Annotated in this window: 58 protein-coding genes (1 of these 58 running past the window's edge); 34 read left to right on the top strand and 24 right to left on the bottom strand. The window is 64.9% G+C overall.

Annotated elements, in window-relative coordinates:
- On the top strand, nt 1-280 hold the final stretch of the coding sequence (locus tag VB672_RS16880; protein WP_329785364.1) for a cation:proton antiporter. Its footprint begins 974 nt before the window's first position; 280 of the gene's 1,254 nt are visible here — the last part of the coding sequence; the start codon falls outside the window, past its left edge; its stop codon occupies nt 278-280.
- A 56-nt stretch (nt 281-336) separates the two neighbouring features.
- Here the strand turns inward: VB672_RS16880 and VB672_RS16875 are convergent, their stop codons facing one another.
- From VB672_RS16875 to VB672_RS16860, 4 genes are all read right to left on the bottom strand, one after another.
- Complete coding sequence (locus VB672_RS16875; protein WP_329785363.1) at nt 337-609, bottom strand: DUF4242 domain-containing protein; 273 nt, start codon at nt 607-609, stop codon at nt 337-339.
- Nucleotides 610-755: 146 nt separating this feature from the next.
- A complete protein-coding gene (locus tag VB672_RS16870) occupies nt 756-2,198 on the bottom strand; it encodes a UdgX family uracil-DNA binding protein (RefSeq protein WP_329785362.1) in 1,443 nt (480 codons plus the stop codon).
- The gene (locus VB672_RS16865) at nt 2,195-3,409 is read right to left on the bottom strand and encodes a putative DNA modification/repair radical SAM protein (RefSeq protein ID WP_329785361.1); all 1,215 of its coding nucleotides are present in this window, start codon (nt 3,407-3,409) and stop codon (nt 2,195-2,197) included. The genes VB672_RS16870 and VB672_RS16865 overlap by 4 nt, the downstream gene beginning before the upstream one ends.
- Before the next feature lie 202 nt (nt 3,410-3,611).
- Entirely contained in the window at nt 3,612-4,238 is a 627-nt protein-coding gene (locus VB672_RS16860; protein ID WP_329785360.1) for a PRC-barrel domain-containing protein, read from the bottom strand.
- A gap of 202 nt (nt 4,239-4,440) precedes the next feature.
- On the opposite strand from VB672_RS16860, the gene VB672_RS16855 reads away from it, so the two are divergent.
- The 3 genes from VB672_RS16855 to VB672_RS16845 are packed head-to-tail and all read left to right on the top strand — an operon-like array spanning nt 4,441 to nt 7,317.
- On the top strand, nt 4,441-4,986 hold the full coding sequence (locus tag VB672_RS16855; protein WP_329785359.1) for a TRAP transporter small permease: 546 nt from the start codon (nt 4,441-4,443) through the stop codon (nt 4,984-4,986).
- A gap of 6 nt (nt 4,987-4,992) precedes the next feature.
- Nucleotides 4,993-6,300, top strand: coding sequence for a TRAP transporter large permease (locus VB672_RS16850; protein ID WP_329785358.1), 1,308 nt, complete (start codon nt 4,993-4,995; stop codon nt 6,298-6,300).
- A 33-nt stretch (nt 6,301-6,333) separates the two neighbouring features.
- A complete protein-coding gene (locus VB672_RS16845; RefSeq protein WP_329785357.1) occupies nt 6,334-7,317 on the top strand; it encodes a TRAP transporter substrate-binding protein in 984 nt (327 codons plus the stop codon).
- A gap of 118 nt (nt 7,318-7,435) precedes the next feature.
- Here the strand turns inward: VB672_RS16845 and VB672_RS16840 are convergent, their stop codons facing one another.
- The gene (locus tag VB672_RS16840; protein ID WP_329785356.1) at nt 7,436-7,858 is read right to left on the bottom strand and encodes an OsmC family protein; all 423 of its coding nucleotides are present in this window, start codon (nt 7,856-7,858) and stop codon (nt 7,436-7,438) included.
- Nucleotides 7,859-7,947: 89 nt separating this feature from the next.
- Here VB672_RS16840 and VB672_RS16835 point away from each other — a divergent pair, with 89 nt between their 5' ends.
- The 5 genes from VB672_RS16835 (at nt 7,948) to VB672_RS16820 (ending at nt 11,953) form a co-directional block, all read left to right on the top strand.
- A complete protein-coding gene (locus tag VB672_RS16835) occupies nt 7,948-8,592 on the top strand; it encodes a DUF1345 domain-containing protein (protein ID WP_329785355.1) in 645 nt (214 codons plus the stop codon).
- Nucleotides 8,593-8,801: 209 nt separating this feature from the next.
- Nucleotides 8,802-10,043 (top strand): glycosyltransferase family 2 protein, encoded by a 1,242-nt coding sequence (locus tag VB672_RS16830; RefSeq protein ID WP_329785523.1) that lies wholly within the window; start codon nt 8,802-8,804, stop codon nt 10,041-10,043.
- A gap of 11 nt (nt 10,044-10,054) precedes the next feature.
- Nucleotides 10,055-11,125, top strand: a complete 1,071-nt coding sequence (locus VB672_RS16825; protein ID WP_329785354.1) for an HlyD family secretion protein — start codon at nt 10,055-10,057, stop codon at nt 11,123-11,125.
- Complete coding sequence (locus VB672_RS22645) at nt 11,122-11,400, top strand: hypothetical protein (protein WP_442932087.1); 279 nt, start codon at nt 11,122-11,124, stop codon at nt 11,398-11,400. Before VB672_RS16825 ends, VB672_RS22645 begins: the two co-directional genes overlap by 4 nt.
- Entirely contained in the window at nt 11,282-11,953 is a 672-nt protein-coding gene (locus VB672_RS16820; RefSeq protein ID WP_329785353.1) for a GNAT family N-acetyltransferase, read from the top strand. Before VB672_RS22645 ends, VB672_RS16820 begins: the two co-directional genes overlap by 119 nt.
- On the opposite strand, the gene VB672_RS16815 is transcribed toward VB672_RS16820, so the two are convergent.
- The 3 genes from VB672_RS16815 to VB672_RS16805 all read right to left on the bottom strand — a co-directional run bounded on the left by VB672_RS16815 (nt 11,950) and on the right by VB672_RS16805 (nt 14,525).
- Nucleotides 11,950-12,495 (bottom strand): regulatory protein RecX, encoded by a 546-nt coding sequence (locus tag VB672_RS16815; RefSeq protein ID WP_329785352.1) that lies wholly within the window; start codon nt 12,493-12,495, stop codon nt 11,950-11,952. The genes VB672_RS16820 and VB672_RS16815 overlap by 4 nt on opposite strands.
- The gene (locus VB672_RS16810; RefSeq protein ID WP_329785351.1) at nt 12,492-13,244 is read right to left on the bottom strand and encodes a phosphatase PAP2 family protein; all 753 of its coding nucleotides are present in this window, start codon (nt 13,242-13,244) and stop codon (nt 12,492-12,494) included. Before VB672_RS16810 ends, VB672_RS16815 begins: the two co-directional genes overlap by 4 nt.
- Before the next feature lie 87 nt (nt 13,245-13,331).
- Entirely contained in the window at nt 13,332-14,525 is a 1,194-nt protein-coding gene (locus VB672_RS16805) for a winged helix-turn-helix domain-containing protein (RefSeq protein WP_329785350.1), read from the bottom strand.
- Nucleotides 14,526-14,722: 197 nt separating this feature from the next.
- Between VB672_RS16805 and VB672_RS16800 the strand changes: the two genes are divergently transcribed.
- Nucleotides 14,723-16,225 (top strand): MDR family MFS transporter, encoded by a 1,503-nt coding sequence (locus VB672_RS16800; RefSeq protein WP_329785349.1) that lies wholly within the window; start codon nt 14,723-14,725, stop codon nt 16,223-16,225.
- Nucleotides 16,226-16,228: 3 nt separating this feature from the next.
- On the opposite strand, the gene VB672_RS16795 is transcribed toward VB672_RS16800, so the two are convergent.
- The 5 genes from VB672_RS16795 to VB672_RS16775 all read right to left on the bottom strand — a co-directional run bounded on the left by VB672_RS16795 (nt 16,229) and on the right by VB672_RS16775 (nt 20,412).
- Nucleotides 16,229-17,401: an ABC transporter permease gene (locus tag VB672_RS16795; protein WP_329785348.1), complete on the bottom strand. Its 1,173-nt coding sequence runs from the start codon at nt 17,399-17,401 to the stop codon at nt 16,229-16,231.
- Nucleotides 17,398-18,360, bottom strand: a complete 963-nt coding sequence (locus VB672_RS16790; protein WP_329785347.1) for an ABC transporter ATP-binding protein — start codon at nt 18,358-18,360, stop codon at nt 17,398-17,400. Before VB672_RS16790 ends, VB672_RS16795 begins: the two co-directional genes overlap by 4 nt.
- On the bottom strand, nt 18,357-19,337 hold the full coding sequence (locus tag VB672_RS16785; RefSeq protein ID WP_329785346.1) for an HlyD family secretion protein: 981 nt from the start codon (nt 19,335-19,337) through the stop codon (nt 18,357-18,359). Before VB672_RS16785 ends, VB672_RS16790 begins: the two co-directional genes overlap by 4 nt.
- Nucleotides 19,334-19,981, bottom strand: a complete 648-nt coding sequence (locus VB672_RS16780; RefSeq protein ID WP_329785345.1) for a TetR/AcrR family transcriptional regulator — start codon at nt 19,979-19,981, stop codon at nt 19,334-19,336. Before VB672_RS16780 ends, VB672_RS16785 begins: the two co-directional genes overlap by 4 nt.
- Nucleotides 19,982-20,160: 179 nt before the next feature.
- Complete coding sequence (locus tag VB672_RS16775; protein WP_329785344.1) at nt 20,161-20,412, bottom strand: hypothetical protein; 252 nt, start codon at nt 20,410-20,412, stop codon at nt 20,161-20,163.
- 201 nt (nt 20,413-20,613) lie between these two features.
- On the opposite strand from VB672_RS16775, the gene VB672_RS16770 reads away from it, so the two are divergent.
- From VB672_RS16770 to VB672_RS16740, 7 genes are all read left to right on the top strand, one after another.
- Nucleotides 20,614-22,158: an ATP-binding protein gene (locus VB672_RS16770; RefSeq protein WP_329785343.1), complete on the top strand. Its 1,545-nt coding sequence runs from the start codon at nt 20,614-20,616 to the stop codon at nt 22,156-22,158.
- A 100-nt stretch (nt 22,159-22,258) separates the two neighbouring features.
- Nucleotides 22,259-24,112 (top strand): ABC transporter ATP-binding protein, encoded by a 1,854-nt coding sequence (locus VB672_RS16765; RefSeq protein WP_329785342.1) that lies wholly within the window; start codon nt 22,259-22,261, stop codon nt 24,110-24,112.
- A 152-nt stretch (nt 24,113-24,264) separates the two neighbouring features.
- Nucleotides 24,265-25,701 (top strand): M20 family metallopeptidase, encoded by a 1,437-nt coding sequence (locus VB672_RS16760; protein WP_329785341.1) that lies wholly within the window; start codon nt 24,265-24,267, stop codon nt 25,699-25,701.
- 144 nt (nt 25,702-25,845) lie between these two features.
- Nucleotides 25,846-26,784, top strand: a complete 939-nt coding sequence (locus tag VB672_RS16755; RefSeq protein ID WP_329785340.1) for a ring-cleaving dioxygenase — start codon at nt 25,846-25,848, stop codon at nt 26,782-26,784.
- Between the two features lie 295 nt (nt 26,785-27,079).
- Nucleotides 27,080-27,538: a molybdopterin-dependent oxidoreductase gene (locus tag VB672_RS16750; protein ID WP_329785522.1), complete on the top strand. Its 459-nt coding sequence runs from the start codon at nt 27,080-27,082 to the stop codon at nt 27,536-27,538.
- 32 nt (nt 27,539-27,570) lie between these two features.
- Nucleotides 27,571-29,505: a putative bifunctional diguanylate cyclase/phosphodiesterase gene (locus VB672_RS16745; protein ID WP_329785339.1), complete on the top strand. Its 1,935-nt coding sequence runs from the start codon at nt 27,571-27,573 to the stop codon at nt 29,503-29,505.
- A gap of 193 nt (nt 29,506-29,698) precedes the next feature.
- On the top strand, nt 29,699-30,085 hold the full coding sequence (locus VB672_RS16740) for a 6-carboxytetrahydropterin synthase (protein WP_329785338.1): 387 nt from the start codon (nt 29,699-29,701) through the stop codon (nt 30,083-30,085).
- Between the two features lie 69 nt (nt 30,086-30,154).
- On the opposite strand, the gene VB672_RS16735 is transcribed toward VB672_RS16740, so the two are convergent.
- Nucleotides 30,155-30,973 carry a MipA/OmpV family protein gene (locus VB672_RS16735; protein WP_329785337.1) on the bottom strand — a complete coding sequence of 273 codons (819 nt, stop codon included), beginning with the start codon at nt 30,971-30,973 and terminating at the stop codon, nt 30,155-30,157.
- Nucleotides 30,974-31,158: 185 nt separating this feature from the next.
- On the opposite strand from VB672_RS16735, the gene VB672_RS16730 reads away from it, so the two are divergent.
- On the top strand, nt 31,159-31,362 hold the full coding sequence (locus VB672_RS16730; protein WP_329785336.1) for a hypothetical protein: 204 nt from the start codon (nt 31,159-31,161) through the stop codon (nt 31,360-31,362).
- A gap of 85 nt (nt 31,363-31,447) precedes the next feature.
- On the opposite strand, the gene VB672_RS16725 is transcribed toward VB672_RS16730, so the two are convergent.
- On the bottom strand, nt 31,448-31,996 hold the full coding sequence (locus VB672_RS16725) for a BON domain-containing protein (RefSeq protein ID WP_329785335.1): 549 nt from the start codon (nt 31,994-31,996) through the stop codon (nt 31,448-31,450).
- An 81-nt stretch (nt 31,997-32,077) separates the two neighbouring features.
- Here VB672_RS16725 and VB672_RS16720 point away from each other — a divergent pair, with 81 nt between their 5' ends.
- The gene (locus VB672_RS16720) at nt 32,078-32,359 is read left to right on the top strand and encodes an HNH endonuclease (protein ID WP_329785334.1); all 282 of its coding nucleotides are present in this window, start codon (nt 32,078-32,080) and stop codon (nt 32,357-32,359) included.
- A gap of 76 nt (nt 32,360-32,435) precedes the next feature.
- The gene (locus VB672_RS16715; RefSeq protein ID WP_329785333.1) at nt 32,436-32,615 is read left to right on the top strand and encodes a hypothetical protein; all 180 of its coding nucleotides are present in this window, start codon (nt 32,436-32,438) and stop codon (nt 32,613-32,615) included.
- A gap of 4 nt (nt 32,616-32,619) precedes the next feature.
- On the opposite strand, the gene VB672_RS16710 is transcribed toward VB672_RS16715, so the two are convergent.
- Entirely contained in the window at nt 32,620-33,723 is a 1,104-nt protein-coding gene (locus VB672_RS16710) for a patatin-like phospholipase family protein (protein ID WP_329785332.1), read from the bottom strand.
- 133 nt (nt 33,724-33,856) lie between these two features.
- Here VB672_RS16710 and VB672_RS16705 point away from each other — a divergent pair, with 133 nt between their 5' ends.
- Nucleotides 33,857-34,537: a dienelactone hydrolase family protein gene (locus tag VB672_RS16705; RefSeq protein WP_329785331.1), complete on the top strand. Its 681-nt coding sequence runs from the start codon at nt 33,857-33,859 to the stop codon at nt 34,535-34,537.
- A 6-nt stretch (nt 34,538-34,543) separates the two neighbouring features.
- Here VB672_RS16705 and VB672_RS16700 read toward each other — a convergent pair whose 3' ends face one another.
- Nucleotides 34,544-35,245 (bottom strand): winged helix-turn-helix transcriptional regulator, encoded by a 702-nt coding sequence (locus VB672_RS16700; RefSeq protein ID WP_329785330.1) that lies wholly within the window; start codon nt 35,243-35,245, stop codon nt 34,544-34,546.
- Nucleotides 35,246-35,308: 63 nt separating this feature from the next.
- Here VB672_RS16700 and VB672_RS16695 point away from each other — a divergent pair, with 63 nt between their 5' ends.
- Genes VB672_RS16695 through VB672_RS16685 form a run of 3 tightly spaced genes read left to right on the top strand, consistent with a single transcriptional unit; the run spans nt 35,309 to nt 36,702 of the window.
- A complete protein-coding gene (locus VB672_RS16695; protein WP_329785329.1) occupies nt 35,309-35,740 on the top strand; it encodes a VOC family protein in 432 nt (143 codons plus the stop codon).
- A gap of 28 nt (nt 35,741-35,768) precedes the next feature.
- Nucleotides 35,769-36,251: an SRPBCC family protein gene (locus VB672_RS16690; protein ID WP_329785328.1), complete on the top strand. Its 483-nt coding sequence runs from the start codon at nt 35,769-35,771 to the stop codon at nt 36,249-36,251.
- A 22-nt stretch (nt 36,252-36,273) separates the two neighbouring features.
- Nucleotides 36,274-36,702, top strand: a complete 429-nt coding sequence (locus VB672_RS16685; protein ID WP_329785327.1) for a DoxX family protein — start codon at nt 36,274-36,276, stop codon at nt 36,700-36,702.
- 45 nt (nt 36,703-36,747) lie between these two features.
- Here the strand turns inward: VB672_RS16685 and VB672_RS16680 are convergent, their stop codons facing one another.
- A complete protein-coding gene (locus VB672_RS16680; protein ID WP_329785326.1) occupies nt 36,748-38,442 on the bottom strand; it encodes a sensor domain-containing diguanylate cyclase in 1,695 nt (564 codons plus the stop codon).
- 182 nt (nt 38,443-38,624) lie between these two features.
- On the opposite strand from VB672_RS16680, the gene VB672_RS16675 reads away from it, so the two are divergent.
- The 3 genes from VB672_RS16675 (at nt 38,625) to VB672_RS16665 (ending at nt 40,852) form a co-directional block, all read left to right on the top strand.
- Nucleotides 38,625-39,089, top strand: coding sequence for a DUF4126 family protein (locus VB672_RS16675; protein WP_329785325.1), 465 nt, complete (start codon nt 38,625-38,627; stop codon nt 39,087-39,089).
- A complete protein-coding gene (locus tag VB672_RS16670; protein ID WP_329785324.1) occupies nt 39,086-40,465 on the top strand; it encodes an FAD-containing oxidoreductase in 1,380 nt (459 codons plus the stop codon). Before VB672_RS16675 ends, VB672_RS16670 begins: the two co-directional genes overlap by 4 nt.
- A gap of 177 nt (nt 40,466-40,642) precedes the next feature.
- A complete protein-coding gene (locus VB672_RS16665) occupies nt 40,643-40,852 on the top strand; it encodes a hypothetical protein (protein WP_329785323.1) in 210 nt (69 codons plus the stop codon).
- 39 nt (nt 40,853-40,891) lie between these two features.
- On the opposite strand, the gene VB672_RS16660 is transcribed toward VB672_RS16665, so the two are convergent.
- On the bottom strand, nt 40,892-41,806 hold the full coding sequence (locus VB672_RS16660; RefSeq protein WP_329785521.1) for a LysR family transcriptional regulator: 915 nt from the start codon (nt 41,804-41,806) through the stop codon (nt 40,892-40,894).
- Nucleotides 41,807-41,910: 104 nt separating this feature from the next.
- Here VB672_RS16660 and VB672_RS16655 point away from each other — a divergent pair, with 104 nt between their 5' ends.
- The gene (locus tag VB672_RS16655) at nt 41,911-43,080 is read left to right on the top strand and encodes a mandelate racemase/muconate lactonizing enzyme family protein (protein WP_329785520.1); all 1,170 of its coding nucleotides are present in this window, start codon (nt 41,911-41,913) and stop codon (nt 43,078-43,080) included.
- 15 nt (nt 43,081-43,095) lie between these two features.
- Here the strand turns inward: VB672_RS16655 and VB672_RS16650 are convergent, their stop codons facing one another.
- A complete protein-coding gene (locus VB672_RS16650; RefSeq protein ID WP_329785322.1) occupies nt 43,096-43,800 on the bottom strand; it encodes a GntR family transcriptional regulator in 705 nt (234 codons plus the stop codon).
- Nucleotides 43,801-44,105: 305 nt separating this feature from the next.
- On the opposite strand from VB672_RS16650, the gene VB672_RS16645 reads away from it, so the two are divergent.
- From VB672_RS16645 to VB672_RS16635, 3 genes are all read left to right on the top strand, one after another.
- Nucleotides 44,106-45,083, top strand: a complete 978-nt coding sequence (locus VB672_RS16645) for a tripartite tricarboxylate transporter substrate-binding protein (RefSeq protein WP_329785321.1) — start codon at nt 44,106-44,108, stop codon at nt 45,081-45,083.
- 79 nt (nt 45,084-45,162) lie between these two features.
- Entirely contained in the window at nt 45,163-46,245 is a 1,083-nt protein-coding gene (locus VB672_RS16640; RefSeq protein ID WP_329785320.1) for a tartrate dehydrogenase, read from the top strand.
- Nucleotides 46,246-46,311: 66 nt separating this feature from the next.
- Nucleotides 46,312-47,388, top strand: a complete 1,077-nt coding sequence (locus VB672_RS16635) for a tartrate dehydrogenase (RefSeq protein WP_329785319.1) — start codon at nt 46,312-46,314, stop codon at nt 47,386-47,388.
- A gap of 605 nt (nt 47,389-47,993) precedes the next feature.
- Here the strand turns inward: VB672_RS16635 and VB672_RS16630 are convergent.
- The 4 genes from VB672_RS16630 to VB672_RS16615 all read right to left on the bottom strand — a co-directional run bounded on the left by VB672_RS16630 (nt 47,994) and on the right by VB672_RS16615 (nt 50,201).
- Nucleotides 47,994-48,626, bottom strand: coding sequence for a class I SAM-dependent methyltransferase (locus tag VB672_RS16630; protein ID WP_329785318.1), 633 nt, complete (start codon nt 48,624-48,626; stop codon nt 47,994-47,996).
- 138 nt (nt 48,627-48,764) lie between these two features.
- A complete protein-coding gene (locus VB672_RS16625) occupies nt 48,765-49,136 on the bottom strand; it encodes an EF-hand domain-containing protein (protein ID WP_329785317.1) in 372 nt (123 codons plus the stop codon).
- Between the two features lie 91 nt (nt 49,137-49,227).
- On the bottom strand, nt 49,228-49,506 hold the full coding sequence (locus VB672_RS16620) for a hypothetical protein (RefSeq protein WP_329785316.1): 279 nt from the start codon (nt 49,504-49,506) through the stop codon (nt 49,228-49,230).
- Complete coding sequence (locus tag VB672_RS16615; protein WP_329785315.1) at nt 49,455-50,201, bottom strand: DUF1194 domain-containing protein; 747 nt, start codon at nt 50,199-50,201, stop codon at nt 49,455-49,457. The genes VB672_RS16620 and VB672_RS16615 overlap by 52 nt, the downstream gene beginning before the upstream one ends.
- A 404-nt stretch (nt 50,202-50,605) precedes the next feature.
- Here VB672_RS16615 and VB672_RS16610 point away from each other — a divergent pair, with 404 nt between their 5' ends.
- The 3 genes from VB672_RS16610 to VB672_RS16600 are packed head-to-tail and all read left to right on the top strand — an operon-like array spanning nt 50,606 to nt 54,441.
- Complete coding sequence (locus tag VB672_RS16610; RefSeq protein WP_329785314.1) at nt 50,606-51,469, top strand: peptidylprolyl isomerase; 864 nt, start codon at nt 50,606-50,608, stop codon at nt 51,467-51,469.
- Nucleotides 51,466-52,449, top strand: coding sequence for a HupE/UreJ family protein (locus VB672_RS16605; RefSeq protein WP_329785313.1), 984 nt, complete (start codon nt 51,466-51,468; stop codon nt 52,447-52,449). Before VB672_RS16610 ends, VB672_RS16605 begins: the two co-directional genes overlap by 4 nt.
- A gap of 36 nt (nt 52,450-52,485) precedes the next feature.
- Nucleotides 52,486-54,441: a DUF3604 domain-containing protein gene (locus tag VB672_RS16600; protein WP_329785312.1), complete on the top strand. Its 1,956-nt coding sequence runs from the start codon at nt 52,486-52,488 to the stop codon at nt 54,439-54,441.
- The last annotated feature ends 266 nt before the right edge of the window (nt 54,442-54,707 follow it).

The following is a 54,707-nucleotide window of genomic DNA, read 5'->3' as shown; positions in this document are numbered from 1 at the left end:
GGTGCGGCCGCTCGCGGGCTGGATCGGCCTGATCGGGACCGATCCTCCGCCCGGGGAGCGGGCGGCCATCAGCTTCTTCGGCATCCGCGGCATCGGTTCGATCTATTATCTCGCCTATTCCTTCGGACATGCCACGTTCGACAACGTGCCGATTCTCTGGAGCACGGCGGGATTCATCATCCTGGTTTCCATCGTGCTCCACGGCATCACGGTCACGCCAGCCATGCGGCGGCTCGATCTGCGCCGGAAGCTCTTTGAGCGGAAGGCCGCAAAGGCCTAGCGAGCGCCCGCGCTGAAGGAGGTCGCACGGTGGGCGTCCGTGAAGCCGAGATCGGTCTAATCGGCGGTCGTCGGGTCGATGATCCGTCGGACCTGTGCGATGGAATCCGCCGGAAGCCCCGTCTTTTGCGCGTGCTCGCGGATCAGCTCCTCATCGGGAGCCCGATAGACGCAGTAGATCTTGTCATCCGTGACGTAGCTGTGAACCCACTGGACGTCGGGTCCAAGCTCACGCAGGACATTGCACGATGCTCGCGAAGCCTGCTGCATGTCCGCAGCAGACGACTTGCCCACCCCCGGCATGTTTCGCTCGATGACAAATTGTGGCATGGTCTGTTCGCCGGTCAGCCGGCGCCTCCTATGGCCGGGCCGGGGTTCGGCTCCGACTTCGGATAGGGTCTGCTCATCTGCGCGGACTGGCAACTCCCCTGGACTCTGCCGTGTGACTTTTGGCACCGGCAGCTCTTGATGGGTGCCTATTCCGCGGCCAGCGGCAGCTCGCCAGTCTCCAGGTCGGCCTGCGCAAGATCGTGAATGCGGCGCAGGTCGTTCAGGAACGCCTCGTAGGCCTCCCGCTTCGTCGCCTCGTCGGGCAGGCGCAGCAGGTAGGAGGGATGCACGGTGACGTAGCCCTCATACGGTCCCAATCGTGCCCGGCCGCGGGAGCGCGTGATCGGCGTCGCCTTGCCGGTGAGTGCCAGAAGCGCCGTGGCGCCGAGCGCCACCACGATCTTCGGCTTGACGAGCTCCAGCTCCTTCATCAGCCAGGGCCGGTAATGCTTCACCTCGCCGGCCGTAGGCTTCGAGTGAATGCGGCGATGGCCGCGCTGCTCGAATTTGAAATGCTTCACCGCATTGGTGAGATAGGCCTGCTCGCGATCGATGCCCGCTTCCTTCATGGCCTTGGTCAGAAGCTTGCCGGCAGGGCCGACAAAGGGGCGGCCCTGGAGATCCTCCTGATCGCCCGGCTGCTCGCCGACGAAGACGATCTGCGCATGGGCCGGGCCTTCGCCGAACACGGCCTGGGTGGCGCCGGGCACGAGCGGTCCCGCCTTCGCGATGATGGCGTTGAGTTCCTTGAGGCTCTTCGGCTCCTGATCCCACATGGCCTCAAGAGCGCGCTCTGGGGTGCGTTTGGCGGGCATCGTCGCCTCCTGTTCGATCATTCGTTCAACGCGCTGGGAGGCGGTTTGGATCAGGCCGGGGATCGCGGCGGTCTCGGGCATGTTGCGCCAGTACTTCTTCGGCATTTCGGCCAGCATGGCGGTCGGGTTCACCCGGGCCGGGTTGAACACGCTCTCGTAATAGCCGCGCCAGCCCTCCTCGAAGCTGTCCTCCGCCGGCGCGTCCTCGCGCTGCGCCGGCGGTCCGAAGGTCAGGGTCTCGCGATTCCACGACGCGGAGCCGAGGGGCGTGAGGATCGTCCAATCCATGGAACGGAAGCGGTCGACGAAGAAGGGTGCTGCCGCTTCCAGGATGAAATGCTCGGGCTCGAACCAGGCGGCGAAACGTTCGAGGTCCTCTCCCGGCATGCGCCGGAAGCGCACGAAGGCGTGCATCTTGTGCAGGTCGCGCCGTACGGAGCGCGCCATCAGGTCGATGCGGTGGACCAAGGGGTCGCTCGCGACCTCGAGCAGGTCGCGCTCGCCGTTCAGCACCCGCCAGACGAGCTGGTAGAGCAGTGCGTAGCGTTCCGGGTCGCCGTGGCAGATCACGTGCTCGATGAGCCGCGCCACACCCTTCGGGATCGACACCGCCGGTGCGTCGCCGGCGGCCTCCTGGCCGAACAGGCCAGGCGCTTCGTCGATGGCGAAAACCACATGCTGCGGCGCCAGCTCCTCGGCCATGAGCCAGCGCACCGCGTGGCGAAACCCGTCGAGATCCGTGCCGGCTTTCAAGGTGATGCGGTGAAGGTTCATCCGAACAAGCTCAACTGTTCCGGCTTCTCGATCAGCCGCTCGCGCAGGTTGAGGGTATCGAGCTTCGCCTTCGGATGGTAATCGGCCGTGACGAGGAAGGGTTTGGCGCGTCTCAACCCCGAGGTCAGGCGGGCAACGTCCTCCAGACGCAGGCTGGTGTGCTTGCGCGCCACGACGATCTTGTCGACCGCCCGTGCGCCCAGCCCCGGCACGCGCAGCAGCATCTCGCGCTCCGCCCGGTTCACGTCGACGGGAAATCGGTGGCGATTCTTGAGCGCCCAGGCGAGCTTCGGGTCGACGTCGAGATCGAGCATGCCCTTCTCACCGCCGGACGCGATCTCGTCCACATCGAAGCCGTAATAGCGCAGCAGCCAGTCGGCTTGATACAGCCGGCTTTCGCGCATCAGCGGCGGAGATTTCAACGGCAGGATCGCGCTCGAATCCGGGATCGGGCTGAAGGCGGAATAATAGACGCGCTTCATGTCGTAATGACCGTAGAGCTTGGCCGAGGTCCGCAGCACATCCGCGTCCGTCGTGTCGTCCGCCCCGACGATCATCTGCGTGGTCTGACCGGCCGGCGAGAAGTGGCGGCGCTCCTCGCGCGCCTCCTCGATGCGCTCGAACATCTGCGCCATGGCGTTCTCGATGGAGGCGCCGTCCTTCTCGGGGGCCAGACGCTCCAGGCTCGTTTCCGTAGGCAGCTCGAGATTGATGGACAGGCGGTCGGCCCACAGGCCCGCCTCCTCGATGAGCCAGGGACTCGCCTCGGGGATGGTCTTCAGGTGGATGTAGCCGTGAAAGCCGTGGTCTCGCCGCAGCTTCTTGGCCACCAGCAGCATCTGCTCCATGGTGTAGTCCGGCGAGCGGATGATGCCGGAGGAGAGGAACAAACCCTCGATGTAGTTGCGCTTGTAGAACTCGATCGTGAGCGTCACCACCTCGTCGACGGTGAACTTCGCCCGCTTCACGTTGGATGAGCGCCGGTTCACGCAATAGGCGCAATCGAACAGGCAGTAATTGGTGAGCAGGATCTTCAGGAGCGAGACGCAGCGCCCGTCCGGCGTGTAGGCGTGGCAGATGCCGCTGCCTTCCGTCGAGCCCAGGCCGCCCACGTCCGCCTTGCGCTTGGGCGCCCCGGAGGAGGAGCAGGAGGCATCGTACTTCGCCGCGTCCGCCAGGATGCGCAGCTTCTTGGAAAGCTTCTCGTCCATGCTCTTCCCGCAGGATTGTTCGTGTTTTGTTCTAGCATGAAGATGGTGCCGTGGCGAGGGAGGAGAAGAGGGCGGGAGGTCGCATCCCGCACTCTTGGCCAGGAATCATCCGGCATTGAGCCGGAGCGCACCCGCAGAGGTGATCAGGGGCGGTCACGTCCCGCCCCAACAACCAAGTCCCCTTCTGTTCAGCCGAAACGATCTAGCGCGCGAACTTGAACTCCGGAGCCGCCTTCAGCTGGTCCTTGGTCATGTTCATCGTCAGCACGGCATGATCGGGACCTGAGCGGGCGGCGTCATCCGGTTGCCCTGGAGCAACCGTGCCGGTGGTGGTCGGCGCCGTCGGGCTGCTCCCCGGCGCCGTTGCGCTGGCGGGCCCTCGCGGCGTGGCCGGAGCGTTCGGCGTGGTGGCGGCCGTGCCGTCCGTGGTGGAGTTCGTTGCCACGGCGCGCGGTTCGTTCACGAACCTGATCTGGTCCATGGGAATGGCCACATCACGCTCGCCGAGGCCCAGGAAGCCGCCGATCCCCACGACCACGGCCTGGATCCTGCCGCCGCTGTCCACGAGCAATTCGCTGATGTCGCCGATCTTCTCGTTGTCCTGGTTGTAGACATCCAGGCCTTCGAGCTTGGAGGCCCGCCACTGCCCGGGCTGCTCCTGCGTCAGCCAGCTGCCGGGGCCCATGCGCGCCGGCTCTTTCGCACCGAAGCTGGGGTCTCCTGCCGACGGTCTCGGCATCGGGCCTGCGGGCTGGTTGGTCTGGGCCATGGCCGGCATGGCGATCAAAGCCACGCTGGCCAGAGCTACGAACACGTGCTTGGAGATCATGAGGTCCTCCTGCAATCGCGACGCGCCATCACGTCCGACATCTCAACGGCGACGCCAGGGCGACGGTTCTGTCACGAAGCTGGGCATTGCCATGACGAAATGCCCAAGGGCTGTGCAGCCAGGGTGGAGGAAGCGCTTGCGCCTGTCGTGAATGCCCCTAGACTTGGCCAAGCTCTCTCGCCGAACGCCCGAAACGGACTGTATGATCCGCACCCTTCTCGACGGCCTCTATCGCCTCTCAGGCTATCTCGCAGGCCTGTTCCTCCTCGTGATCTTCCTGCTGATGATGGGCCTGTCCCTCGGGCGCGGCATCGGCGTCAACATTCCGGCCGGCGACGATCTCGCCTCCTGGTCCATGGCCGCGATGGCATTTTTGGGGTTGGCCCATACCTTCCGCTCCGGCGAGATGATCCGGGTCGGGTTGCTGATCGACCGCGTGCAGGGACGCACCCGCTGGTTGCTGGAGATGTTCTCCCTGGTGATCGGCCTCGGCTTCGTGGGCTTCTTCGCCTGGCATGCGGTTCAGCTCACCTATGACAGCTGGCGCTTCAACGACATGGCCCAAGGCGTGCTCGCGATCCCGCTCTGGATCCCACAGATCGGCTATGCCACCGGCCTCGTGATCCTGTTCATCGCCTTCCTGGACGAGTTCGTCCATGTGCTGCGTGGCGGCGATCCGCGCTACGAGAAGCCGCCCGCCACCACGGCCGAAGAGGTGGTGGAGCGTGCGATCCAGAGCGGAGTGTAGGCTACCATGGAGCTCATCGAGATCTCGGGCCTGCTGCTCCTGCTGCTCGCGGTGCTGCTCGCCGGCGGCGTGTGGATCGCCATCGCGCTCATGGCCTGCGGCTGGGTCGGCATGCAGTTCGTGGGTGGGGGCATCCCGGCGGGCTCGGTGCTCGCCACCACGATCTGGGGCAATTCCGCCTCCTGGACGCTGGCGGCGCTGCCGCTCTTCATCTGGATGGGCGAGATCCTGTTCCGCACGCGTCTGTCAGAAGAGATGTTCCGGGGCCTCGCGCCCTGGCTCAATTGGCTGCCCGGCCGGCTCATGCATGTGAACGTGCTCGCCTGCGGCATCTTCGGCTCCGTGTCCGGCTCGTCCGCCGCCACCTGCGCGACGGTGGCCAAGATTGCCCTGCCGGAGCTGAAGAAGCGCGGCTACGACGACATGGTGAGCTTGGGCTCTCTCGCGGGCGCCGGGACGCTGGGCATTCTCATCCCGCCCTCGATCACCATGGTGGTCTATGCGGTGGCCGCCAACGTGTCGATCATCCAGATCTTCCTCGCGGGCTTCCTGCCGGGCCTTCTCGTGATGGCGCTCTATTCCGGCTACATCGCCGTGTGGTCGCTGCTCAATCCCGGCAAGTCGCCGCCGCCCGAGCCGACCATGAGCTTTCGCGAGAAGTTGAGGGAATCCACGAACCTCATCCCCGTGGCGCTTCTGATCACGCTCGTGTTTCTCACCCTGCTGCTCGGCTGGGCGACGGCGACCGAATGCGCCGCCTGGGGCGTGCTCGGCTCGCTCGCCATCGCCTGGTGGTCGGGCTCGCTGTCCTGGGATTCGTTCTGGAAGAGCGTCATGGGCACGACGCGGATCACCTGCATGATCATGCTGATCCTGGCCGGCGCCTCCTTCATGTCGACCTCCATGGCCTATACGGGCATTCCCCAGGCGCTCGCCTCCTGGGTCGACGGCCTGCAGCTGTCACCCTACGCGCTCATCGCGGCGCTCACGGTCATGTACATCCTGCTCGGCACGGCGCTCGACGGCATCTCGATGATCGTGCTCACCACCGCGGTCGTGATCCCCATGGTCAAGACCGCGGGCTTCGACCTGATCTGGTTCGGCATCTTCCTGATCCTGGTGGTCGAGATGGCGGAAGTGTCGCCGCCGGTCGGCTTCAATCTCTTCGTGCTGCAGACCATGTCGGGCAAGGACTCGAACACGGTGGCGCTCGCCTCGCTGCCCTTCTTCTTCCTGCTCGTCGCGGCGGTCGCCATCATTACCGTGTTCCCGCAGATCGTCATGGTGCTGCCGCAGATGGCGTTCTCGGATTAGACTCGTTCACAGAAAACCAGAGGGAGACGAACGATGAAACCCATGACACGCTTCAGCCTGAGCCTCGCCGGCGCGCTGCTGATGGCAGCCCCCGCCATGGCCCAGACCAAGTGGAACCTGCCCGCCGCCTATCCGCCGGACAACTTCCACACCGAGAACCTGAACGCCTTCGCCAAGGATGTGGCGGACGCGACCGGCGGCAAGCTGCAGATCACGGTTCACGGCAACGCCTCGCTCTTCAAGGCGCCGGAGATCAAGCGCGCGGTGCAGACCGGCCAGGCGCAGGCCGGCGAGGTGCTGATGTCGCTGCACGAGAACGAGGATCCGGTCTACGGCCTCGACGTGGTGCCCTTCCTGGCCACCTCCTTCGATCAGGCGAAGAAGCTCTGGGACGTGCAGAAGCCGGCGGTCGAGAAGAAGCTCGCGAGCCAGGGCCTGATGCTGCTCTTTGCGGTGCCGTGGCCGCCTCAAGGGATCTTCGCCAAGAAGGACATCAACACCGTCGAGGATCTCAAAGGGGTGAAGTGGCGCTCCTACAATCCCGGCACCGCCCGCATCGCGGAACTCGTGGGCGCGCAGCCGGTCACCGTCCAGGCGGCGGACCTGCCGCAGGCGCTCGCCACGGGCGTGGTCAACACTTTCATGACCTCCGGCGCCACCGGCTACGACTCGAAGGTCTGGGAATCGCTCACCCACTTCTACGACACGCAGGCCTGGATCCCGAAGAACCTGACCTTCGTCAACAAGGCGGCCTTCGACGCCCTCGACAAGCCGACCCAGGAGGCCATCCTGAAGGCCGCCAGGACGGCCGAGGAGCGCGGCTGGAAGACGGCTCAGGAAAAGACCAAGTGGTATGTCGACCAGATGACCGCGAAGGGCATGAAGATCCAGCCGCCGAGCCCGGAGCTCAAGGCGGGCCTGCAGAAGGTCGGCGAGCAGCTGACGCAGGACTGGCTGAAGAAGGCCGGCGCGGACGGACAGGCCATCATCGACAGCTACAAGAAAGCCGCGATGTAAAGGGCTTCACATCCCTCACGCGTCATGGCCGGGACAAGCCCGGCCATCTCGTTCCTGAGGAACGCTGCGCCTCTCGATCGTCATCACCGGCACGAGGCCGGTGATGACGGCTGAACACTCAAGCCAGCGTGAAATCCATGGTGATTTCGGCGTTCAGCACCTTGGAGACCGGGCAGTTCTTCTCCGCCGCGCGGGCGAGTTCCTCGAATTTCGCGCGGTCGATGCCCGGCACGTTGGCGTTGAGCGTCAGGGCCGACTTCTTGATCGTAAAGCCGCTGCCCTCCTGTTCGAGGGAAACGACCGCCTCGGTGGCAAGCTCGGTCGGGGTGAAGCCGGCGCCCTGGAGCTGGAAGGCGAGCGCCATGGTGAAGCAGCCCGCATGGGCGGCGGCGATCAGCTCCTCCGGATTCGTGCCCTTCTCGTTCTCGAAGCGGGTCTTGAAGGAATAAGGCGTCGAGGACAGCACGCCGGAATCCGACGTGAGATGGCCGCTGCCATCCTTGCCCGTACCCTGCCAAACGGCTCTTGCCTTGCGGTTCATCGTGGTCTCCTTTGCGGCTAGGCTTGGTGATCTAGAACAGGAGGCTCTAGCCTCCAGAGGCACTATCTCTTTCGAATTGCAGGATTGTGATGTCGATTCCCTTGCAGGCCCGCCTGCGTCCGCGGCTTCTCGGCTCCGCCCTTGCCACGCTCCTGGTCTTTGCCGTCCTGCCATCGTCCTGGCCGGTGAATTCCCGGATGCTCGTCGCCTGGGACATCGGCGTGGCCTGCTACCTTCTCCTCGCCTGGACCATGGCCCTGCGCTCCTCCACAGCCCAAATGCAGGAGCGCGCGGCGCAGGAGGATGAGAGTGCGGTGGTCGTGCTCGCGCTGACGCTGGCGGCCTCCGTCGCGAGCCTTGCCGCCATCGCAGTGGAACTGACCAACATCCAGGCCAACCGACCCGATCAGCAAGGTTTCCACCTGACCATCGCCGGCCTCACCATTCTCTGCTCGTGGTTTTTCGTGCACACGATCTACGCCATTCATTACGCTCATGAATATTACGGCGACAAAGGCGAGCGGCAGGGCCTCAGCTTTCCCGGCAAGGGTCAGCCCGACTACTGGGATTTCCTGTATTTCTCGTTCAATCTCGGCGCGGCGGCACAGACCTCCGATGTGGTGATCGTGTCCAAGCGCATGCGCCGCCTGGCGCTTGCCCACACGATCCTGTCCTTCCTCTTCAACACCACGATCCTGGCGCTGGCGGTGAATGTCGGCGCAGGGCTGCTGTAGCAATCTGCGATCTCCTCCCAGGCCACAGGAGCCCATGCGTCACTGTTTCAGGCGCATAAGAAATGTTATTTCGGAACTTTTCCGGCCGGTTCAGGATTGTGCAAGAGCCCGGCTGGAGCCGGAACAGGTGACAACCCTGCACAGGACGTCAATGAAGCACCGCCGGCACGATATCATCCTTCGACAGCGGGGCGTGTCCCTTGCCTGAAATGCTGGCGCTCCTCAGGCATGCGGATTGGGCTCTACTCGCCATTTCGGTGTTCGTTCTCGACATCCCCCGGTACACGATCTCGCTCATGGCGCTCGTGCCGATGCGATGGCCCTCGAAACCGGCGATCGTAGAGGCAACGGGAGGCATTACGATCAGCGTCATCCTCCCGGCCTTCAACGGCGGTCCCGGCCTCCTGCACTCCATCGCCTCGCTCCACCGGCAGACCTTCAGGCCTCTGGAAATCATCGTGGTGGACGACGGATCGACCGACGACACGCTGGCGACGGCCCATGAAGCGCAGGCGGCGGGGCTGATCGACATGGTCATCCATCACGGCACCCGCTGCGGGCGCAGCCCGGCGGTCAATGCGGGCGCACGTTTCGCGCGCGGCGATCTGGTGCTCGCCATGGATCCGGACACCGTCTTCGAACCGACCGCGCTCGCCCGCCTCGCCGCCGCCTTCCGCGATCCGCGCGTTGCGGCCGCCTGCTGCAATCTGGGCGTCAGCAACGAAGGCGCTTCGCTCAGCACGGCCCTTCAGGGGCTCGAATATCTGATGTCGATCAGCGCGGGCAAAACCTTCCTCGACATCATCGGGGCGATCTCCTGCTGCTCGGGGGCATGCTCGGTCTACCGGCGCGACATTTTCCTGGCGCGGGGCGGGCTCGACCCCGGTCCGGGGGAGGATCTCGAGATGACCCTGCGCCTGCGCCGTCTCGGCTATCGGGTGCGCTTCGTGCCCGACGCCTGGGCGAGCACGGTGGTTCCCGACAACGCGGTGAGTCTGATCCGTCAGCGCCAGCGCTGGGACCGCGATGCCCTGCGGATCCGCCTCGTCGAATACCGGGAGGGCGAGATCGTCCGGCCTGAGCGACTGTCCGACACGCTGCAGCGCCTGGACTTCATCGTCTTCGACTTGGTCCCGACCCTGACGTTTCCGTTCTATCTCGTTTATTGCACGCTTATCTTCGGTCCGCAGACGCTGCTGTTCCTGGCCGCACTCTATGTGTTACTGCTCGGACTGGCCCTGTTCAACATCGCGCTGGCGAGCCTCCTGTTCGGACGGTCGCCGGGCTTCTTCAGCCTGGCGGCTGCTCTGGTCTTTCCGCTCTACCAGGGCCTCGCGATGAAGGTCATGCGCTTCATCGCCTATACGTCGGAAATCCTGTTCTGCGCCTCGCGCACCGACGACTACGTTCCGCCACGCATCCGGCGCGCCCTGACCGGTCAGCGGACCTGAAGGGTCGCGCCATGAACATCCAGCTCCGCCGACTCGATCCCCATATGCCCGATCCCGTCGAAAGCCGCCGCTCCGCGTCGGGGCGCATCGTGCGTTTCGTCTATGCGCTCGGCGTCACCGGCGTGGTCGCCTTCTTCGTCTTCCGCTTCAGCACACCCCTCGTCTTCCTGAGCGGCCCAGGAATCGTCTCGGCCCCGCGCGAGATCGTCTCGCTGCCTTACATCGTGCAGGTGCAGCGCATGGACGCGAGGCCCGGTGCGAGGATCGAGGCGGGCATGCCCATCGCCCTCGTCCGCTCGCCGCAGGTCAGCGAAACCCTGTCGAACTTCATGCGTGCGCTCGCCGACCTGACGGGCCGCGAGGCGGAGTTGCGCGTCAAGGCGCGCATGGCCCGCGATTCCGTCGAGGCTGCGCGCTCGCGCCTGCGTGTTGCCGACGAGAATGTGCGCCGCCTCGAAGCGGTGCCGAACAGGGGGAGCGCGAGCCTCGCCTATCGCACGGAGATTTACCGCGAGCGGGCCCTGGCGGTCCAGAACGTCGTGGCCTTGGAGGCGGAATCGGACGAGGCCGCCACGCAGCTTCAGCGCCTTGCCGAAACGCGCCGGCAGATCCAGAGCCAATATGAGCGGACCGAACGGGATTTCGACGGCGGACGGGTGCTCTCGCCGGTGGACGGCATCGTGGCGACGCATCTCGCCCGCACGGGGGAAACCGTGGTGGCCGGCTCGTCCATCGCCGAGATCTTCCAGGCCGGAGACGTCCATATCGACTGGTACATCCCGGATTTCCGGCTCGTCGACCCTCAGCCGGGCTATCGGGTCGTCGTCGGGCTCGGCCGGTCCAGAGTGCTCGGAACCATCGTCGAGATTCTCCCCATCTCCGACACCTTCGAGGGCCGCCGCAGCTCGATCCTGCGCGAGCCGCAAAGAGGCCAGGTGGCGCGTGTCCGCCTCGATCCGGGCGTGCAGCCCCCGGCGCTCAATGCCACGGTCCACGTTTATATGTACTATTCCGATATCGCCGGTCGCGTTGCCGAGGCGTTCGTGCGCATCTTCGATCTCGACGGTGAGGATCGGCGATGAGACCTCGCGCCGTGCGCATCACATGCCCTTCTTGTCAGGCCGGCGATGCTGCGGTCTCCTCGATAGTCCATCACCTGATCTGCGCCTATGTAGGGCCGGATTACGATTTCGAGGCCATCGAAGGGTATCGCTGCCCGAAATGCCTTCGGGCCTTGCATGATCACGACCGGTATGCAGAGATCGTCGGAGAAAGTGCGCGCTGCCGCCGATGCGGAGCAGAGTTCGTCCTGCCCGGCGGGTCGGTCGAGGCGCAAGAAGGGTCTCTACGCGACTGAACCGATGCTCACCGTTCCCTCAGCTTCCCCCTCCGTCCCGATCGTCGAAACCGAGCGCCTCGTCCTGCGCGGCCACCGGGCCGGCGATCTGGCCGATTGTCTCGCCCTCTGGGGCGACCCGGAGGTGACACGGTTCATCGGCGGCAAGCCGTCCACGCAGGAAGAGGTCTGGTCCCGACTGGTGCGCTATGTCGGACATTGGGCGCTGTTGGGCTTCGGCTACTGGGTCGTGGCTGAGAAGGAGAGCGGCCGTTTCCTAGGCGAGGTCGGTTTCGCGGATTTCAGGCGCGTGATCGAACCATCCCTTGACGGCGTTCCGGAGATCGGCTGGGTGATTGCACCCCACGGTCACGGCAGGGGCTATGCAACGGAGGCCGCGCGCGCGGCCATTGCCTGGGGCGAAAAGCATTTCGGCCCTGTCCGCACCGCCTGCATCATCGCACCGGAGAACGAGCCGTCGATTCGCGTGGCGGAGAAGTGCGGCTACCGGGAATTTTCCCGCACCACCTACAAGGACAAGCCGACGATCATGTTCGTGCGGGAACGCGCCTAAACCTCGTCCTCCGTGCTCTCCTGGTCGATGACGTTCCGGGCCACGTCGAAGCGGAAGCCGGCCCGCGCCATGGCGGCGAGATCCTTGTCGCGGTAAGGCGCCCGCTCGCCGGGCCGGAACGGCCCGAGCTTGCGGCGGCGGGCGAAGGCCCGGGCGGCGGCCTGCTCCTCGTCGCCGTCCTCGCCTTCCAGGGCTTCCGCGATGGTGCTGCGGTCCACGCCCTTGGCGGACAATTTCGCCTGGATCGCGCGGGCGGAGCCGCCCCGCCGGCGCAGGGTCGCGACGCGGGCCTGCGCATAGCGGGTGTCGTCGATGAGACCGCTCCTGAGGCTCTTCGCCACCACCTCGTCGATCAACTCGTGAAACTCGGCCGGGTCTTCGCCTCGCAGCCGGCAGCGCTTGTCGACCTTGCGCCGGAGCACGCGGCGCAGGTTCTCGGCCGAGGAGGCATAGCGCTCAAGATAGGCGAGCGCCGCCCGCTGCAGATAGGCGGGCGTCACCTTGCGCGGCGGCTTGCGGATCGGTTTGGTGTCGTCCGTCATTCCGGCTTGGCATCGATTGGGGGCGAGGTCTCGCCCGGCTTCTCCACCTGGCCGCGCCGCTGCAGCTGCAGAGCTACGAACCAGCACAGGGATGCCCAGGCGGCACCGACGGCCCATCCGGCCAGAACGTCGCTCGGCCAGTGCACGCCGAGATAGACGCGGCTCAATCCGACCAGCAGGGTCGTCAGGATGGCGAGCCCCATGATGAAGGCGCTGACGCGCCGGCTCCTCTCCACGCGGGCGAGGAGGGCACCGAGCGTCAAGTAGGTGATGGCCGACATCATGGCATGGCCGCTCGGGAAGCTCGCTGTGTAGACTCTCGTGGCATGGGGCACGAGATCCGGCCGGGGCCGCTCGAACCCGAGCTTGAGCCCCGTGGACAGGAGCGTGCCTCCGACGATGGCGACCAGCACCAGGAGGGCGGCGCCGCGCTTTCCCGCCATGAGCAGATAGGTGATCGTCGCCAGGGTGAGAAGCGTCAGGATCGCGTAGCCGCCGAGGCCGGTGAAGTCCCTGGCCGATTCCTCCAGCCAGGAGGGACCGAGGGGATTGGCCGGGTTCTGCGGATCGCGCAGCGCCAGCAGGAGCCGGCTGTCGAGGGCATGGGTGTCGCCCTCCACCACGTCATCGGCCAGCTCCATGAAAGCCCAGGCGAAAAACCCGCAGGCGGAGACGGACAGAAGCGGGCCGATCTCATTGAGCCGCAGGCGAAACCACAGACGCGTGGCAGGGGTGAGAAGCGTGTTCATGACCTCCTGAGATAGGAAAGTTTGAGCCATATGGCGAGGGGAGGGTCAGTTGTCGCCATCATCACCGGCCTCGTGCCGGTGATCCACTCACACCTCTAGCTTCTTCTGCCACGCCTTCGAGGCGGTGATGCTGCCGAGATTGAGCCACTCGGCCATCAGGCGCAGTTCGTCTCCGAGCGGCGGCGCGATCTCCTCCGGCAGCACCCCGGCCTCCGGGTGGATCGAGTGCACGATGAGATTGCCGGCCGCCCGGTCCGCCTTGAGGTCCACGCGGGCGACGATCCTTTCGCCAAGCACGAAGGGCAGGCAGTAATAGCCGAATTCCCGCTTCTCGGCCGGGGTGTAGATCTCGATCCGGTATCGGAAGTCGAACAGGCGCTCCGTGCGCGTGCGTTCCCAGACGATGGGGTCGAAGGGCGATACCAGAGCCCTCGCCTCAACCCGGCGCGGCAGTTTGGCCTGGGGGTCGAGATAGACCGGCCCGTTCCAGCCCTCGACCGTGACGGGAAGGAGATCGCCGGCCTCGATCAGTTCGGGAATGCGGGCCTTCGCGTCCTGTGGCTCCAGGCGGAAATAATCGCGCAGGCAGCGCTCGGAGGCGATCCCCAGCGACCGGATGGATAGCCTCAGGAGTTCGCGCTGCGCCTCGTCCTCGGACGGGGTCGGCGCGTCGAGGATCTCGGCGGGCAGCACCCGCTCCGGCAGGTCGTAGATGCGCTCGAATCCCCGCCGCGTGGCGGTGGTGACCAGGCCTGCCCAGAACAGCCATTCCAGCGCTCGCTTGCCGTCGCTCCAGCCCCACCAGGAGCCCTGGCCCTTGCCGCCGATCGACAACTCGCCTGCCCCGATCGGGCCGCGGCTTGCGATCTCGCGGCGGACCTCCTCGATGAAACTGCGGTTCTCGGAGCCGAACCGGGCGAGCCCGCCATAGATGCCCTCACCCCGCCTCGCGCGCTCCATGCGCCAGCGGAAGAAGGGCTGCAGGTCGAGCCGGATCAGCGAGGCCTCGTGGCCCCAATATTCGAAGGCCTCGCGCTTTCGGCGACGATAAGCGGTCGTCTCGAGAAGGCCTCGGTCATAGGCGCCGATCCGCGAGAAGAGCGGCATGTAATGGGCACGCACCAGCACGTTGACCGAATCGATCTGGAGCAGGTGCGAACGCTGCAGCACGCGGCTCACATGGCGCTTGGTCGCGGCCGTGGGACGGCCTTCGTGAAACCCTTGAGCGGCGAGCGCGATGCGCCGGGCCTGGGCGCGGGAGAAATGGGTGCGGGGTGCCATGGCGCGAACAATACAGGAACGTCATCGGCCAACGCTAGAGCCGGGCGTGCCGTCAGGGGACGGAAAGGGTCGGAACCTGTGGATGGCTCCTGGGCTTTAGTCTGTCTTCCGCCCGAACGCATATCTGCCCTGCAACCGAAGACCGGCAAAACCTTGCGGTTTCCCCTAGATGGGCTCTCCGGAACGCGATGGACACGATGGATCAGTCACCGAACGACACCCTGCGGGAACACCCGGCACCCGCCCTGAGCCACGCCGAAATCCGCACGATCATTCTGGGCGTCCTGCTGGCCATGTTCCTGGCGGCTCTGGACCAGACCATCATCGCGACAGCGCTCCCGACCATCGGCCACGACCTCGGCGACCTAGAGCACCTGCCCTGGATCGTGACGGTCTATCTCCTGACCTCCACGGCCGTAACCCCGCTCTACGGCAAGTTCAGCGATTCCTATGGCCGGCGCGTCACGATGCTGATCGGCATCGTGATCTTCATCATCGGCTCCATCGCCTGCGCACTCGCGCCCACGATGGTCGTCCTCATCCTCGCCCGCGCCCTGCAGGGCATCGGCGGCGGCGGATTGATCGCGCTGGCGCAGACCATCATCGCCGACATCGTCTCGCCCCGGGAACGCGGCCGCTATCAGGTCTATTTCGCCAGCGTGTTCATGACATCGAGCCTGCTCGGACCGGTGCTGGGCGGCTTCTTCGCCGAGCATCTCCACTGGTCGGTGATCTTCTGGATCAATCTGCCGCTGGGACTGGTCGCTTTCGCCGTCGCCTTCCAGAGCCTGAAGAAGCTCCCCCGGTTCGAGCGGCCGCACAAGCTCGACCTCCTGGGCGCGCTTCTTCTCGTGGCGGCGACCGTCGCGCTTCTGCTGGCCTTGAGCTGGGGTGGTCTGCGCTACCCCTGGGCCTCCCTGCCGATTCTGGGGCTCTTTTCCGCCTCGCTCGTGCTCTGGGGTCTGTTCGCCCTCCGCATGCGCCTTGCGCCCGAGCCGCTGATCCCGCCGGGCGTGCTGCACAATCCGGTGGTGCGCATGGGCGTCCTCGCCGCCTGTTTCGGCATGGGCACCTATATCGGCCTCACCATCTATCTGCCGGTCTATTTCGAGGCCGTGCGCGGCCTCTCGGCGAGCCAGTCGGGCCTCGCCCTGATTCCCCTGATGGCCGGCACGGTCGTGGGCGCGACGCTCTCCGGCCGCACCATGGCGAAGGTGAAGCACTACAAGCGGCTTCCCACCGCGGGCCTTCTCGTCGCCATGGCCACCACAGGAATCCTCGCAGCCTACGGACCTTCGCTGTCGATCGTCACCGTCGAGATCATTCTGGCCATCGTCAGCATCGGGCTCGGCACGGTGCTGCCGGTCACCATGGTGACGACCCAGAACGCGGTGACGCCGCACCAGATGGGAACCGCGACGGGCTCGGCCAATTTCTTCCGCTCGCTGGGCGGCGCCTTCATCGTGGCGATCTTCGGAGCCATCGTGCTCAGCGGGTCGGGCCTGAGCGGGGCCGCAAGCTTCGAATCCTTGAGCGCGGTCGCCGCCCGGAGCGGAGTCGATCTGGCAGATGTGTTCCGCTACGTGTTCATCGCGGCCATCGTCGGGTTCGGACTTTCGCTCGCCTTTCTTCTCGCCCTCGAGGAGCGGCCCTTGCGCGGCAGCGCCGTCAAGGCCGCGGAGGCGGCGGTCGCCGATTGACGCTCAGTCGAGCGTCTGGCGGAAGCGCGCCACCGCGACGCCCATGGCGAACAGGGTGAAGGCGGCGAGCGCCAGCACGTCGGTCTGCAGATCCGTGAAGGTTGCACCCTTGAGCATGATCCCGCGCACGATTCGCAAGTAATGGGTGAGCGGCAGGATCTCGCCGATCGCCTGCGCCCAGCCCGGCATGCCCTTGAACGGAAACATGAAGCCGGACAGGAGGATGTTGGGCAGGAAGAAGAAGAACGACATCTGCATCGCTTGAAGCTGGTTCTGGGCGACGGTCGAGAAGGTGTAGCCGATGGACAGATTGGCCAGGATGAAGAGCAGCGTCAGGCCGATGAGAAGCCAGAGGCTCCCGATCACCGGGATGCCGAACAGGAGGCGTGCCGCGACGAGGATGATGGTCATCTGCACGCCTCCGACCAGCAGATAGGGGGCGATCTTGCCGAGCATGATCTCGACCGGGCGGATCGGCATGGCGAGCAGGCTCTCCATCGTGCCGCGCTCGATCTCCCGGGTCACGGACAGGGCCGTGAAGATCAGCATGGTGAGCGTCAGGATCAGCCCCATGAGGCCCGGCACGATGTTGAGGCGGGTCTCGCCTGCCGGATTGTAGCGCTGATGCACCCGCAGTTCATAGGGAAGCGGCTGCGGCGCGAGGTTGGCGGCCGGGCCTGTGAGCTCGCGGGAAAAGACCTGCATCGAGAGACCCTGCAGGGCCGCGATGGCACTGCCGGTCGCCGTCGGGTCGGCGGCATCGGCCACCACGAGGAGCGCCGGCCGCTCGCCACGCATGAGGTCACGCCCGAAATGCGCCGGGATCTGCACGCCGAACAAGACTTTGCCGGACAGGATCAGGCGGTCGAGATCCTCCTCGCTCGTGGCCGAGATGGATATGTCGAAATAATCGGTGGCGCGCATCGCCGCCATGAAGGACCGGGCGAAGGCGCTGTCGTCCTGCACGAGAACAGCCGTGGGCAGATGCCGCGGGCTGGTGTTGATCGCATAGCCGAACAGGGTGAGCTGCAGGAGCGGGATCAGGATCATCATGGCGAAGGTGATGCGGTCGCGCCGCAGCTGGATCAGTTCCTTGATGAAGGCGGCGCGCAGGCGCATCAGCGAAGCCTTGAAGCCCCGCGTGCGCCGATCGACGTCGCTGATCCCGGCACTCATCCGAAATTGTCCTTCGACCGGCTCATCAGATCGATGAACACGTCCTCGAGGGTGGCTTCGCCTGGCGCCCAATGCTGCGGTCCATGCGCGCGCATGTCCCTCGTCGCGGAATCGAGCCTCGCGCCGTCGCGCCCGCTCACATGCAACGCCATGCCGAAGGGCGCGACCATGTCGACGCCGTCGAGGGACTTGAGACGCTCGGCGAGGTCCGCGAGGTCCGGTCCGGTGACGGTGTAGGTCGCCAGATGGGCGTTGGCGATCACCTCGGCGACGGTGCCTCTCGTGAGCAGCTCGCCGTAGGCGATGTAGGCGATCTCGTGGCAGCGCTCGGCCTCGTCCATGTAATGCGTCGAGACGAGCACGGTCATGCCTTCGTGGGCAAGCGCATGAATCTCGTCCCAGAAATCCCGGCGCGCCTTCGGATCGACGCCGGCCGTCGGTTCGTCGAGGAGGAGGAGCTGCGGCTCGGACAGGATGCAGGCTCCGAGCGCGAGGCGCTGCTTCCAGCCGCCCGACAACTCGCCCGCGAGCTGCTCGGCGCGGTTCTCGAGCCCGAGCCGCCGGATGGCTTCGCGCGCGGCCTTGCGCGGATCGGCGAGGTTGTAGACCCGGGCGACGAATTCGAGGTTCTCGCGGATCGAGAGATCTGCATAGAGCGAGAACTTCTGCGTCATGTAGCCCACATGGCGCTTGATCTCGGCCGATCGGGTCAGGATGTCGTAACCGAGACAGGTGCCGTGCCCGCTGTCCGGCGTCAGGAGCCCGCACAACATGCGAATGGTCGTGGTCTTGCCGCTGCCGTTGGGTCCGAGAAAGCCGTAGATCAGCCCGCGACGGACCTGCATGGAGAGGTTCTTCACGACGGCTCTTCCGCCGAAGGATTTCGTCAGCCCCTCGACGTCGATGACGATCTCGGGCTCCGCCGTAACGGGATGGGAAGGCGCGACATCCAGGGTCATGATCGCGGTTCCGCAGGCGTGACGGTGACCGGCAGGCCGATGGGCAGCTCGGTTCCGTCGAGCGGACGCGCCTCGACACGGAACACGAGCTTCGCGCGTTCCTGCTCGCTGAAGATCACCGGGGGCGTGAACTCGGCCTCGTTGGAAATGAAGCTGATGCGGGCCTGGAGCCCCTCCTTGCAGCTGTCGCAAGAGAGGCCGACATTCTGTCCGAGCGCGATGGTGGCGAGCAGGGGCTCGGGTACATAGAAGCGGATGCGACGGTTGGCGGGCGGCAGGAGCGCCAGCACCGGCTGGCCTGCATTCACCGTCTCTCCCTCACGAAAATAGACATCCTGGACCTGAGCCTCGGACGGCGCCTTCACCTGGCGCTTGGCGAGGCGGGTCTCCGCCTGCATCAGGGCCGCCTCGTTGGCCTGCACGGCGGCTTCCGCCGCGCCGATCTCGCCTGAGCGTCCGGCGATCTGCCCGGCCTGGATCTGCCGCTGCACCTCGGCGAGGGCGGCCTTGTCCCGCTCGAAGGCGGTTCTTGCCTGATCATACTGCGCCTTTGCGGCGATGCCGCGCTCGAACAGGGTTCTCTGCCGGTCGAGTTCGGCCTGGGACAGGCCGAGCTGCGCCTGCGCGCGCTCCTCCTGCGCTTCGAGAACGGCGATCTCCTCGGGCCGCTGAAGGGCGGCCCGAACATTGGCGAGCTGCGCGCGCGCCTGCTGCAGCTTGGCCTCGGCCTCGTTGCGCTGCGCGGATTGCACGGAAGCGTCGAGCCTGAAGAGCGGTTTGCCCTCGCTCACGCGATCGCCGGAATCGACCGTCAATTCCTCGATGCGTCCGCCCTCCTCGGGAGCCATGAAGATGAGATAGCCTTCGACATAGCCCTGGAAGCGCGTGGTGGCATCCGGGCGCGGCCAGAAGAACCAGGCGGCCGTTCCTCCCGCGAGAAGCAACACGGCGAAGACGATGAGCCGCACGGTCTTCATGACGGATGCCCTTTCAGCGCCTTCATCAGAAGCGTCAGATGCGCTTCCAGCATCGCCTCGATGTCGATGGGGTCGAAGCGCTGGAAGAGGCTGGTCCAGAGCAGGGCGACGAGCGCGGGCGCAATCGCCAGCTGCGGAAACCGCGCGATCTCGTCCGAGCGGAACTCGCCGCGGGCGACGCCCCGCTCGGCGATGCTGCGCAGGATCCGCAAGCCTCTGACGATCACCTCGCGGTGATAGACCTCCGCCAGTTCGGGAAAGCGGCTTGCCTCCATCAGAAGGAGGCGGACGATGTCGCGGCGGCGCGTGCCGAGGATCTCCGTCCTCAGGAAGTAGAACAGCGCCCTGAGCTGATCCTCGGCCGAGGCAGAGGGATCCGGAACCTTCTGCTCGATGGCGCCGACCGGGCCGCCGATGCCGGATTGCACCAGCGCCTCGAACAGCGCCTGCTTCGAGGGCACGTAGAGGTAGAGCGTTCCCTTGGCCACGCCTGCTCGGGCTGCCACGTCGTCGAGGCGGGCATCAGCGAACCCCTTCTCCAGGAAGATGTCGAGGGCGGAGTCCAGGATCGTCTGGAGCTTGGCCTGACGCTCGTCCTCGCTCCTGGCCGGGGCTCGCCGTTTTGTCCTCTGTCGTGCCGTCACGACATCCTCATCGTTTAATGACTGACCGGACAGTCATTATAACGAGAATCGATTCTGATGTCGAATCGGATCTCGGTTGAGCCGTTCCATCGGTGAAGCTGCTCTACCGGTGATCTCTCAGCCTTGGACCGTGCCTGGGCCAGTCGCCGAGAGCGCGTTTCAGCCGCCCGTCTGGCTCCTCAGCGGCGGCGCTGGCGAACCAGGGTCCAGACGAATGCGATGGCCAGAATCAGCAGCAGGACGCTGCCGACCGTCGCGAAAACCGTCTCGGCACGGGAGGCTCCGGCCGGAGGAAGCATCAGCCCTTTCGGGTCTTCTTGGATGATGGAACGATCGGCGGCAGCCTCAAAGATCCTCAGGCGGCTTCCCTCTTCTCCGAAGACAGCCGGAACGGCATCAGGGACTCGACTGACGGAAAGCTCGACGGGCACCGATCCTCTCCTGTATCGAGGTCCGCGGACGTCCAGCAAGTCAATCGTCCGGGGGCGGACATGTTTCGCAAAACCTGCGGCGTCGTGGCTGGGGACAGCGCATTTCGCCTGTGGAGGACTGACACCGACCCGGCACTTCCTTAAGCCTTGCCGTGTTAGGACCGAGCCGGAAGTTTTTTGAGGACCGCAAGAGGGAGGCTGATGAAGGTCGGCATCGACATGGGAGTGGCATCCTCCGCCCCAGGAGGACAATCGGCACTGCTCGATCTGGAAGAGCTCCTGGCGACGCGTCTGCTCGTCCAGGGCAATTCCGGCTCCGGCAAGTCGCATCTCCTGCGCCGCCTTCTCGAACAGAGCGCCGCGCTGGTGCAGCAGGCCATCATCGATCCGGAGGGCGATTTCGTCACGCTGGCCGACAAGTTCGGGCATGTGGTCGTGGATGCGTCCCGCAGCGAGGGCGACCTTCAGCGCATTGCCGCCCGCGTTCGCCAGCACCGGGTGTCCGTGGTGCTGAGCCTGGAGGGCCTCGATGCCGAGGCGCAGATGCGCTGCGCGGCGGCCTTCCTCGGCGGCCTCTTCGACGCGGAGCGCGATTACTGGTATCCGATGCTCGTGGTGGTGGACGAGGCGCAGCTCTTCGCGCCTGCCGCCGCCGGCGACGTGTCGGACGAGGCCAGAAAGGTATCGCTGGGGGCCATGACCAACCTCATGTGCCGCGGCCGCAAGCGCGGGCTTGCCGGCATCATCGCCACGCAGCGCCTCGCTAAGCTCGCCAAGAACGTGGCGGCGGAAGCCTCCAACTTCCTCATGGGCCGCACCTTCCTCGACATCGACATGGCCCGCGCGGCCGACCTGCTCGGCATGGAGCGCCGCCAGGCCGAGATGTTCCGCGACTTGGAACGCGGCCATTTCGTGGCCCTCGGTCCCGCCCTGTCGCGGCGGCCGCTGCCGATCCGCATCGGTGCGGTCGAAACCTCGACCCGCAGCGGCACCTTCAAGCTCATGCCGCTCCCCGGGCAGCCGAAGGAAGAAGCCCGCGACCTCATCTTCAAGGCCGGCGAGGATGAGCTGGCCGCTCGTCCGGTTATGCCCCGGCGGGCGCCCCCGCCGCCTCCGGCCCCCTCCACCAACGATCTCCTGGCCCAGCTCGCCCGCACCCGGCCCGCCGCCGCACCGGAGGCGCAGCCGCAGGAGACCGAGCAGTCCAAGGCCGAGCGCGAAGCGGCGCTCGACGCGATCCTGCGCGAAATTCTCGACGATCCCGAAGCGGCCTTTCGCTCGGTCGCCGTCCTGTATCAGGATTTCCTCGTCCGCTGCCGCATCCGCCGCGTCTCCGGCGAGCCGTTGAACCTCAACGCCTTCCGCCGCCGTCTAGCCGTCGCCCGCGCTGGCGTTGATACGGCCACCGCGGACGGCACCGAATGGGACCGCGCGGTCGCCTTCGCGGCGGATCTCGCGGAGGACATCCAGGGCATCTACCTGCTCATCGCCCGCGCGGCCATGGAAGGCTCGCCCTGTCCGCCGGACGGCGAGATCGCCCGCGCCTGCGGCAGCCGCTCGCCGGGCCGCGCCCGACGCCTCATCGCCTATATGGAAAGCCGCAACATCGTCGTGACCCGCAATGACCCGCGGGGACTTCGCATCATCGCGCTGCCCGATCTCGGCTGGGAAACCGGCCCCGGCGACCCGAACGCCTTCGAGGAGCTGCAGGCGCCCGAGACGCGGGATCTGTTTGCGGTGGGATAAGACTTCAACTTCGCGCGATTGCCACCCCAAAGCCAAAGAGTGTTGCATCATTGCGCCCCTTCGTCCGTTTGATTCGGATCGGAGGCGACGAGAGGCGCTGATGTTCCGCTACTTCGAAACCCGCATCGATTTCAGGAAGAAGCCGCCGGAGGCGTCGCCGCCGGACAATCTCTGGGGTTTCTACTGGCACTTCATCGCCCAGGCGAAGGGCCTGTTCATCGCGCTATTTGCGCTCGGATTCGTGCTCGCCGTCGTCGAGGCGCTGATCCCCTGGCTGATCGGCCGTCTCGTCAACGCTCTGTCGCAGACGTCCCCCGAAGGCATCTTCAGCGAAGCTGGTCCGTTGCTGATCGCCATGGGGGCGATCATCCTCCTGGTACGGCCCGTTGGGACGATCCTGTTCCGGCTCCTCGTCAACCATTCCCTGGCGGTGTCCTTCACCACCATGGTGCACTGGCAGAACTACTGGCACGTGGTGCGCCAGCCCTTAGGGTTCTTCCAGGAGGACTTCGCGGGACGCATCGCCAACCGGGTGCTGCAGACCGGCCGCCCCTTGCGCGAGACGGTGCTGTCCGTGGCCCGCGCCGTCTGGCAGATCCTGATCTTCGGGGCCGCCTCCATCGGCCTCCTCGGCACGCAGGACTGGCGCCTCGCGCTGCCGATGACCGGATGGTTCATTCTCTATTCCACCCTGCTTGCCGTGTCCCTGCCGCGCATCCAGAAGCGGTCGCGCGCATCGAGCGAGGCGCGCTCGGCCGTCACCGGCAAGGTGGTGGACAGCTTCACCAACATCATGACGGTGAAATTGTTCGGACGGCGCAAGGACGAGGACGAATACATCAGCGAAGGCTACAGCCGGCTGAACGATTCCTTCATGAGCCAGCAGCGCATCAACACGCTCTACGTGGCCGGCCTCACCTTTCTGAATGCGATCTTCCTGGTATCGACCGGCGCCGTGGCGGTGTGGCTCTTCAGTGCGAACCGGATCGATGCCGGCACCATGACCACCGCCCTGCTGCTCTCCACCCAGATCGTCTCCATGTCCGGCTGGGTGGCCTTCGAGGTCATGGGCATCTTCGAGAACGTGGGCACGGTGCAGGAGGGCATGAAGACGATCTCGCGCCCGCTCACCATGCAGGACAAGCCGACGGCCCGACCCTTGACCGTGACGCGCGGCGAGATCCGTTTCGATCATGTCGGCTTCTCCTACGGCGACGGCGACAAGGTCATCGAGGGCCTGAACCTCACCATCCGCCCCGGCGAGAAGATCGGCCTCGTCGGTCGCTCCGGCGTCGGCAAGACGACTCTCGTCAACCTGCTCCTGCGCTTCTTCGTCCCGCAGGAGGGCCGCATTCTGATCGACGGTCAGGACATCGCCGATGCGCAGGAGGAAAGTCTGCGCGCGCAGATCTCGGTGGTGACGCAGGACACGTCCCTGCTGCATCGTTCGATCCGGGAAAATATCCTCTACGGGCGCCCCGAGGCGAGCGAGGACGCAATGCGCGAGGCCGCCGGTCAGGCCCATGCGGTCGAGTTCATCGAACGTCTCGTCGACGGACGCGGACGGCGCGGCTTCGATGCCCATGTCGGGGAGCGCGGGGTCAAGCTCTCCGGCGGCCAGCGGCAGCGCATCGCCATCGCCCGCGTGATCCTCAAGGACGCGCCGATCCTGATCCTGGACGAGGCGACCTCGGCCCTGGACTCGGAGGTGGAGGCCGCCATCCAGGAATCGCTCGCCACCCTCATGGAAGGCAAGACGGTCATCGCCATCGCGCACCGCCTCTCGACCCTGCAGCTCATGGACCGGCTCATCGTGATGGACGACGCCCGGATCGTCGAGGAGGGCACTCACGCGGAGCTTCTGGAGAACGGCGGCCTTTATGCCGGCCTCTGGTCGCGCCAGTCCGGCGGGTTTCTCGCGCCGCGCCGTGGCGTGCCGGACGAGGCGGTTTGAACGCACGGCCACACGTCTCTCCTATCTCAAAGATACGAGGCCGCGGGACCATGCGATTTTGTCTCGCCTGCAATGCGGCGTTTCGCTCTTTCCCGCAAACCCGATCGCAAATAGGGTTTGCGCACTCCTCCTGATTGAGACATCATAACGTTATGTACAACGACCGCCTGAGCCTTGATGCCGTCGCCCGCTGTGTTGACGCCAAGGCCGAAGAATACTGCGCGCTGAGCGACCGCATCTGGTCTTCTCCCGAACTCGCTTTCGAGGAGCATCGCGCCGTCGCCGAGCAGGTCGCCATGCTGGAGCGCGAGGGTTTCCGCATCACGAAGAATGCAGGCGGTATGGCGACCGCCTTCATCGCGGAGTTCGGACAAGGTGGTCCTGTTGTCGGAATCCTCGGCGAGTTCGATGCCTTGCCCGATCTCGCGCAGGAATCCGGCCGTCTTGAACATGCCCCGACCGTGTCGGGCACGCCCGGCCACGGCTGCGGCCACAACCTGCTCGGGGCAGGATCCGCCCTGGCGGCCGTCGCCCTCAAGGATGCCCTTGAGGCGGAAGGCATCGCCGGCACCGTGCGCTATTACGGCTGCCCGGCGGAGGAGAGTGGCTCGGGCAAGACTTTCATGGCCCGCGCAGGCCTGTTCCACGATCTCGATGCGGCCTTCTGTTGGCATCCGAGCGTCGTGAACGAGGTGCAGACCACGTCGTCGCTGGCCTGCATCCAGGCTTACTTTCGCTTCAAGGGGCGGGCCGCGCACGCGGCGGCAGCACCCCATGTGGGCCGGTCCGCGCTCGATGCGGTGGAGCTGATGAATGTGGGCGTGAACTACATGCGGGAGCACATGCCCTCCGATGCGCGCGTGCATTATGCCACCACCAATACCGGTGGTGACGCGCCGAATGTGGTGCAGGCCTTTGCGGAATCGCTCTATCTGGTGCGCTCGCCGCACCTGCCCGATGCGGAGCGGCTGTTCGAGCGCGTGAAGAGGATCGCGGAGGGTGCGGCCCTGATGACGGAGACCTCCGTATCCGTGCAGATCACGGATGCCACGTCGAACGTGGTGCCCAACAAGGCACTGCAGGAGGCCATGTACGAGAACATGCGCCGTCTCGGGCCGCCGGCCTTCGACGACACCGACTACGCTTTCGCCGAGAAGCTGCAGAAGGCGGCTCTGACGAACGAGGAGATTCTGGCAAGCGTCAAGCCGCATGATCTCTCGCTCAGAACCAAGGTGCTGCATGACGGCGTGCTCCCCATGCCGCTCCGCGAGGAGGTCATGATGGGCACCACCGACGTGGGCGACGTGAGCTGGATCGTGCCGACGGTTCAGTGCCACACGGCCTGCTTTGCCATCGGAACCCCGTTCCACACCTGGCAGCTCGTCACGCAGGGCAACCTGCCTGCCGCCCACAAGGGCATGGTGCTGGCCGCCAAGGCCATGGCGGCGACGGCTGCCGATTGCCTGCGCAATCCTGACCTCGTCATGCGGGCGAAGGCGGAGCTGAAGGAGCGCACCGGCGATCGGGATTATCGCTGCCCGATCCCGGAGAACGTCACGCCGGACGACCTGCGGGCCAAAGCCGCCTGATTTCGGTCTATCCCGATTCTGCAAACACTCCGGCTTGGCGCCGGTGTGTTCTTGCAATTCGGCAAGGCCGCCTTGGCATCCCACAGGCTCGAAAGGCCACCGCCACGGGTCTATCTTCATCGCAACTTCGATGGAGAAAACACCATGCAACTGACGGGCATTCATCATTTGACGGCCGTCACCGCGGACGCGCCCCGCAACCACGCTTTCTACACCCAATCCCTCGGGATGCGCCTCGTGAAGAAGACGGTGAACCAGGACGACGTGAGCGCCTATCATCTGTTCTATGCGGACGGAAAGGCCTCGCCGGGCACGGACATCACCTTCTTCGACTGGCCGGTGGAGCGGGAGCGGCGCGGCACGCACAGCATTTCGCAGACCGCCCTGCGCGTGAACGGCGAAAAGGCGCTGCACTGGTGGAAGGATCGTTTCGCGAGCCTCGACATCCGCAGCGAGTCGATCGTGGAGCGCGACGGACGGCTCACCCTCGATTTCGAGGATTTCGAGGGCCAGCGCCTCAGCCTCGTCGACGATGGCGGACAAGGCGAGGTCCATCCGTGGGAGCGGAGCCCTGTGCCGGTCGAGTACCAGATCCGGGGCCTTGGCCCGATCCGGATCAGCGTGCCGAAGCTCGAACGTACCGCTCGCGTGTTGACGGAGGCCATGGACATGCGTGCCGCCCGTGAGTATCGCGTCGGCGATACGCCGGTCCATGTGTTCGAGATGGGTGAGGGTGGTCCGGCGGCGGAGCTGCATGTTGCGGTCGAGCCCGGCCTTCCTCCGGCCCGACCCGGGGCCGGCGGCGTGCACCACGTGGCCTTCCGGACACCCAACGAGCAGTCCTATCAGGAATGCTGGGAGCGGCTGCAATCCTTGCGGGCACCCTCCAGCGGGCCGGTCGATCGCTACTACTTCCAGAGCCTCTACTTCCGCGAGCCGAACGGAATTCTGTTCGAGATTGCCACGGACGGTCCGGGCTTCGCCACGGACGAGCCCATGGACAAGCTCGGTGAGCGCCTGGCCCTCCCGCCTTTCCTGGAGCCGCGCCGGGCGCAGATCGAGGCAGGCCTCAAGCCTCTTTAGCCCGTCCTTGGCTGAAGTCGAAAAGGACCGCAATCCTAGAACCGCCTCGCACCCTCATGCGAGGCGGTTTTTCTTTGCAAGTTCAATCGATGATCTGATGCCGCTACGCTAAAATAACCATTACAAAATAACACTGGCCGATTCGCCGCTTTTACTTCTGAGGCAGAGTTGTGTAACACTTTGATCAATTTTATGTGCTTCTATCGCTTAGATTAATTGTCCGTAGGGGATCTATATGCTTGGCAACAAGACGAGAACGGGCCTGCTAGGAACGTTTGTCGCGTTCCTGGGAATCATGGGTGTGGCTTATGCCGCCTCGCTGGCTGCCCCCAAGGAGCGGCCGATCCTCACGATTTCGGGCAAGATCGGCGTGACCAACAAGGACAACACGGCGCAGTTCGATCGCGCGATGCTGGAATCCCTTGGTCTCGTTTCCATCGAGACGACGACGCCCTGGTACGAAGGCAAGGTCAAGTTCGAGGGCGTATCCCTCGACAAGCTGATGAAGCAGGTGGAAGCGAAGGGAGAGCGCGTTTCGGTCGTTGCGCTCAACGATTACGCCACCGAGATCCCGATGGCGGACTTTGCCAAGTTCAACGTCATTCTCGCGCTCAAGCGCGACGGCGAATATATGCCCGTCCGGGACAAAGGTCCGCTCTTCATCGTTTATCCCTATGACAGCAATCCGGAGCTCAAGAGCCAGACCTACTATGCCCGCTCGGCTTGGCAGGTTGCCAAGATCGAAGTGAAGTAGCCGCCGTCGGCAGGCCTCGGAGGCCCCAGCACTTGTCACTGCGCACCTTCAAAACGGTCATTGCAATCGTCATTGGCGGTTTTCTGATTGCCGGCATCTACATCTCGGTGCTGGTCGTTCAACGCCAGGGTGCGTTGCAGCAGATCTCGGTGTACAACCCGGCCTGGGAGGCCGGGCAAGCGGCTTCCGAGTTCATCCGCCTCGAACAACGCCTAGCCGAGTTTGGAACGCCGGGAAGCAACATCGACAAGGACGAGGTCGATCTGCGCTTCGACATCCTGCTCGGCAGGGCGCAGATGCTGAACGAGGGGAGCTTTCAGGATCTCCTGCAGCGCAATCCCGAGCATCACGCCACTCTTCGGGAATTCCAGGAGACGCTTACCGCAGCCCAGCCTTTGATCGCGCAGATCGAGCGAAATCCGGCGGCAGCCCGGGAGGCCTTGGAACTCCTGCGTCCCCTGGAAGGCAGGCTCGCACAGCTCGCGTCCGTGGCTCATAATCATGGAGCCGCGCTCGTCCAGAAGGATCAGCAGGAACTGATCAGGCTGCATTGGGCCTTCTCCGGCATCGCGGCAAGCCTGATCCTCGTCGGCGTCGTCCTGATCTTTTTGCTCGACAAGCATAATCGGCTGCTGGCACGGGCGCATGAGGAACTGCACGTCCTGGCGCATCAGGACTCGCTCACGGGGCTGCCCAACCGGGTGGTGCTCCGCAGCGAGCTCGAGCATGCCCTGACACGCTTGAGACCGAACGGACGCACGGTCTCCGTTTCCTATCTGGATCTGGATCATTTCAAGGATGTGAACGATTCCTTCGGGCACGAGACGGGCGACGAACTGCTCAAGGCCGTAGCCGATCGCCTGCGTGCCTGCATTCCCGCCAGCGAAGGCCAAGTGCGCAATTTGATTTCACGGTTCGGGGGCGACGAGTTTGCCATCCTCCAGACCGGAATCCGCCGGGCTGAGGAAAGCGCTGCCCTCGCGACGCGCATCGTCGAGGCTCTGCGCGCGCCCTTCAGCGTGAATGGGCAGGAACTCTTCATCGGCACGAGCATCGGCATCGCCCTGGCTCAGAGGAACATGACCTCGAGCCAGATCCTAAAGCATGCGGACATGGCGCTCTACCACGCCAAGGCCGACGGGCGGGGCACGTTCCGATTCTTCCAACCGGACATGGACGAGCAGCTTCAGGCTCGCCGTGCTCTGGAGGTCGATCTGCGCAAGGCCATGACCAACGGCGAGTTCGAGCTGTTCTACCAGCCGCAGATCAACATCCAGAAGAACGAGATCGGGGGCTTCGAGGCGCTCCTGCGCTGGCATCACCCCGAACGCGGTCTCGTGCCGCCGGCCGAGTTCATCCCGGTGATCGAGGATACCGGCCTCATCTCGCCCCTGGGCGATTGGATCATCGAGCAGGCCTGCAAGGAAGCCGCTACCTGGCCCCACGACGTCCATGTCGCGGTCAATCTCTCGCCGATACAGTTCCGGAACAGGGGTCTCGTGCAGAGCGTCAGCCGGGCTCTGGCGGCATCGGGCCTTGCTCCGAACCGGCTGGAGCTTGAGATCACCGAGTCGGTGCTGCTCCAGGACAACGAGATGACCGTCTCCACGCTGCATCAGCTGCGCCGGCTCGGCGTGCGCATCGCGATGGACGATTTCGGCACCGGCTACTCCTCTCTGAGCTATCTGCGCAGTTTTCCGTTCGACAAGATCAAGATCGACCAGTCCTTCGTACGGGAGATGTCCCAGCGGGCGGATTGCCTCGCGATCGTGCAGTCCGTCGCCAACCTGGGCGCCAGCCTGGGCATGCCTACTGTGGCCGAAGGCATCGAGACGGAGGATCAGCTGCGGCAGGTCCAGGCCGCCGGGTGCACCGATGCGCAGGGCTATTATTTCGGACGTCCGAAGCCGGCGCGAGAATTGGTTCACACTCTGGATGCTCTCAAGCACAAGGTCAGAGTAGCCTAGGAGCCGATGGATCGAGGTTCTTCAAACCCTTCTGATCGAGGTACGGCGCCTTCGTGCGATTTTGTCGAAGAAGCGAAATATGCTAGGCACATTTTCCATTGCGTGAACGCCGAGATGCGAAGCGGAGCGATTGTTCGGCACGCATCGGCTTCGATCAGCGATCAGCAAACAACCGGCGACGGGAGCAGGGTGAATGAAGACATATTGCGAGTTTACGTTCGAGGCCGCGCACTCGGTGGCTCCCTATTCCGGGCTGCACGGGCATACCTTCATCGTCAAGCTCACCTTCGGTGGAGCCGTTGACGAGGTCTATGGCTGGCCGGTCAATCTCTACGACGTCGAGAACTACATCAAGGAGATCAAGGGCGAGCACGGATCGGGCCTCGATCACGGTAATCTCGATCTCAATCCTGAGATCGGCATCGCCTCCCTGGAGAACGTCACCACGTATATCTGGCGGCTCGTGAAGGCCCGTTTTCCGAACCTCGAGGAGGTGGAGCTCAAGCGCGGAATGCCCGGCTCCGCGGAAGGCTGCATCTATCGCGGCGAGCCGGCGAGCAGCAGCAGCCTCGCGGCCTAGAACGTCGATCCTGAAAAACAAAAGAGCCGCCTCGCGGAGGCGGCTCTTTTCGTGTCCGATATCGGTTGGTTACGGCGTGAAGCCGAAGGAATAGGATACCGTCAGCCCGACGCCGACCTGGTGCTCCGAGCCGAATTGCTTGACGATCGGGCTGTCAGCCGCATCGCCCACCAGATGCTTGTAGGTGACGAAGGCGGTGGTCGACCATTGCTGCGACCAGTCGTAGCTGACCGCGCCCGTCGCACCCACGGACGTGATGCCGCCGGAAGGCCGGTACGGGGTCACCTGGCCGTTCAGCGCCGCCTCGACGGGCGTCACGCCGAAATAGGTGCGGGTGAATTCGCCGTCGCCCAAAGCAAGCCGGGGCCCGACCGAGACAGTGAACGCTCCGAACCGCTGAACCGCGTCGAGGCCGAAATCGGCCACGAATCCTTCATGACCACCGAAGCCGCGCCGGATCTCGGCGCGGGCCCGCAGGAACTCGAGCGGCCAATATTCCACGAAAACGCCGGGCTCCACCGCCCAGTCGATCTTCTCCAGGCCGAAGAGCTCCCGGTTGTCCTGCAGGTAACGTCCGCCCACGAAGCGGCCCACGACACCGAACCGGACCGCGGAATCCTCCAGGAACGAAAAGCTCAGGCCGTCATCGGGAGCGCTGAAGCGCTCGACCGTGCCGGCGCGGCGGAAGCTCAGGGACGGATAGCCGATAAAGCTGAACTCGTCCGAGCCCGGATAGGACGGTCCCACCCGCAGATTGCCCTTCACGGTGACGATCCAGCCCGAGGAGGCCTGAACGGGCTCCGGCGAGAAAAACAAATCGGCCGCCTGGGCCATGGTCGAACCCGCCACGAAGGCCGTCAGAAAGGCGAAGGATGGGGCTGCGCGCATGGCTTTTCCGATTCAAGATTCCACCCCGCCGTGGTGGCCTCAAACGGACGTAAGGTCAAGCCTCGGTTGCGCCTATGGTTTCGCCTTGGTGACGGTTTCGGAAGCGGATCAAGTTGCAGACGCGGGAGAACTTTCACGCACCTGGGCGGTTGAACACGAGACAGAATGTTGCAAGGGAGAGGTTCTTGTCCGTGACCAGTGCCAGCCGCCCGCAGCCGGACGAATTCTACCCCAAGCCGCCGCCGACCGAGCCGGTTCCCATCATGCCGGCTCCCCCTGAGACGCCTCTGCCGTCGACACCCCCAGGCGCGCCGTCGTCTCTGCCCGAACAGCCGCCGGAGCCCGACAAGCCTGTCATCCATCCGATGCTGCCGCCCGAGGTTCCCTGAGAGCGGCGACACAGGATCGAGGGAAGACTGGCGACAGCGACCGTCAAGACGGATGGACCTCACACCACGGGAGCCTTGAGCCGTTTCAGGCGCCGTCGACGCGAAGATTGTTCTGGACGTGCGCGACGCCCGAGGCCAGCTCCGCCAGATCTTCGGCCCGGCGCCTGACGCCGCGGCTGGATACCGTGCCGGCGAGAGTGACCTCACCGTCCTTCACCGACACTTCGATATTCGAGGCATCGATGAACGGGTCTTCCGTGAGGCGCTCGCACACATCCTCATGAATGCGCTCGTCGGACCGCTTGTATCCCTTGGGACCGCGTCCGCTATGAGCACCGAAGGAGCGCCCGTCCTCTCGGCCGGAGCGAACGTCCGGATCGTTCGGGTCCCGTGACCCGAAGGCGCCCAGGCCCGAACGATGACGGCTGTAGCCGGGATCGAACCCCTCGTCGTCCGCAGGCCCGCCCCGTCCGTCGTCGACCACGCCGCCGGCAAACTCGTTGGCGTCGCTGCCGTAGCCGCCCGGGTATTCCCGGCCCTCGCCTCGGAAGCCGACGGCGCCGCGCGGAGGCACATCGCCGTAGCCGTTGTCGTCATCGAATGGGTTCCGATTCCTGCGGCGGGTGTCTACCATTATGTCTGCTCCTTCGATTGCAGGAGCAACCACCCCGCTTCCCCTCCGGTTCCACACGAAAGGAGCGCAGATTCGATCGCCATGAAGGCAGCCCAGCGCACTAGGCTTTTCAACGATATCTTTGCCCGCGACGGAGGGCATTGCGTCTACTGCGGCATCCCGGCGCGGCGACCGGGCCGTGGCGTGAAACGGGCGCCCGATCTCGCGACCCTCGACCATGTGCTGCCCAGGTCCTTCGGTGGTCCTCTCGACCGGGACAACATCGTGCTGGCCTGCTCCGCCTGCAACAACGAGCGCGGCACCATGGATGCACGGGAGTTCGGAGACTTGAAGGCTCGTCAGAAAAAGACCATGGGCCTTTGATGCCGCATGGGGTTGGAACAGGGCCGTCCGTCCGACGTTCGACAGCAGGAAACGCCACGGCGAAAGGACGGGTGCGATGAATATCGAGGATCAAGTGCGCGAGGCCATCGTCGCCGAGCTGAAGCGTCAATCGGAGGCGGGACAGCAGGGGCTTCGGGTCAAGTCCGGCGAAGCCGAAATGATCACCATCGAGGGCCGCGTCAATCTCGACGAGCTGACCATGGCGGTGGTGGGGTCACTGGCCGGAGGGCCATGATCCCTCAGGCGCTCGCGGCCGCTGCTCCACGTTCCGCCGAGATCGCTTCCTGCCGGTGACCCAAGGCCAGATAGCGGAAGCGATGCGAGCTTCCGGGCGCATCGTTCAGAAGTGCCAGACTCTGTTCCATGTCGCGCTTGCCGGCCGCCCAGCGATCGCGGATGGAAGAGGGCGAATAGTCGAAGGTCTTGCCGGCGCGCTCGTCGCTGCCCGCATAATAGGCCAGGTGGAGGAGTGTTGCCTTGGGGCCCTCCGGCTCCCACCGGTCGCGCAGGGCATATTCGCGCTCGAGGGCCTTCAAAGTCCGCCGCGTGGCGCTGGCGAAGATCAGATCGTTCGCGCGCTCCGCAGTTGAGCCGAGCGAGGCCGGGCGTACCGCTTGCAGGCTGAACAACTCGACGGCGATGCAGGTGAAGTCCTGGTTCATCGGCTCGGCGAACGGCACGTCGAGAGGCAGATTGTTGGTGTAGCCGGGGTCACACAGCAACCGGCCGCCGATCTCGACGGGTGGAAAGACCGGCGTGATCGCGGCGCTGGCCAGGAAATGCTCGGGCCCGAGCGTGTCGCGCGTCGTGTCGAACAGCACCTCGTCACCCGATTCGAGGTCGACGCAGCCGATGGTGAGCCTGATATCGCCCCGGTTCAGCCTGTCGAAGTCCACAAGCCGCTCCAATGTCTGTCGCAGAGGCGTGTGGTCGTAGAGAGCGACGTCATCGGGCATCCAGGGCAGCATGGAGAGCATTCCCGGGAAGCGATGCCCGAACAGGCCCGGCCGCCCGAACAGGAGCGCCGTGATCGTGTGAAGCTCGTTGTAGGTGTGCCGGACTTTCGTGCCGCGTCCCAGAAGCCCCGGTGAACGAATCATCGCCTCGTCCCAGAAAGCCTTGAGCCGGGGCAGCCGGTCCTCGGGCGCATTCCCGGCGATGATCGCGGCCGTGACCGCTCCGATGGATCCGCCGACGATCCGTTGCGGTTCGATCGCCTGATGCAGCAGGGTTTCGTAAGCGCCGGCCAAGTAAGAGCCGAGTGCGTTGCCGCCGCCGAGCACCAGCACGAGCGAATGCTCCTTGTCTGGTAATGCTCGACCGAGTTTCGACGAAGAGGTCATCGTGAATGCCTTGGCCCGTCAGCAGACGTTGCCGGGTTTGAAAGAGCGCTCGTATGGGATCATAGGAGAGGCCGGGAAACGTCCGCCTCCGGCAAGGGTTCCGAAATCGGCAGGCAAATACAGGGAGAAGGTCTTGGCAAAGCAGGATATTTCGATTCGGACGGAAGACGGAACCGCCAGGGCCGGGCTGTTCCGCCCGAGTCATCCCACCACGGCCGGCGTCATCCTCTACATGGATGCCTTCGGTCCACGCCCTGCCCTCGATGCTATGGCCGAGCGGCTCGCGGATGAAGGCTATGCGGTTCTCGTTCCCGATCTCTTCTACAGGTTCGGCGATTACGGCCCCTTCGATGCCAGGACGGCCTTTTCGGAAGAGCCCACCCGCACCGCATTGAGGAGCATGATCGACGGCACCAGCCAGGACATGACCTGTCGCGATACGGCGACGTTCCTCGACGCGCTCACCCAGGCAGGCGCCACGGGGCGGATCGGCGCAGTCGGCTATTGCATGGGCGGCAGCCGCGCCATCCGTGCGGCTGCGGCCTATCCCGACCGTATTGCCGCCGCCGCGAGCTTCCATGGCGGACGCCTTGCGAGCGATGCGCCCGACAGCCCGCATCGTCACGTGTCCTCGATCAAGGGACGCGTCTATGTGGGCAGCGCCGGCGTCGACGGCAGCTTCCCGCCCGAACAATCGGCCCTGCTGGCGGAGGCTTTGCGCCGGGCCGAGACCGACCACAGCGTTTATGACGAGCGCGGAGCCGAGCGGCATTGGAAGCGCCTGCTGACCTTCTTCGAAGAGACGCTGCGCTGACATCCTTCAGGCAGGCCCGGACACCTTCGACGGCAGCGGGAACAGGCTCACGAAGCGCTGGGCGAGGGCACGATCGCCCTCGATCCGTAACGCGCCGGCCTGTTCCAATGTCTCCAGAGGCTGCCCGCCATAGATCGCACCGGCCAGGACCGACGGAGTTCCTGCCAGGATCACGTCGGCCTCGTCGAGGGGAGCGCGGTCAATCCTGATCCGTCCACCGGCAAGCCGGGCGAGGAAGGTCTCCTCCCCGATGCGAAATCCGACTCGGGCGTCCATGCCCTTCGCCCGCTCCGCATCGAACATCGTCCTCATGGACAGCACCAGGGAAGCCGTGCTGAACGGGAGGGTCGGGTCGTGCGAGGGCGAGCGTGCCGCCCAGCGCCCCAACGCCTGAAAGATAGGCTCACTTTCGTATCCCCAATCCGTCAGCTCATAGACCTGCACCGACGCGGGCGGGGGCAGCTTGCGCCGCACCAGAATGCCGGCGCTCTCCAATCCCTCCAGGCGCTGGGTGAGAACATTGGCGCTGATGCCCGGCAGGCTCTCCCGCAGGTCGCTGAAGCGCTTCGGTCCCAGCATGAGCTCGCGCATCACGAGAAGGGCCCAGCGCTCGCCGACGAGGTCAAGGGCATGGGCGGTCGCGCAGGCGTCCTCATAATGGCGCTTGGGCCGGCTCTGTGGATCGTGAGTTATTTTTTCTAACTTCATAGTTGCTATTTATAACTTTCCGTGGAATCAATGTCAAATCACAAGCCGAGAGGGAGAAACCCAATGCCCAAGCTGATCTTCGTGAACCTGCCCGTCGCCGATCTGCCGAAGTCCATCGCCTTCTATGAGGCCCTGGGTGCCGTGAAGAACGAGCAGTTCACCGACCATACCGCCGCCTGCATGGTCTTCTCCGAGACCATCCATGCGATGCTCCTGACCCACGACAAGTTCCGCGAATTCACGCCGAAAAAGATCGCCAATGCCAAGGAAACCTCGGAGGTTCTGATCTGCCTCTCCGCCGACAGCCGCGACAAGGTCGACGCGACCCTTGCCAAGGCCATGGCCGCCGGCGGCAGGGGCGATCCTGGCCCGAAGCAGGATTTCGGCTTCATGTATGGCCGCAGCTTCGAGGATCTCGACGGTCACATCTGGGAAGTGATGTGGATGGACATTGCAGCAGCCACGGAAGCCATGAGCAACAGCACTCCGGCGTGAGCTCACGCCAGTGGAAGGAGGACATGAGATGACTGACCAACAGGCTACCAAGCACGAACTTGTCGTCACGCGCCTGATCGATGCGTCGCCCGAGACGGTCTACAAGGTTTGGACCGAGCGTACCGGCGAATGGTGGGCGCCGCGCCCCTACACCACACCGGAGGTCGATTTCGACCTCCGGCCCGGGGGACGCTGCCGGGCCCTGATGCGCGCGCCCGACGGCACCGACATGCCCGACGAGGATGGCGTGTTTCTCGAGGTCGTGCCGAACCGCAAGATCGTCTTCACCAATGCCTTCGCGCCCGGATGGATTCCGCAGAATCCCTTCATGGTGGTGATCGTCACCTTCGACCCCGAAGGTTCAGGGACGCGCTATACCGCCCGGGTGCTCCATTGGAACGAAGAGACGCTCAGACAGCACGAGCAGATGGGTTTCTATGAGGGCTGGGGCGCCGTGGCGGGCCAACTGGCTGAACTCGCCGAAAGCAAGCCTGTAGCCACTGCAGCATAAGACGCCGAGAGGGAGCGAACGAATGACCACGACGTCCTACACAGCGGCACCGAACGCCAACAGCAGAACCGGCGCAAGCGTCTGGACCGGGCGGGCCTTGAGCGGCCTCGTCGTCCTCTTCCTCCTGTTCGACGGCGCGATCAAGCTGGTGCCGCTTCAGGTGGTGATCGACACGGCGGTCCCGCTCGGCTGGCCGGCCGATCCCGCTCTCTGGCGCACGCTCGGCCTCGTGCTCATCGCGTCCGCCTTGCTTTATGCCTACCCCCGCACGTCGATCCTGGGAGCCATCCTGATCACCGCCTATCTTGGCGGGGCTATCGCCACCCATGTGCGCATCGGCAGCCCGCCGTTCAGCCACACGCTGTTCGGCGTCTATCTCGGAATCGCGCTGTGGGCCGGCCTCTGGCTGCGCGATCCGCGGGTGCGAGCGCTCCTGCCGCTCGCCCGCTGACATCTCACTCGAGCATCTTCTCTCGGCTGCATGACGCGCCGCCGCTCACGCGACGGCCGTGGCAAGCTGGATCTGCAACCCGTCGACCACGACGCGGTTTCGTCCGGCCGCCTTGGCCTTGTAGAGAGCCCCGTCCGCCCGCTCGATGACATCCTGAATATCCCGATCCTCGAGGCGGGCCATGGCGCCACCGACGCTGATGGTGACGGACAGGTTCTGGTCCTGATGCTTGATCGAAAGAGCCTCGATCGCACGGCGCAGATTCTGGGCTACCGTGATGATTCCATTCGCATCGACCGCGTGCATGAGAACAATGAACTCCTCGCCGCCGAAACGGGCGATGATGTCGGAGGAGCGCAGGGCCTTCGTCAAAACGGTTCCGACGGCCTGGATCACGGCATCGCCGGCGGCATGTCCGTAGGTGTCGTTGACCCTCTTGAAGAGATCGATGTCGAGGAGCAGGACGGCCAGGGAACGTTCAGAGCGTCGGGAGAGAGTGAAAGCGTCGTCGGCCAGGAGGCTGAAGCCACGACGGTTGAGGAGCCCGGACAGGGCGTCCGTCTCGGCCAGCTGGCGAAGCGCGGTCACGTCCTTCTCACGCTGCGAGGCAACCTCGATCACCTGCTGCTCCGCCGCACCGGCTCGTCGGAGAAGCGAGCGGAGTGCTGCCGAGAGCCTGATGATCTCCAAGGATCCTGTCACGCGGGGGACCTGGGAGATTGTTGGATCGCGGCCAATCTTGTCCGCAGCCTGAATGATCGCCTGCAAGGGACGGGCAACGCCCCGCGCGATGAAAAGCGCGCAGATCAGGCCGGCCAATGCGATCACGCATCCCAAACCGATGATCGTCCAGACGATCCCCTTGGTGGCAGCAAACGCGATGCTGTCAGGCTGGCGGGAGATCACGATCCAGTTGAGTCCAGGGTAATCTTTGTAGCCGTCGGCGACGGCATAGCCGGTCAGCATGGGTTCAGGGCCAGACGGATCCTCAAAGGCGCCCGTCCTGGCTTGGCGCATCGCGCGGATCTGCTCGTCCGTGAACGGCCTGCTGCCGATCGATGGGCCAAGGAGCATCGTTCCGTCGCCGGAGAGAATCCAGATCGATTTGCCATTCGACCGAGCCTGGCTGCGGAGAATGGTCTGGCGCCGCTCCTCCGCCCAGGTCCAGCTTAGGTGAGCGCCGATCACACCGACCACGCGGCCGCTCTCGTCACGAACCGGCGCCGCGACGTCGACGAAGCGGAAGGGCTCATTGTTCGGCCCGGGACCGAGAAGAGCGGCAAGGAGCTTGGCTTCGTGCACATCGCCGACAGCGGGGCCCTTGAGGCCATCCTGGAACCATGGACGTGCCTGAACGGACTGGCCCTCGAGCATGCCCTGCGTCGCGGCCCGGACCGTTCCCTCGGGCGTGACATAGCCGATCCAGGCATAGTCAGGATACGAGGTCCGCAACTGCTCGAGCACTTGGCGAATCACCGTCGGATCGCCCCTCCAGATGTCCTTCAGGGGCGGCATGGCGGCGAGATTGCGGATTTCCCGGTAGCGTTCGAACATGCCGCGATCCAGGGTGCTCGTCGTGAGCGCCGCATCATGGGCTTCGTTGCTCATGACGATCTGCCGGACACGGCTCTGAGCGATATAGGCCGCTCCCGCAGCAAGGACACACACGAGCGCCAGGCACAGCACGCCGACCAGCAGGGTGACCTGCTGCCGGAGCGACCAATGCCGCATTGCTACCATGGGTGCCGTCCGTTGAGAGATGAGGGATCCTAAAGCCGAGCCTTATACCCGCATGTGCATCTTCGCGGCATCTTTCATGATGGATGGTTAAATTTGCTTTGCCGGCGCCTCGATGCTCGCCCGCATAGGATTGAAAAGACACCGTCCCTATGCAAGCTTGAGCACGTACCCGGGGGAAAGCGATGGTCGTTTATGTGTTGGCGCTCCTGATCGGAGTGATCGCCGGCTTGCGTGCGATGACAGCTCCCGCGGCCATCAGCTGGGCGGCCTACCTTGGCCTCATCAATCTCGAGGGCACCTGGCTCGCGTTTTTGGGCTATCGCTTCACGCCCTGGATCATGACGGTCCTCGCCCTCGGTGAACTGATCGGCGACAAGCTGCCGACCACGCCCAGTCGCAAGACCCTGCTTCCCTTCGCAACCCGGATCATCGTCGGCGGCCTGTGCGGCGGCGCGATTGCCGCCCAGGGCGGATCCTTCCTGGGCGGGCTCGTGGCCGGAGCCGTGGGCGGGATCATCGGCACGCTTGGAGGAGCGGAAGGCCGGGCGCGCCTCGCGGCCGCCTTCGGCAAGGATCGTCCCGCCGCCCTGATCGAGGACGCCATTGCGCTCCTCGGAGCGGCGCTGATCGTAGGAGCGGTACCATGACCCAATCGTTCGATGCCATCGTGGTCGGCGCCGGACAGGCCGGGCCGTCGCTCGCCGGGCGGCTAGCCGCGGCGGGCATGAAGGTCGCCATCATCGAGCGCAAGCTTTTCGGCGGAACCTGCGTCAACACCGGATGCATGCCGACGAAAACCCTGGTGGCGAGCGCCTATGCGGCGCATCTCGCCCGCAGGGGGGCGGATTACGGCGTGTCCATCGCAAGCCCCATCGCCATCGACATGAAGCGCGTCAGGGCTCGCGCCGACACGGTCTCGGCCAATGCGCGCACGAATGTCGAGACCTGGCTCCGAGGCATGGACGGCCTGACCGTCCTTGAAGGGCATGCCCGTTTCGAGGGACCGGACACGATCCGTGTCGGCGAAGAGACGCTGACGGCGCCGCGCATCTTTCTCAATGTGGGCGGCCGCGCGAGCATCCCCGACATGCCGGGCGTCGATACGGTTTCCTATCTGACCAACACGTCGATCCTGCAGCTCGATACGCTTCCCCGGCACCTCGTCGTGGTGGGCGGCAGCTATATCGGGCTTGAGTTCGCGCAGATGTACCGCCGTTTCGGCGCGCAGGTGACCGTCGTCGAGAAAGGACCGCGCCTGATCGCCCGCGAGGACGAGGATGTATCCGAGGCCATTCGCGACATCCTGACCGGCGAAGGGATCACCATCCGCACCAACGCCACCTGCATCGGCTTCAAGCCGCATGCGGACGGCGTGGCGGTCGATGTCGACTGCACCTCCGGCGAACCGGTCGTGGTCGGTTCGCACGTGCTGCTCGCCGTCGGACGCCGCCCCAACACGGACGACCTCGGCCTCGACAGGGCCGGCGTTGCGGTCGACGCAAGGGGCATGATCGTCGTCGACGATCATCTCGCGACGAACGTGCCCGGCATCTGGGCGCTGGGGGACTGCAACGGCCGCGGCGCCTTCACCCACACCGCCTACAACGATTACGAGATCGTCGCCGCCAATCTGCTCGACGGCGGGTCGCGGCGGGTGAGCGACCGGCTTTTGGGTTATGCGCTCTATATCGATCCGCCGCTCGGTCGTGTCGGCATGACGGAAACGGAGGCGCGCAAGACCGGTCGCAAGCTTCTCGTTTCCAAGCGTCCGATGACGCGGGTCGGGCGCGCGATCGAGAAGGACGAAACCAAAGGCTTCATGAAGATCGTCGCCGATGCCGATACGAAGAAGATCCTCGGCGCGGCCATTCTCGGGACCGGCGGCGACGAGGCGATCCACGGCGTCCTCGACATGATGAATGCCGGCGTCGACTACCCGGCCCTGCAATGGGCGGTCCCGATCCATCCGACCGTCGCGGAGTTGATCCCGACGGTTTTGGGAGACCTGAAGCCCGCCGTGTGAGCCCAGCCGGGACTCCATCATCTGACGCGCACGAACGGATTCCGTGTCCGCACGATTTAGCCGGCTGCATTACGGAACTGTAATTCTCCCGCAATGCAACGGGTAAACGGCCACGCCTACCTTGATCCCTGCAAGCGCACCTTTCGTTGCTGTGTCGGCTCAACCGGAGGATCATCCATGACGTTGAACCAGGAGATCAAAGGGCAGGGAGGAGCGACGCTGTCGCCCTTGGATCTGAAGCAGATCAGAGAGGCCGTCAGCGAGGTGCGAGCGGCAAGTCCGGGGAGCGTCCTGGCCGACCTGGTCGAAAGGAAGATCCAGGCGCTTGAGGATGCCGATCCGAACCGGCTGTTTGACGCAATGCAGGAATGGCGGATCTTCAGTTAGGAGTCGACCCTTCAGGAGCATGGCCGGTTCCACCATCACCTAATCGGTTTCGTCCCTCTGTTCGAGAATGCGCTCCCACAAGGCGTCCGCGGCATGGTTGCGGCAATCAGGCGACCTGAACAGACGGATCTCGACCGCGATGTCGAAGCTGTCCGGCCCAGCCCGCACGAGCCGCTTGCGCGTCAAATCCTCCTCGGCCAAGCCGAGGGGCAGCCAAGCGATGCCGTGTCCCTCGCGAGCCATGGTCATCAGCGTGGCGGCCAGGTGCGAGGTGAAGACGCTCTCCAGCCTGACCGCTTCGGTGCTTCTGATCGGGTGAGCTGCGAGGATGCGGCCAAGCCCGGATGCGGAGCTGTAGGCGAGCAATCGCGCCGGCGTGTTGGGTATACCGGGAAGGGGCCAGAGGGGCCGGCCGTCCGGATCCGGCGCGCAGACCGGAACCAGCAGATCCTTGCCCGCACAGATGCTCTCGAAGCGGCTGTCGTCGAAGCGCGTCGGCACATCGGCGTGGGAGTGGCAGAGCAGGAAATGCACTTCGCCCCCGAGCATGATCTGCTCGCAGGCTTCCATGCTGTCCGAGATCAGGTTGAGCGTGCCGAGCGTCTCGACGCCCATGTGCCGGCGGATCCATGCGGGGAAGAAGGTGAAGGACAGGGCGTGCGTCGCGGCAATCGACAGCGATCCCGTCTCTCGCTCGCCCACGGAGTGGGTTTCGCGGCGGGCGCGATGCAGATTGCGCATCAGGTCCTCCGCCAGGGGCCGGAAATGATGCCCCGCCCGCGTCAGGCTGGCGCCCTGAGCGCCCCGCACGAAGAGCGGCGTTCCGGCCCAGTCCTCGAGAGCGCGAATCCGCCGGCTGAAGGCCGGCTGCGAGACGTTGCGGGCCTCCGCAGCGCGGGAAAAGTTCTTCTGCTCCGCCAGAACCAGGAAATCCTCGAGCCAGGTCAGGTCCATCTCGATGCCGATCATGCATAACGCGAACCGATCTTGGCATTGGCCCGTCGGCGGTGTCCAGGCGTATGAAGACATCCGCCCCGCATCATCCCAACGCGAGAAGATTGTCCATGCGCATCATCGATGTCCGCGAAATTACCCAGCCGATCGCCTCGCCGATCCGCAATGCCTATATCGACTTCTCGAAGATGACGACGAGCCTCGTCGCCGTCGTGACCGACGTGGTGCGCGACGGTCGCCGCGTCGTCGGCTACGGGTTCAACTCGAATGGCCGCTACGGACAGGGCGGCCTCATCCGCGAGCGCTTCCGCGACAGGATTCTCGAGGCCGCCCCTGAGAGCCTGTTGGATGACATCGGCGGCAACCTCGATCCGCACAAGATCTGGGCCACGATGATGAAGAACGAGAAGCCGGGCGGCCATGGCGAGCGCTCGGTGGCGGTCGGCACCCTCGACATGGCGATCTGGGATGCCACGGCCAAGATCGCCGGCAAGCCGCTCTTCCGCTTGCTGGCGGATCGCCAGGGTCGTGAGGCCAACCCGAGGGTCTTCGTCTATGCCGCCGGCGGCTACTATTACCCGGGCAAGGACGACGGCGCCCTGCGGGCCGAGATGCGCAGCTACCTCGACCGCGGCTACAATGTCGTGAAGATGAAGATCGGCGGCGCTTCCATCGCCGAGGATCAGCGTCGGATCGAAGCGGTGCTCACCGAGATCGGATCCCAGGCGCAGCTGGCCGTTGACGCGAACGGACGTTTCGATCTTGAGACGGCGATCGCCTATGCCAAGATGCTGCGCCATTACCCGCTGTTCTGGTACGAGGAGGCCGGGGATCCCCTCGACTACGCGCTCCAGGCCGCGCTCTCCGAATTCTATCCCGGCCCGATGGCGACCGGCGAGAACCTGTTCTCGCACCAAGATGCGCGCAATCTCCTGCGCTACGGCGGCATGCGGCCGGACCGCGACTGGCTGCAGTTCGATTGTGCGTTGGCCTATGGGCTGGTGGAGTACCTGCGCACCCTCGACGTGCTCGCGCAGTTCGGCTGGTCGCCGTCCCGTTGCATCCCGCATGGCGGGCACCAGATGTCCCTCAACATCGCGGCGGGGCTCGGGCTGGGCGGCAACGAGAGCTATCCGGACCTGTTCCAGCCCTATGGCGGCTTCCCGGACAGCGTGCGGGTGGAGAACGGCCACATCGTCATGCCGGAGCTTCCCGGCATCGGGTTCGAGGGCAAGTCGGACCTGATCAAGGTCATGCGCGAGCTTGCGGAGTAAGCGCCGTCGGGCGCCTTACAGGTGCTTGATGCCGAAGCTCTCGATGAGCGGAAGAAGCTCGTCGCGGGCATCGATGCGATGCTGGCGAGCGTGCTGGTGAGCCTCCGCCACCCGTCCTTTCCGGATCGCCTCGGCAATGGTTCTGTGGGCTGCGACCGATCCGGCCGGCTTCGGGCGGAGCTTGAGCGTGAGCATGCGCGCCCGGTGCGCTTGATCGGTGATCGTCTGGGCGATCCTGCGGATGCGGCTGTTGCCGCATCGCTCGACAAGGATGCGATGGAACTGATCGTCGGCGATGGCCCAAGCGTGAAGATCGTCTTTGCGAAGAGCCTGCTCCATGCGTGCGGTCGCTTCCTCGAGCTCGTCGGCGATCCCACGCCGGTTCTCGTAAGGCATGGCGGCCAGCAGCTCCGCAGCCCGCGCCTCGATGGCGATGATGACGTCGTAGATCTCCCGAATATCCTCCGGAGCGAGCGGGCAAACCTGCACGCCGCGCTTGGAGAGCACGCGGACGAGCCCGTCCTCCTGAAGGCGGATGATGGCTTCGTGCACCGGGGTTCGGCTCATGCCGAGCCGGAGGGCGATCTCCTGCTCCGACCCCTGATAACCGGGCGGGAAGACGTTGTCGCGGATCGCGTCCTTCAAGGCCCGGTAGGCATCCTCCACCAGCGACGGCTTTCGCGCAGTCTCTGCCCCGCGCACCTGCAGCTTGTCCACCATAGCGCCCTCCCACTCCACCATGCCTGCCGCGCAGCTTCCATGCAAGGATAAATGGATGGTTGACAATCGGCAGAATAACAGCCAGCTTTCTTCCATGCCAACTTCCATGGAAGCTTCCGGGCAAGAGAAGCAGCCAATCGGACGCTCACCAGAAGCGGGGCATCCAGGGGCGAATGCGCAGGGCCCTCACGGTGCAAGCACCGAAAGGCCAAGCCTCGCTTGAAGGCGGGAGGCGTGATGGCCTTCGACAAGAACTCTCAGGGCAAGAACTCTCAGGGCAAGAACTCTCAGGGAAGGAAACGTCTATGAAGAAAGCTCTCGTCACCCTGGCCGCGGCCCTCAGCTTCGTCGCCGCAAGCGCACAGGCCCAGGGGACCTATCCGACACGGCCCATCACTCTGGTGGTCCCCTTCGCCGCCGGCGGGACGACCGACGTGGTGGCGCGCCTCATGGCCGATCACATGAGCCGCACGCTCGGGCAGCAGTTCGTGGTCGAAAACGTCACGGGAGCAGGCGGGACCGTCGGCGTCACCCGCGTGTCCAAGGCCGAGCCGGACGGCTACACGATCCTGATGGGCAACCTCGGAACGCAGGCGGCCAGCGTCGGGCTATACCCTAAACTGGCCTACGATCCGCGCACCGACTTCGAGCCGATCATGAACTCGGCCGCAACACCGATGCTCGTGGTTGCGAAGAAGGACCTGCCGGTCAAAGACTTCAAGGCGTTCATCGCTTACCTGAAAGCCAATGCTCCCAAGATGAACTACGGTTCGGGCGGCGTGGGTTCCACTTCGCACCTGACCTGCCTGTTCCTGGAATCCCTGTTGGGCGTGAAGCCCCAGCATGTGCCCTTCCGCGGCTCGGGTCCTGCCCTGAACGCGCTCCTGGGCGGTCAGGTCGATTATGTCTGCGATCAGACCGTCGCCATCGTGCCGACGGTTCAGGCGAAGCAGGCCAACGGTCTGGTCGTCGCGGTCCCGAACCGGCTCCCGGTCATCCCCGATGTGCCGACCTCGGCCGAGCAGGGGCTGCCGCAGTTCCAGGCAACCGGTTGGAACGCGCTCTTCGCCCCGAAGGGAACGTCCAAGGAAATCGTCACGAAGCTGAATGCCGCCGCCAAGGCAGCTCTCAAGGATGAGACCACGCGCAAGCGCCTCCTCGACCTCGGCGCCGAACTCCCGGACGAAGCGGGCCAGACGCCCGAGGCGCTCGGCAGGCTCGTGAGCTCCGAGATTGACAAATGGGTCCCGGTCATCAAGGCCTCGGGCGTTACGGGACAGTAGCAACCGAAGGCGGATGCGGGCGAACCCAAAAGTTCGCGTCCGTGTTCGGAGCATTCATGGCTGAGGAGCAGGGTCTTACATGGCATCGGATCAAAAGAAGCGTTATCGGCTGGCGGTCATTCCCGGCGACGGCATCGGCAAGGAAACGACGCCCGAAGGCGTGCGGGTTCTGGAGGCGGCGGCGAAAAAATTCGGCTTCGACCTGCAGCTCGATCATTTCGACTTCTCCTCCTACGACTACTACGCCAAGCACGGTCGCATGCTGCCGGAGGACTGGAAGGAGCAGATCGGCTCGCACGACGCGATTTTCTTCGGAGCCGTCGGCTGGCCGGAGAAAATCCCGGATCATGTCTCCCTGTGGGGATCCTTGCTGCAGTTCCGGCGCGAGTTCGACCAATACATCAACCTGCGGCCGGTGCGCCTGATGCCCGGCGTGCCGACGCCGCTCGCCAACCGCAAGCCCGGCGACATCGACTTCTGGGTCGTTCGCGAGAACACCGAGGGCGAGTACTCATCCATCGGCGGCAAGATGTTCCCCGGCACGGACCGCGAGGTCGTCATCCAGGAAACCGTGATGACGCGCATCGGCGTCGACCGGGTGCTGCAATTCGCCTTCGACCTAGCCCAGAAGCGGCCCAAGAAGCATCTGACCTCGGCCACGAAGTCGAACGGCATCTCGATCACGATGCCCTATTGGGACGAGCGCGTGGAGGAGATGGCCAAGCGTTACCCGGACGTCCGTTGGGACAAGTACCACATCGACATCCTCACGGCCCATTTCGTGCTGCATCCCGACTGGTTCGACGTGGTCGTCGCCTCGAACCTTTTCGGCGATATCCTGTCCGATCTCGGACCGGCCTGCACGGGCACCATCGGTATTGCGCCCTCGGGCAACATCAATCCCGGTAGCAATTTTCCTTCGCTGTTCGAGCCGGTTCATGGTTCGGCGCCCGACATTGCCGGGCAGGGGATTGCCAATCCCATCGGACAGATCTGGGCTGGCGCCATGATGCTGGAGCATCTGGGTGAAGGGGACGCGGCTGCCGCCATCGTCCAGGCGATCGAGGATGTGCTGAGTGAGCGGACCCTGCGCACCCGCGACCTCGGCGGGAACGCAGGAACCGAGACCACGGGCAAGGCCGTGGCCGACGCTCTCGGCTAGGTCAGTTACGGCCAATATCGATCATCGGCCGCCACGTGTCGGCGGCCGACAACACCAGGTATCATCATGAACAGCTACAAGATCGCTGCGATTCCCGGCGATGGAATCGGCAAGGAAGTGATCGCGGCCGGCGTCGAGGTTCTTCAGGCCCTGGCAGCCCGCGACGGCGGCTTCACGCTCGACTTCGAAGCCTTCGACTGGGGCTCTGACTACTACAAGAAGCACGGCATCATGATGCCCGAGAACGGTCGCGAGACGCTGAAAGGATTCGACGCGATCTATTTCGGCGCGGTCGGCGCGCCGGACGTTCCCGATCACGTCACGCTGTGGGGTCTGCGCCTCGCGATCTGCCAGCCCTTCGATCAATACGCGAACGTGCGCCCCACGCGCATCCTGCCTGGGATCGAAGGACCACTGCGCAACGTGGCGGCGAAGGATCTCGACTGGGTGATCGTGCGCGAGAACTCGGAAGGCGAATACGCCGGCCAGGGCGGGCGCTCGCACCGGGGATTGCCGGAAGAGGTGGCGACGGAGGTGTCGATCTTCACCCGGGCCGGCGTCACCCGGATCATGCGCTTTGCCTTTGCGGTGGCACGCTCGCGTCCGCGAAAGCTGCTGACCGTCGTGACCAAGTCGAACGCTCAGCGCCACGGCATGGTGATGTGGGACGAGATCGCCGCCGAGGTGGCGCAGGAATTCCCGGACGTGACCTGGGACAAGATGCTGGTCGATGCCATGACCATGCGCATGACCCTCAAACCCCAGAGCCTCGACACGATCGTGGCGACGAACCTGCATGCCGACATCCTGTCGGATCTCGCGGCCGCGCTGGCAGGATCGCTCGGCATTGCGCCGACAGCGAACTTCAACCCGGAGCGGAAGTTCCCGTCGATGTTCGAGCCGATCCACGGTTCGGCCTTCGACATCACGGGCAAGGGCATCGCCAATCCGGTCGGCACGTTCTGGACGGCCACGATGATGCTGGAGCATCTTGGCGAGAAGCCGGCCGCCGAGCGTCTCATGCGGGCCATCGAACGGGTGACGGCCGATCCATCCTTGCATACGCCGGACCTCGGTGGCTCGGCCACGACCCGTCAGGTCACGGATGCCGTCATCGCGGCCATTCACGGCGATAACGCGTGAGCAATTCGGCATCGTGAGCCGAGCGCGCGGAGACTGATCGAGGCTGCGCTCACGGCAGTGAGACTGGCCCTGTTCCAAAGCCTCAAAAAAATGGTCTGCTCTGGATGACGTCCCGTCCCACCATGTCGACGTGATCACCGCCAGCGTCACCGAACAAAGCGCGATGAGCATCACGACTGCATTCGCGGCGTGTGAGTACTCCCACTGCCGGCGCAACTCGCTCCAGTTGTCCGGCATGTCCGTCCAGTTGGCGGTCGCTTGGTTGGCTGGGAACGTCCACATGAAGACGACGACGAAGCAGAGGGCGGCAGCCACGGCATAGTAGACAGCCGGACGTTGCCGGCGCAGCCCGATCGCCAGGACGGCATTCATGATAAGTGCGGCCAAATCGATGACGCCGAATAGGGCCCAACCGGCATAGATACCTTGGACAGTCAGATAGGCGTCCCGTGGCAGATCGAACTTGTTCGGCAGCTCGAACAGGTGCGCTCCGGCCGGGATCAGAGCGAGGGCGGTCAACACGACTGCGAGAAACTGAAGCACACGCAAGCCCATGCCGCGTCCCCATGTTCCAGGGGCACTCTGCCGAAGCTGGCCCGGGCTGTTCAAGCCGACTTCGACCAACGCCGGCGGAACCGGGTGAACACGAACCGCTGGCGGCCGCCGGAGGGCGTCTGGTGGTCCTCTTCGAATGCCTCAAGCAGATCGAATTCAGGACCGAGAAGGGCTCCGATGACATGCTGGTCGGCCCGCAGCACAGGCAGGCCGCTGCAGCGCTCGAGCCCGTTCGGGGCAAAGCCTGCGATCAGGGCGAAGCCTCCCGGTTGCAGCGCCCGGCGGAGCGCGTCCGCATAGGCGGCCCGGTCCTGCGGCTCGGTCAGGAAGTGCAGGACCGCCCGGTCGTGCCAAAGGTCGATGGTGAGGTCGGGGTGCCATTTCGCCAGATCGGCCACGATGAAGCGGACCGCTCGCCCACTGTCGCCAAGGCGGGCCTTGGTCTGCGCCAGGGCGGCGGCCGAGATGTCGAGCACGGCGATGGTGCTGAACCCTTCGGCAAGAAGGGCATCCGGCAGGTGCGAGGCTCCTGCCCCAACGTCGAGGATGCTTGCGTTCTTGGGAAGACCGCAGGCGCGGATCAGGCGCAGGGAGGTTCCCGGTGTCGCCTGGTACCAGCTTACCGCCTCTTCGGCCTTGGTCGTGAAGATGGTGTTCCAGTGCTCCTGCCGCGCGTCAGGCATCGTGGCCTCCAGGTCCGGTTGGAGAGGATGCAGACGTTGAACATCCGTGAGGCTTTTCCTCACAGATAAGGAACGCCTGATCTGCGGCGGGGGATGAAGATCAATCCCGCCGCCCGAGCCGCGATGCGTTGACGTGGGCTACTCCCGCATGAAGGCCTGGATCTCTTCGGGCATGGCCTTGCCGTCCTTGTTGGCGTCGACCCTATCGAAGATCCGCTTGTGAATAGCGGTCACCTCGTCGAAGGAGAGCCCGCCGTCGCCGTTCGCATCGGCAATGGCGAAGAAGATCTTCATCGGCGCGGGTCCGGCCATGCCCATCATGCGGTGACCCATCATCCCCTCGCCCGTCGTTCCCTGACCCATCATGCCGGACGGTGGCATCGCCTGCGTGAGCATCGTCTCGGGATGGTGCGGATCGGCTGCGGCGGTTTGCGCGGAAGCTGTTGCCGTCATGCCGCCCGCGAACAGGGCGGCCAGGGCGGCTGCGCGGATGAGTATGGTCAAGGTCATCGGTTCCTCCTTGCCGTTGTCAGATGCGATCTGAACACCAGTCATCGCATCGTCGGGAAGACAGATTGTCCCACCGTGGCGGCGGTTTTTGCTAGGCCGGCAGCAGGTCGATCATCCGCATGATCGCGACCATGGTGCCGGTGTTCTCGCTGTACTCGGGCATGCCCTTCGCGCATGACCACACATCGCCCTTCCTGTAGACGGTGTCGCCCGAGCCCGTGTTGGCGGTGGGCTCGCCCTCCAGCATGTGGCAGACCATGTCGTTGGGCATGGTTGAGCCGCTGGTGTCTGCACCCGGCTGGTAGATGTTGCCCCGCATCAAAACCGTCGTGTAGTTCGGGATCGCCGTCTCGCGCTTCGTATGGTCCACGCGACGGGCGCCCAGGACGATTTTCTGACCTTCAGGCGCGCTGGAACTTTGCGCGGCGCCTCGCCCTGTCGGACCAGTGTGGACGCAACCGCAAGGCCGAGCAGTGCGCGGTCCAGGTCACCGAACTCCCAGGCGCTCACCATCCCCGGGATCTGGATTGGCAGCCCATTGATCGTGATGCCCTCGGCCACGGCATGATCGCGCATGAATCCGACCTTGGGACCATCGTTGTTCGGGCCGTCACCCGAAATATCGATCACCCGCCGCGTCGGCCTGTCCGCGAGATCCGCGAAAAGCCTCATGCTGAAGCCGATCACGCCGGAGATCGAGGTCATACCTGCCTGCTGGATCGGCTGGCGCTTGAGCTCGGACGCGAAGGTCCGCGCCGCGTCCGGACCATCGATCACGGTCCACGGCACGAGAACGGTCTGCTCATCGGCTCCTGACCATTCGACATAAGCGACGGCGATGCGGCCGAGGGCTCCCCGCGCGATGGCCTTATGGACCGCCGGGGATCGAAACGCCTCGATGAAGCCCAAGCGCTGGAGCGACTGCTCGGCTGGCGCCATCGAGGACGACACATCCACGGCGAGCACGAGGGCAAGGTCGAATGTGGTCTCGGATGCGGCGGCAGCGCCACCCCACAGGAAGGCCAGGGATAGACTCAGGCACGCACCGTGATGTCGTCGCGGCATGATGGCCTCCCAGCGGGATGCTCCTTGGAGCTGTCATGTCATGGACTTGGGGCCAATGAATGTCGGCCACGGTTCAACTCACGAGATCACCTGCCCTTCGCGAACGTCCGGTATTCGCGGTTGAACCGACATTCGGGTTACTTCCGGCATGTGCCATGACGAGATCTTCGCGTTGCTACCGCTTGCCTATGGTCGGCCCTGGCAGTGGCGGCGTCCCCACGTGCCAACGGAAACCTCGGCGACAGGTAAGCACGTGAGGACGGTTTCGATGTGATCGCCCCGGGCACGCAGCCCCGTCAGGACAAGAACCCTGACGACTATCCGAAATTGCCAAGCCGGCGCACCAAACGGACAAGCAAAAGCCTACAATAGGGTCACAGTAGGGGTAGCCGGGAGTGTGATCCATGAGGCTGCTGAAGGAACCGCTCCTGCACTTCGTCGTGCTGGGCGGATTGATGTTCGCGGCCTATTCCGCCTTCGGGCCCACTCACCAGGAAGCCGGGTCGCAGCCTGTCATCCGCATGACCGCCGCCGATGCCGAATGGCTTAAGGGAATGTGGACGCGCCAGTGGCGCCGCCCGCCGACTGATGAGGAACTCACGGGTCTCGTCAATGATCATCTGAAGGAAGAAGTGCTGGCCCACGAGGCCAAGGCGCTGGAACTCGACATTGACGACACCATCGTCCGCCGCCGACTGGCGCAGAAGATGGCGTTCCTTATTGACGACACGATCCGCACCGCAGAACCGCCCGACGTCGAGCTGCGCGGCCTCTACGAGACGCAGCCAGATCTCGTCCGCACGCCAGCACGAGTGTCCTTCACGCAGGTCTTCTTCCGACGCGGCAATGGGGACGGCCGCGCCCGGGCGACCCTCGCGGCCCTGTCCGACGATGTTATAGCCTCGGGACAGGGAGATCGCCTACTGCTGGGTGACACGTTCTCGGACCAGGACGAGCCGGCACTCGGCAACCTGTTCGGTACTGCCTTCGCGCAGGCCGTCCTGGCTCTTCCGGCCGGACGCTGGTCGGGCCCTATCGAGTCCGGGTATGGGCTGCATCTGGTGAAGGTCACGGCAGTGTCGCCGCCTCAGGTGCGGCCGTTTGCGGAGGTCCGCGAACACTTGGCGGAGGAATGGCGCCGCCAGAGGCAGCAGGCGGCTCAGTCGCAGCTTCTCCATGGCCTGATGCGGAAGTACCATGTTGTGGTCGATCCCTCCGTGCGCCCGTGGCTTGGCCCCCTCGCGAGCCAAGTGAAGGTCCGGCCATGAGGTGGCTCCCGATTCTGGTTGCCCTGGCAGCACTGCTGGCGCCGCTCCCGGGCCGAGCGCACGAGGTCAGGCCTGCCTATCTCGATGTGCGCGAGGACCGACCCGGCGAGTTCAGTGTGCTGTGGAAGACGCCGATGCTCGGCGAGATGCGCCTGGCGCTGGAGCCCGTCTTCTCCGGCCCGGTGGAGGCGCTAACCCCCGTCGCGACGCAGAGGACGGGCGACGCTGCTGTGCAGACCTGGCGCCTGCGGGCCGAGAGCCTGCGCGGGGAAACCCTGCGCATCGCCGGCCTGGAGACCACCCTCACGGACGCGCTCGTCCGCATCGCCTTTCTGGACGGCAGCACGTGGGTCGAGCGCCTCACACCGCGGCAGCCCGGGTCTCTCATTCCCGCCCGGCCAAACGCCTGGAGCGTGGCCGGCACCTACCTGACGCTCGGGATCGAACACATTCTGACGGGCATCGACCATCTGCTGTTCGTGCTGGCCCTGCTGCTGCTGACGAAAGGGACGTGGCGGCTGATGAAGACGGTGACGGCGTTCACAGTCGCGCACAGCATCACGCTCGGGCTGGCGACGCTGGGCACCGTCCATGTGCCCTCCAGACCTGTCGAGGCGGTGATCGCGCTCAGCATCGTGTTCGTGGCGGCCGAGATCGTGCAGGCCCAACGGGGCCGTGCGGGTCTCGCGGCGCAGATGCCGTGGATCGTCGCCTTCATCTTCGGCCTGCTGCACGGGTTCGGCTTCGCCGGGGCGCTGAGCGAGGTCGGCCTGCCGGAAGGCTACATCCCGGTGGCGCTCCTGTTCTTCAATCTCGGCGTCGAGGCGGGCCAATTGCTGTTCGTCGCCGCCGTGCTCGCTGTCGTGGCGGGCGCCCACCGCATTTCGATGGCTTGGCCGCGCTGGACAGGGTTGGTGCCACCCTATGCCACCGGAAGTCTGGCGATGTTCTGGGTGATCCAACGCGTGGCCGTCTTCTGACCTGAAGCCGTTCCGCCGAACCGAGGGAGACGACACATGAAGAGAACGTCATCGCAACGGACGCTGCTCGCAGGCCTGCTCGCGGTGGCGGGTGCGCTACCGGCGACGGGTCAGGACGCAGTCACCACAGACTCGGGAACGTCTACGAAGCAGCAACTCGAAAAGTTATTTCCCACGAAGCCTGCGTACTCCCCCTATGCGGGGCGCAATTTTCCGTCTCGCCCTTTCTTCGGCGACACGCACCTGCACACGTCGTTCTCGATGGACGCCGGCGCGGCCGGTGCGCGCCTCACTCCCCGCGATGCCCTTCGGTTCGCGCAAGGCGAGGAGGTCACGGCGTCGAGCGGGCAGCCCGTCAAACTGTCACGCCCGCTCGATTTCCTGGTCGTCGCCGACCACTCCGATGGCTTCGGCTTCTTCCCAATGGTCCTGAGCGGCGACCCGACGATCATGGCCGATCCGCAGGGACGGAAGTGGAACGAGATGATCCTTGCCGGGCAAGGTGCGGACGTCGCCATGGACATCATCGGCAACTTCAGCAAGGGAACGATCTCGAAGGCCATCTTCCCCGTGCCGGGCACACCGACGTACCGAGGCGCCTGGCAGGAGAACATCGCCGCGGCGGAAGCCTACAACGATCCGGGACGCTTCACCGCCTTCATCGGTTTCGAGTGGACCTCGAACACCGGCGGCAACAACCTCCATCGCAACGTCATCTTTCGGGACAATGCCGATAAGGCTGGCCAAGTCGAACCGTTCACGACGATGAAGCCGCTCGGCAGCGACAACCCGCGCGACCTGTGGAAGTGGATGGCCGCCTACGAGGAGAAGACGGGCGGAAGGATGCTGGCCATCGCCCACAACGGCAATCTGAGCAATGGCACGATGTTTCCGATCATCGAGTCCTTCACCGGCAGGCCAGTGGATCGCGAGTATGCCGAGACCCGCGCACGCTGGGAGCGGCTTTACGAGGTGACCCAGATGAAAGGCACGGGCGAGGCCCATCCGCTGCTGTCACCCACCGACGAGTTTGCCAATTTCGAGATCTGGGACAAAGGCAATCTCGACCTGAGCGTCGCGAAGACGCCCGAGATGCTGGAGTTCGAGTACGCCCGCTCGGCGCTGAAGAACGGCCTCAAGCTGGAACAGGAGCTTGGCACGAACCCCTACAAGTTCGGGATGGTCGGCAGCACCGACTCGCATACGGGACTTTCGACCGCCGAAGAGGAGAACTTCTTTGGCAAGATCAGCGCGGGCGAGCCTGGTCCGGAACGCCTGGCGGCAACCTTCATGGCCAATCCTGTGACCGGCAAGTCGATCAAGGACTGGGAGGTTTCCTCGGCAGGATATGCTGCGGTGTGGGCCACCGAGAACACCCGGGCTTCGCTCTGGGACGCCATGCAGCGCCGGGAGACCTACGCCACGACCGGCCCGAGGATGCTCGTACGGTTCTTCGGCGGGTGGGACTTCGTCGCGCAGGACGCCAACAGCCGTCTTCCCGCACAGACCGGCTACACCAAGGGCGTGCCGATGGGCGGCGACCTGCGTACGGCGCCGCAGGGTAAGTCGCCTACCTTCCTGGTGGCAGCGCTGAAGGATCCGATTGGGGCGAACCTCGACCGCTACCAGATCGTCAAGGGCTGGCTCACCAGGGACGGCAAGCTCGAAGAGAAGGTTTATGACGTTGCCTGGGCCGGTGCCGAGCGGCGCAGGCCCGGCGGGGATGGCAAGCTGCCTCCGGTCGGCGACACCGTCGACGTGCCAAACGCCACCTGGACCAACACCACCGGCGCGCCCGAACTGGCCACGGTCTGGACAGACCCGGATTTCGATCCGAGTCAACCAGCCTTCTATTACGGCCGGGTGATCGAGATCCCGACGCCGCGCTGGACTGCCTATGACGCGAAGCGCTTCGGAACCAAGCCGTTGCCCGGCACCGCCATGACCATCACGGAGCGCGCCTACACCTCGCCGATCTGGTACACACCATGATGATCGCTCCTGGAACGTTCCGCGGCTGCAATCGTGCCCCTTCACGGCGTTAAGGGAGCAAGTCGCCTTCAACGCGCTGCCTTGGCGGAAGGACTGCTTAGGGTCGAGTATGTGCGAGAATTCGAACAGGGGAATAGAGCTGCCGAGTCTTCGCGAGGCCTCCGCCGAGAGCACTGCTCTAATGCGACGCTCGCCGAGCTTCGTTGGCGCTGATAACCCGCCCTAGCATTTCTTGGAGAGATGCGCGTTCTTGCTCCGAGAGGGTG

The sequence above is a fragment of the Microvirga sp. CF3016 genome, assembly GCF_036314085.1.
Lineage (GTDB): Bacteria > Pseudomonadota > Alphaproteobacteria > Rhizobiales > Beijerinckiaceae > Microvirga.
This window is presented reverse-complemented; position numbering and strand designations above follow the sequence as displayed.

Excerpts from the sequence above, each read along its gene's own strand:
- VB672_RS16760 (WP_329785341.1), top strand. The coding sequence starts at position 24,265 with ATGTACAACGACCGCCTGAGCCTTGATGCCGTCGCCCGCTGTGTTGAC.
- VB672_RS16785 (WP_329785346.1), bottom strand. The coding sequence starts at position 19,337 with ATGAAGACCGTGCGGCTCATCGTCTTCGCCGTGTTGCTTCTCGCGGGA.
- VB672_RS16685 (WP_329785327.1), top strand. The coding sequence starts at position 36,274 with ATGACCACGACGTCCTACACAGCGGCACCGAACGCCAACAGCAGAACC.
- VB672_RS16850 (WP_329785358.1), top strand. The coding sequence starts at position 4,993 with ATGGAGCTCATCGAGATCTCGGGCCTGCTGCTCCTGCTGCTCGCGGTG.
- VB672_RS16855 (WP_329785359.1), top strand. The coding sequence starts at position 4,441 with ATGATCCGCACCCTTCTCGACGGCCTCTATCGCCTCTCAGGCTATCTC.
- VB672_RS16600 (WP_329785312.1), top strand. The coding sequence starts at position 52,486 with ATGAAGAGAACGTCATCGCAACGGACGCTGCTCGCAGGCCTGCTCGCG.
- VB672_RS16615 (WP_329785315.1), bottom strand. The coding sequence starts at position 50,201 with ATGCCGCGACGACATCACGGTGCGTGCCTGAGTCTATCCCTGGCCTTC.
- VB672_RS16645 (WP_329785321.1), top strand. The coding sequence starts at position 44,106 with ATGAAGAAAGCTCTCGTCACCCTGGCCGCGGCCCTCAGCTTCGTCGCC.
- VB672_RS16735 (WP_329785337.1), bottom strand. The coding sequence starts at position 30,973 with ATGCGCGCAGCCCCATCCTTCGCCTTTCTGACGGCCTTCGTGGCGGGT.
- VB672_RS16640 (WP_329785320.1), top strand. The coding sequence starts at position 45,163 with ATGGCATCGGATCAAAAGAAGCGTTATCGGCTGGCGGTCATTCCCGGC.
- VB672_RS16675 (WP_329785325.1), top strand. The coding sequence starts at position 38,625 with ATGGTCGTTTATGTGTTGGCGCTCCTGATCGGAGTGATCGCCGGCTTG.
- VB672_RS16875 (WP_329785363.1), bottom strand. The coding sequence starts at position 609 with ATGCCACAATTTGTCATCGAGCGAAACATGCCGGGGGTGGGCAAGTCG.
- VB672_RS16660 (WP_329785521.1), bottom strand. The coding sequence starts at position 41,806 with ATGGACCTGACCTGGCTCGAGGATTTCCTGGTTCTGGCGGAGCAGAAG.
- VB672_RS16840 (WP_329785356.1), bottom strand. The coding sequence starts at position 7,858 with ATGAACCGCAAGGCAAGAGCCGTTTGGCAGGGTACGGGCAAGGATGGC.
- VB672_RS16650 (WP_329785322.1), bottom strand. The coding sequence starts at position 43,800 with ATGGTGGACAAGCTGCAGGTGCGCGGGGCAGAGACTGCGCGAAAGCCG.
- VB672_RS16625 (WP_329785317.1), bottom strand. The coding sequence starts at position 49,136 with ATGACCTTGACCATACTCATCCGCGCAGCCGCCCTGGCCGCCCTGTTC.
- VB672_RS16815 (WP_329785352.1), bottom strand. The coding sequence starts at position 12,495 with ATGACGGACGACACCAAACCGATCCGCAAGCCGCCGCGCAAGGTGACG.
- VB672_RS16630 (WP_329785318.1), bottom strand. The coding sequence starts at position 48,626 with ATGCCTGACGCGCGGCAGGAGCACTGGAACACCATCTTCACGACCAAG.
- VB672_RS16820 (WP_329785353.1), top strand. The coding sequence starts at position 11,282 with ATGATCACGACCGGTATGCAGAGATCGTCGGAGAAAGTGCGCGCTGCC.
- VB672_RS16755 (WP_329785340.1), top strand. The coding sequence starts at position 25,846 with ATGCAACTGACGGGCATTCATCATTTGACGGCCGTCACCGCGGACGCG.
- VB672_RS16835 (WP_329785355.1), top strand. The coding sequence starts at position 7,948 with ATGTCGATTCCCTTGCAGGCCCGCCTGCGTCCGCGGCTTCTCGGCTCC.
- VB672_RS16825 (WP_329785354.1), top strand. The coding sequence starts at position 10,055 with ATGAACATCCAGCTCCGCCGACTCGATCCCCATATGCCCGATCCCGTC.
- VB672_RS16770 (WP_329785343.1), top strand. The coding sequence starts at position 20,614 with ATGAAGGTCGGCATCGACATGGGAGTGGCATCCTCCGCCCCAGGAGGA.
- VB672_RS16670 (WP_329785324.1), top strand. The coding sequence starts at position 39,086 with ATGACCCAATCGTTCGATGCCATCGTGGTCGGCGCCGGACAGGCCGGG.
- VB672_RS16725 (WP_329785335.1), bottom strand. The coding sequence starts at position 31,996 with ATGGTAGACACCCGCCGCAGGAATCGGAACCCATTCGATGACGACAAC.
- VB672_RS16765 (WP_329785342.1), top strand. The coding sequence starts at position 22,259 with ATGTTCCGCTACTTCGAAACCCGCATCGATTTCAGGAAGAAGCCGCCG.
- VB672_RS16865 (WP_329785361.1), bottom strand. The coding sequence starts at position 3,409 with ATGGACGAGAAGCTTTCCAAGAAGCTGCGCATCCTGGCGGACGCGGCG.
- VB672_RS16610 (WP_329785314.1), top strand. The coding sequence starts at position 50,606 with ATGAGGCTGCTGAAGGAACCGCTCCTGCACTTCGTCGTGCTGGGCGGA.
- VB672_RS16740 (WP_329785338.1), top strand. The coding sequence starts at position 29,699 with ATGAAGACATATTGCGAGTTTACGTTCGAGGCCGCGCACTCGGTGGCT.
- VB672_RS16750 (WP_329785522.1), top strand. The coding sequence starts at position 27,080 with ATGGGTGTGGCTTATGCCGCCTCGCTGGCTGCCCCCAAGGAGCGGCCG.
- VB672_RS16710 (WP_329785332.1), bottom strand. The coding sequence starts at position 33,723 with ATGACCTCTTCGTCGAAACTCGGTCGAGCATTACCAGACAAGGAGCAT.
- VB672_RS16860 (WP_329785360.1), bottom strand. The coding sequence starts at position 4,238 with ATGATCTCCAAGCACGTGTTCGTAGCTCTGGCCAGCGTGGCTTTGATC.
- VB672_RS16800 (WP_329785349.1), top strand. The coding sequence starts at position 14,723 with ATGGATCAGTCACCGAACGACACCCTGCGGGAACACCCGGCACCCGCC.
- VB672_RS16810 (WP_329785351.1), bottom strand. The coding sequence starts at position 13,244 with ATGAACACGCTTCTCACCCCTGCCACGCGTCTGTGGTTTCGCCTGCGG.
- VB672_RS16635 (WP_329785319.1), top strand. The coding sequence starts at position 46,312 with ATGAACAGCTACAAGATCGCTGCGATTCCCGGCGATGGAATCGGCAAG.
- VB672_RS16665 (WP_329785323.1), top strand. The coding sequence starts at position 40,643 with ATGACGTTGAACCAGGAGATCAAAGGGCAGGGAGGAGCGACGCTGTCG.
- VB672_RS16700 (WP_329785330.1), bottom strand. The coding sequence starts at position 35,245 with ATGAAGTTAGAAAAAATAACTCACGATCCACAGAGCCGGCCCAAGCGC.
- VB672_RS16680 (WP_329785326.1), bottom strand. The coding sequence starts at position 38,442 with ATGGTAGCAATGCGGCATTGGTCGCTCCGGCAGCAGGTCACCCTGCTG.
- VB672_RS16715 (WP_329785333.1), top strand. The coding sequence starts at position 32,436 with ATGAATATCGAGGATCAAGTGCGCGAGGCCATCGTCGCCGAGCTGAAG.
- VB672_RS22645 (WP_442932087.1), top strand. The coding sequence starts at position 11,122 with ATGAGACCTCGCGCCGTGCGCATCACATGCCCTTCTTGTCAGGCCGGC.
- VB672_RS16795 (WP_329785348.1), bottom strand. The coding sequence starts at position 17,401 with ATGAGTGCCGGGATCAGCGACGTCGATCGGCGCACGCGGGGCTTCAAG.
- VB672_RS16605 (WP_329785313.1), top strand. The coding sequence starts at position 51,466 with ATGAGGTGGCTCCCGATTCTGGTTGCCCTGGCAGCACTGCTGGCGCCG.
- VB672_RS16690 (WP_329785328.1), top strand. The coding sequence starts at position 35,769 with ATGACTGACCAACAGGCTACCAAGCACGAACTTGTCGTCACGCGCCTG.
- VB672_RS16845 (WP_329785357.1), top strand. The coding sequence starts at position 6,334 with ATGAAACCCATGACACGCTTCAGCCTGAGCCTCGCCGGCGCGCTGCTG.
- VB672_RS16870 (WP_329785362.1), bottom strand. The coding sequence starts at position 2,198 with ATGAACCTTCACCGCATCACCTTGAAAGCCGGCACGGATCTCGACGGG.
- VB672_RS16830 (WP_329785523.1), top strand. The coding sequence starts at position 8,802 with ATGCTGGCGCTCCTCAGGCATGCGGATTGGGCTCTACTCGCCATTTCG.
- VB672_RS16790 (WP_329785347.1), bottom strand. The coding sequence starts at position 18,360 with ATGACCCTGGATGTCGCGCCTTCCCATCCCGTTACGGCGGAGCCCGAG.
- VB672_RS16805 (WP_329785350.1), bottom strand. The coding sequence starts at position 14,525 with ATGGCACCCCGCACCCATTTCTCCCGCGCCCAGGCCCGGCGCATCGCG.
- VB672_RS16695 (WP_329785329.1), top strand. The coding sequence starts at position 35,309 with ATGCCCAAGCTGATCTTCGTGAACCTGCCCGTCGCCGATCTGCCGAAG.
- VB672_RS16720 (WP_329785334.1), top strand. The coding sequence starts at position 32,078 with ATGAAGGCAGCCCAGCGCACTAGGCTTTTCAACGATATCTTTGCCCGC.